Here is a 57,671-nt window from a genome sequence, read left to right as displayed (position 1 = left end):
TGACCGTGCACGACCTCGGCTGCGGCACCGGCTCGATGGGCCGCTGGCTCGCGCCCCGGCTGGACGGCGCCCAGCGGTGGGTGCTGCACGACCAGGACCCGAACCTGCTGCGGCTGGCCGTCGCGCGGGCGCCGCGCGCCGCCGCCGACGGCAGCCCGGTCACGGTCACCACGCGGCGCGGTGACATCGGACGGCTGACGGCGGCCGACCTCGACGGTGCCTCGCTGGTCACGGCGTCCGCGCTGCTCGACGTCCTCACCCGCGAGGAGATCGAGGCGCTCGCGGCGGCCTGCGCGGGCGCCGGTGTCCCCGCGCTGCTGACGCTCTCCGTCGTGGGCCGGGTGGACCTCGTCCCCGCGCACCCCCTGGACGCCGAGATCGCCGAGGCGTTCAACGCCCATCAGCGCGCGAGCGATCTGCTCGGTCCGGACGCGATCACCGTCGCCTGCGAGGCGTTCGCCCAGCAGGGGGCCACGGTCCGGGTCAACCCGAGCCCCTGGCAGCTCGACACCCGGCACACCGCCCTCACCGAGGAGTGGCTGCGCGGCTGGGTCGGTGCCGCGTGCGAGCAGCGCCCCGAACTCACCGAGCGCGCCGAGGCCTACCTCCGCGAGCGCCTCGCGGCCAACGCGGCCGGTGAACTCCGCGTCGTCGTCCACCACAGCGACCTCCTGGCGCTGCCCCGGCCGAAGGGCGGAGCCTCATGACGGCACCGGTGGAGGAGACGGTCGTGGCCCGTCCACCGGCGACGGAGGACCGCATACGCGTGCGCCCGCGCGGAGTACGGGCCCGGGTGAGGGCGGGCACGCCGGGTGCGCGGGCGCGGGTCCGCGCGCTCACACCCGGCGCGCGCGCACCACGGCCGACGACCTCGACGTCCACTCCGGACACGGACCGATCGGCCCGTTCGGACGGGATGAACCGGGCGGACGGGGCGGGTTCGCGCACTCCTTCCCTGGCGGTCGCGTCCGACGGTCCCTCCGCCTCGGAGCGGATCCCGGGTGCGGCGCCCGCGAAGCCCGGACCGGCACCCGCCGGGTCCCGGCGCGGCTCCCGGTTCGGCCGTGCGCTGCGCACCCACTTCGGCACCCTCGCCGGAACGGCGATCCTCGTGGTCGTGTTCTGGCGGATGGGCACCGGCGTCTTCGTCGACGGGCTGCGCCGGATCGACGGCGGGACGCTCGCGGCGGCCGTCGGGATCGGCGCGCTGACCACGGTGTTCAGCGCGTGGCGCTGGTGCGCGGTGACCCGGGCGCTCGGGCTGCGGCTGCCGCTCGGCCCCGCCGTCGCGGACTACTACCGGGCGCTGTTCCTGAACGCGGCGCTGCCCGGCGGTGTCCTCGGCGACGTGCACCGGGCGGTGCGGCACGGACAGAGCTCCGGCGACATGGGCCGGGGCGTACGCGCGGTGGTGATCGAGCGCACCGCGGGCCAGTTGGTGCTGGCCGTCGTGGGCGTAACGGTTTTGCTGGTGCTGCCGTCCCCCGTGCTGGAGCAGACCCGCCACGCGGCCGGACTGACGGCGCTCGCCGCGCTGGGCGCCCTGGCGATCTGGGCGGCGGTCCGGATGGGCCGCAGGCCGAGCGCCTCCGCGGGCGGCCGGGGCCGCAGGATCAGGGCCGTCCTCGCCGAGGCGCGCGGCGTGCTGCTGAACCGCGACAGCGGACCCGCCGTGCTGTTCTCGTCGGTGGCGGTCCTGGTCGGATACGTGGCGACGTTCCTGCTCGCCGCGGATGTCGCCGGCTCCGCCGCGACGACACGGGAACTGCTGCCCCTCGCGCTGCTGGCCCTGATCGCCATGAGCCTGCCGCTCAACGTCGGCGGCTGGGGCCCTCGGGAGGGCGTCACCGCCTGGTCGTTCGGCGCCGCCGGCCTGGGCGCCTCGCAGGGGCTGACCGTGGCCGTCGTCTACGGTGTGCTCAGCTTCGCGGCCGCCCTGCCGGGAGCCCTCGTGCTCGTCGGACGCTGGTACGGCTCCCTGCGCGCCCGCCGTCAGGCGTCCGAGGTGACCAACGAGAAGTACGCTCCGAAGGATTCCACGAACCCTGCCAGCAACTCCTTCCCCTTCGCGGCGGACGCCAGGGACGGACGGCCGATCACACCGGAATCGGTGTAGGCCGACATACCGAGGGAGAGGAGATGACGGCGGTCGTCGGCAAGGAAATCGGTGGTCTCGTGACCGGGACGGACCAATTCGGGGTGGCAATGCAGAAGTATGGAGGTCTCGATTTCTCCCGCATGCATATCGCTGAGCAACGACGTCTCTACGCCCGCCCGTTCACGCGCGGCGTCCCAGTCCTCCATCGCCGGGAAAAGCGCCATTCGATGTCCCGCCGCGGTGGATTCCTGGACGACATTGCCCAGCACATAATTCCCACCGTGTCCGTTCACCACGACCAGTGCCTCGACGCCCGACGCGCGCAGCGACGCGGCGATGTCGCGCACCATCGCGTGCAGCGTCGTCGCGGAGATGCTGACGGTGCCGGGCCAGGCCGCGTGCTCGTGCGAGCAGGCGATGGTCACGGGCGGCAGGAGGTGCACCGGGTACACGGCGGCTATCTCCCGGGATATCGCGCAGGCGACCAGCGTGTCGGTGGCCAGCGGCAGATACGGACCGTGCTGCTCGTAGCTGCCGACCGGAAGCACCGCGACCTGCCGCCCCGCCGCCGCCCCGCGCGCCCGGACGTCCGCGGTGGTGTCCGTCGGTACAAGACTCGAACTGCTCATCTTTTCACGGCCTTTCGTCTCTGCTGATGCTCCGTCATTTTCGCATGACGTCAGGACTCACCAGATAGGAACCAGATCATGACAGAAAATGTTGGTGTACTCGGCACGAATGCCCAGTCCTCCGGCGCCGTACGTGTGGTGAACGCCCCCCTCCCCACGACCTACGGCGACTTCGAGGCCGTAGGTTATCTCGACCAGGACCGCGGCGAAGAACAAGTGGCACTCGTGTACGGCGACATCAGCGGTGGTGAGGAAATTCTCATCCGGCTGCACTCGGAGTGCCTGACCGGTGACGCGTTCGGCTCGCAGCACTGCGAATGCGGCGAGCAGCTCGACAGCGCGCTGCGCGCGATAGTCGCCGAGGGGCGGGGCGTTCTCGTGTACCTGCGCGGTCACGAGGGCCGCGGGATCGGCCTGCTCGCCAAGCTCCAGGCGATGAAGCTCCAGTCGGAGGGCCTGGACACCGTCGAGGCCAACCTCGCCCTCGGGCTGCCGGTGGACGCCCGCGACTACCGGGTGGCGGCCGAGATGCTGCACGACCTCGGCGTCCGGTCGGTCCGGCTGATGTCGAACAACCCGCGCAAGCGGGAGGCCCTGCTGCGCCACGGCATCGAGATCGCCGAGCAGGTGCCGCTGCTCATCACCCCGTGCGAGGACAACATCACCTACCTGCGCACCAAGCGCGAGCGGCTCGACCACTACCTGCCGCACCTGGACGCGGTGGTCCACTCGTCCTGAGCGCCGGGGTCCGCGCGGCGGCCGCCTCGGAGGAGACTTCGGACACCGGCCGCCGCGCCCGCCCGGAGGCCCGCGCGCTGCCCCTTCGAGCAAGTGCCCGGGCGCCCCGCATGAACGTTCGCCCCGGGTGGAAGACCTGACTCCGTCGGGCATCACGACCACGGTCGGTCGAAGGGAGCGTTCGTGATCCGCAGCGCACGGGTCGTCGTCATCGGCGGGGGAGTCATCGGGACGAGCATCGCCTATCACCTGGCCGCCGCCGGAGTGGACGACGTCGTCCTCGTCGAACGCGACGAACTGGCCTCCGGATCGACCGCGAGGGCCGCCGGCGGGGTCCGCGCGCAGTTCTCCGACGAACTCAACATCCAGCTCGGCGCCCGCAGCCTGGAGGCGTTCGGCCGCTTCCGGCAGGAACTGGGCCACGACATCGGCCTGCACCGCGTCGGCTACCTCTTCCTCCTGACGACCCCCGCCGAGGTCGCCCAGTTCGAGGCGGGCGTCCAGCTCCAGAACGACCTGGGTGTGCCCAGCCGCATGGTGGACCCCGAAGAGGCCCGGCGGCTCTCCCCGCTGATCTCCACCGAGGGCCTGCTGGCCGCCGCGTTCTCGCCCGACGACGGACACTGCACCCCCGAGTCCGTCGTGTACGGCTACGCCGCCGGGGCCCGCCGCCACGGCGCGACCGTGCTGCGCAACTGCGAGGTCCTCGGCATCGAGACCTGGCGGGACACGATCACCGCGGTGGTCACGAGCAAGGGGCGGATCGTCACCGACACGGTCGTCTGCGCGGCCGGCGCCTGGTCCCGCTCCGTCGGCGCCATGGCCGGCGTCGACCTCCCCGTGGAGCCCCTGCGCCGCCAGATCGCCGTCACCGAACCGGTCCCCGGCCTCCCGCCGAACCTCCCCATGACGATCGACTTCACCAGCAGCCTCTACTTCCACACCGAGGGCCCCGGCCTCCTCGTCGGCATGTCCGACCCCGACGAACGGCCCGGCTTCGCCACCGACACCCACGACCGCTGGATCCCCCGCCTGTACGAGGCCATGGAGCGCCGCGCCCCCGCCCTGCTCGACCTGCGCCGCACGGGCGGCTGGGCGGGCCTGTACGAGATCACACCGGACCACAACGCCCTGATCGGCGAGGCCGGTTCCTGCTCCCGCTTCCTCTACGCGACCGGGTTCTCCGGCCACGGGTTCCTCCAGGGCCCGGCGGTCGGCGAGGTGGTCCGCGACCTGTATCTGGGCCGCGTACCCTTCGTCGACATCAGCCCCTTGAACGTCGACCGGTTCACGGCCGACGCGCTGCGCCCGGAGGCCAACCTCGTATGACCGATCTCCACCTGTGGCTGCGCCACGAGACCCGCACCACCGAACGCCGCACCCCGATCGTGCCGTCCGACGCCAGGCGGCTCGTCGAGAGCGGCGTACGGATCACCGTCGAGGACTCGCCGCAGCGGATCTTCCCCGGGGAGGAGTACGAGCAGGCCGGCTGTCAGATCGCCGACCCGGGCTCGTGGGTCTCGGCATCGGCGCGCGCGGTGATCGTCGGTCTCAAGGAACTGCCGGACACCCCCGCTCAGTTGACGCACCGTCATATCTTCTTCGGGCACGCCTACAAGGGGCAGCCCGGCGCCGAGGCGCTGCTGCGCAGGTTCGCGGCCGGGGGCGGGGCGCTGCTCGACCTGGAGTACCTGGAGGACGACCAGGGCCGCAGGCTCGCCGCCTTCGGCTTCTGGGCGGGCTATCTGGGCGCGGCCCTCGCCGTGCTGCACCACCGGGGCGCGCTGCGGGCCCCGCTCGTCCCCACGACCAAGGAGGACATGGAGGCCGAACTCCGGGCCTCCCGGGGGGACTTGACCGCGCTGGTGATCGGCGCCCTGGGCCGCAGCGGCCGGGGCGCGCGCGTCGCGCTCGGCGAGGCGGGCGTCGAGCCGACCTGCTGGGACCTGGCAGAGACCCGTGACCTGGACCGACCGGCCCTGCTGGCACACGAGTTGATGGTCAACACCGTCCTGACGACCAGCCCGGTCCCGCCGTTCCTGACGGACAAGGACCTCGACGACCCGGACCGCCGGCTCCGCACCCTCTCGGACGTCACGGTCGACGTCGGCTCACCCATGAACGTCCTGCCCGTCTACGACACGACCACCGAGTGGGACGCCCCGGTACGGCGGCTGCGCGAACACCCCCCGCTCGATCTCATCGCCATCGACAACCTGCCCTCCCTGCTGCCCCGCGAGGCGAGCACCGACTTCTCGGCCGCGCTGCTGCCGCAGCTGCTGGACTTCGAGACGGGTGGGGCATGGGGGCGCTGCCTCGACCGGTTCCGGCGGGCGAGCGACGAACTGGACCTCACAGAAGGGTAGTTGCCCGATGACCGAGGTGGTCCCCGCGAGCGGCACCGTCCACTGGGTCGGTGCCGGCCTGTCCACGGGCAGCGGCCTGGCGGCGCTGTGCGACACCGCCGCCCGGGTCCGGCTGTGGCACCGCACCGAGGAACGCGCCGAGCGGGCGCTGGCCGCGCGCGGTCTGACGGGCCGGGCCGAGCCCCGCGCGTACACGCTGCCCGCGCTCGCGGCGGACCTCGCGCCGGGAGACGTCGTGGTCTCCATGCTCCCGGCGCCGGACCACGCCCCGCTGCTCGGCGCCTGCGTCGGGGCGCGGGCCCACTTCGCCTGCTCCAGCTATGTCTCCGACGCGGTCCTCGAACAGGTCCCGGCGGCCGCGGCGGCGGGTGTCACCGTCCTCACCGAGGCCGGCCTGGACCCGGGCGTGGACCACCTCTTCGCGCACAGCCTGATCGACCGGGCCACCCGGGAGATCGGCCCGGAGACCCCCGCCGACTACACCCTCACCTCGTACTGCGGCGGTGTCCCGGCCGTCCCCAACGACTTCCGCTACCGCTTCAGCTGGGCCCCGGCCGGCGTCCTGGGCGCCCTGCGCGCACCGGCCCGCTACATCGAGGACGGTGCCGTGACGACGGCCGACCGCCCCTGGACGGCCACCCGCGCCCATGTCGTCGACGGCGAGACCTTCGAGGCCTACCCCAACCGCGACAGCGTCCCCTTCGTCGCCCAGTACGGCCTGCCGCCGGCCTGGACACCGAGGACGTTCGTCCGCGGCACCCTCCGACTCGACGGCTGGCTCACCGCATGGGCCCCGGTCTTCGCGGAACTCGAACGCGGCGACGACCGGCGCATCGCGGAGCTGGCCCGCGAACTGGCCGCGCGTCACCCGACCACCGACGCCGACCGCGACCGGGTCGTCCTCGCCGTCTCCCTCGACGTGCGCACCGGGACGGGCGAGGAGTGGTCCGGCCGCCACCACCTCGACGCCGTCGGCACCGAGGAGGAGAGCGCGATGGCCCGCCTGGTGTCCCGCCCCCTCGCCCTCGGGGTGGGACACATCCTGGACGGCTCACTGCCGGCGGGCCTCAGCCGCGCGGCGGAGACGGGCGAGCGGGCACGGGCCTGGCTGGCCGAACTGGCCGCGACGGGTGTGGAGTTCACCTAGCGAGGCGGATCACGGTGGAAGGGACGCCGCCGGGCCGGGTCGGCGGCGTCGACCCGGCCGCGCTCGGCGCGTGCGTGGTCGAGCATGTGGCGAGACCGGTCAGGATTCGAGAAGCCCGGCCACCGTCCAGCCCCTAGCGTGAGGGACATGGCAACCACCACCTCCACCACGGCCCGCACCGACCTCGCGTCCGTCACCCTCGAGGTGGCCGACCCCGAGGCCGCCCACCGCTTCTACGGCGCCTTCGGCGTCGACACGTACCTTCGCCTGCGGCCGTCCGCGGCGCCCTCGGCCGGCTTCCGCGGCTTCACCCTGGCGCTCACGGTGTCCGGACCGGCCACCGTCGACGGCTTCGTCGCCGCCGCCGTGGGCGCCGGCGCCGAGGTGCTGAAGCCCGCCACGAAGTCGATGTGGGGTTACGGCGGCGTCGTCCGGGCCCCGGACGGCACGATCTGGAAGATCGCGACCTCGGCGAAGAAGGACACCGGCCCCGCCACCCGCGAGATCGACGAGGTCGTCCTGCTGCTCGGCGTCGAGGACGTCAAGGCCACCAAGCAGTTCTACGTGGGCCGGGGCCTGACCGTGGCCAAGAGCTTCGGCGGCAAGTACGCCGAGTTCGCCCCCGGCCGGTCGAACCCCGTCAAGCTGGCGCTGTACAAGCGCCGCGGGCTGGCCAAGGACCTCGGCGTCCCCGCCGACGGCACCGGCTCGCACCGCGTCGTCCTCGGCAGCACCACCGAGTCCTTCACCGACCCGGACGGCTTCGTCTGGGAGGCCGCCGCGCCGCCCGCCGCGCGCGAGAGCGAGTGACAGGCCTACGGGAGGTCCGCCCGGATCACCGCCTCGTGCACCAACCGCTTCAGGTCGGGATACACCGAGAACGACGACCGCCGCCGCACCTGGGTCATGAACTGCACCGTCAGGTCCCGCCGGGGATCCACCCAGAAGATCGTCGTCGCGGCCCCGGTCCAGCCGAACGTGCCCGAGGACGACGGGGTCTCGGTCACCGAGGGGTCGATGACGACGGACACTCCCAGCCCGAAACCGACGCCCACATTGCCCGGCTGCCGGTGGAACGCGCTGCCGTACGTATGGATGTCGACACCGCCCGGCAGCTGGTTGGTGGTCATCATCTCGACGGACCCGGGTGACAGCAGCCGTACGCCGTCGAGTTCCCCGCGCCGTCGCAGGAACTCGGCGAACCGGTGGTAGTCCCGGGCGGTGGCGACCATCCCGCCGCTGCCGGACAGGAAGCGCGGCCGGCCGCGCACCGGCAGACCGGGCACGGGCGCGATCGAGCCGTCCTCCTGCTCCCCGTACAACTCCGCGAGCCGCTCCGCCTGTTCGGGGGTCACCTGGAAGCCCGCGTCGGTCATGCCGAGCGGGCCGAGGATCCGTTCGGCGAAGAAGACGTCGAGGTCCTGCCCCGACACCACCTCGACGATCCGGCCGAGGACGTTGGTGGAGACGGAGTAGTTCCACTGGGTGCCCGGCTCGAACTGGAGGGGCAGGCGCGCGTACTCCGCGATCGTCTGCGCGAGGGTGGCGCCCGGCCGGACCGAGTTCTCCAGCCCGGCGTCGCGGTAGAGCGCGTCCACCGGGTGGTCGTGGTAGAAGCCGAACGTCAGGCCCGAGGTGTGGGTCATCAGATGGCGGACGAGGAGCGGCCGCTCGGCCGGGCGGGTCCGGACGTCGGCGCCCTCACCGGACTCGTACACACGAGGTTCGGCGAACTCCGGGAGGTGACGGGAGACCGGGTCGTCGAGCGACAGCCGTCCCTCCTCGACCAGTATCAGCGCGGCCACGGACGTGACGGGCTTGGTCATGGAGTACACCCGCCACAGCGTGTCCGTCCCGACGGGCAGCCCTGCCGCGCGGTCGCGCGCACCGTACGTCGTCAGATGGGCGACGCGGCCGCCGCGGGCGAGGGAGAGGAGGTAGCCGGGCAGGCGGCCCTCGTCGACCTGGAGGGCGAGGTACTCGTCCAGACGGGCCAGGGTCTTCGGGTCGAGGCCGGCCTCGCGGGGTTCGACCTCTCGGCGCAGTCGTTCCATGGTGGTTCTCCTCCGGTGGCCCGGGTCACGGCTCGCGATCGTGCTCGTGGCCTTCACGCTTCTTGTCTTCATCGTTCCGTACCGATCGCGTTCCATCCCTCGCGGGGCGGGCGGGTCGGGGCATTCGCAGGGCGAGAGGCGCACCCAGCGCGGCCACCGCGGCCAGGAGCAGCAGCGCCGGGCCGGTGCCGAGCGGTATGAGCGTGGTCGCGGCCGCCACACCGAGCGTCGGGCCGACGTTCATCGCGGTCTGCTGGAGCCCGCCCGCCACCCCGGCCTCCTCCGGCGGCGCGTGCCGGACGACGACGGCGGTCGCGGTGACCATCAGCGCGCCGAAACCGGCCCCCAGCAGCAGGAACCCGCCCCCGATCAGCACCGTGGACGACCCCGGGCCGAGCCGGGACAGCGTCAGCACACCGGCGGTGAGCAGCACGGTCCCCGCGAGGGCCGTCGGACGGGCGCCCCACCGGCGCAGCAGGACGGCCGACAGCGGCGCCCCGAGCACCATCGTCACCCCGCCGGGCAGCGCGACGAGGCTGGTGCGCAGCGGATCCATGCCCAGCGCGTCCTGGAGGACGAAGCTGCACACGAAGAGCGCGCCCAGCATCGCCGCGGAGGCTGCCACCAGCACCCCGAGCGCCGCGCGCACGGGCCCTGAGCCCAGCACGCCGGCCGGCAGCAGGGGATCCGGGGTGCGCCGCTCATGGCGGACCAGGAGGGCGGTCGCGCCGACGGCGACCGACAGACCGAGCACGCCGGCGGCCGTCCAGCCGTGCTCCGGCACCCCGACCAGGGTGTGCACGAGGGCCGCGAGGGCGACCGCGAGCAGCGCCGCGCCGGGCAGGCCGAGCCGGGAGCGCTCCGCCCGTGTCGTGCCCCGTGCGAGCGGGGCACGGGCCGCCAGCGCCAGCAGGCCCATGACCAGCGCCGGTACGACGTTGAGGAAGAACACCGCCCGCCAGCCCAGCCGGTCCACGAGCACACCGCCGACCAGCGGGCCGGCCGCCACCGCCACCCCGATGGCGCTGGTCCGCAGCGCGATGGGCATCGCCAGCCGCTCGGGCGGGAACGCGGCCCGCAGCATCCCGAGGGTGGCGGGCTGGAGCAGCGCGCCGAAGACGCCCTGGACGACCCGCAGCCCGATCACCCAGCCCACACCGGGCGCGAACCCGATCCCGGCGGAGGCCGCACCGAACCCCAACACCCCCCAGGCGAACACCCGTCGATGCCCGAACCGGTCGCCCAGCCGCCCCGCGAACACCAACAGCCCGGCCACCGCGATCAGATACCCGGTGCTGGTCCACTGCACCTCGGTGAGGGAGGCGTCCAGGTCGCGCCGCAGGGACGGTTGGGCGATCGTCAGCACCGTGCCGTCGAGTGCGACCAGCACGGCACCGAGCACACTGCACGCGAGGGTGACGCGGCGGTGCGACGCGGACGCGGGCTCGTGCCGGTCGACCCCGGCCTCCGTCGTGGGCGCCGTCATCGGCGCTCGCTCCCCAGATGCGCGTCCAGCGCGGTGCGCAGCAACGGGGTGAAGTCGCCGGCGCCGGTCATGAGTTGGAGGCTGCCCCAGGTCCACAGCTGGGCGATGCCGTAGAGGTTCGCCAGCAGCGCGCCCGCGACGAGCCGGGCGTCGGCGTCGGGCCGGGCCCGCCCGACGAGCTCCTCCAGCAGCGTGAACATCGGGAGACTGGCGTCACGCAACCCCAGTTCGTTGCTCTCCAGCAGGTCGTGACGGAACATCAGCTCGTGCATGCCCCGGTTGGTGAGCGCGAAGTCCAGGTACACGCGCCCCAGCGTCGCGATCTGCTCCCGCGGGCCCGCCGTGCCGTCCCCGAGCGCCGCGACCCCCCGGCCCGCCAGCTCCTCGAACCCCCGGCGCGCGATGGCCGACAGCAGTTCCAGGTGCGTCGGGAAGTAGCGGCGCGGCGCCCCGTGCGACACCCCGGCCCGCCGTGCGATCTCCCGCAGCGACAGGGCCTGCACCCCCTCCGCCGTCACCAACTCGACCCCGACGTCGATCAGTCGGGACCGCAGCCCCGTGTTGCGTTCGTTCATGGGCACTGTCTACCAGGGCGAGTAGACAGTGTCTACCCGCCCTGGTAGACAGTGTCTACCGCGATATTCGGTTGCCCGCCGCGGCGGCCGCGGCTGCAATGTCCGGCATGATCACAGGCGAGCCCGGCCCGGACCGGCACACGGACGACACCGGCGGACCGGTCCTGATCGGCGCCCTCGCCCCCCTGACGCGGCCCGGCTGGGCCGAGGCGGGCCGGCATCTTGTCGCCGGTCTCGACCTGGGCGTGGCGGAGGTCAACGACGCCGGCGGTGTCGCCGGGCGGCCGCTCGAACTGGTGGTCAGGGACACCGCCGCCGACCCGCTGCGGGCCTCGGCGGCCGTGGACGAACTGGCACACCTCGGGGTGGCCGCCCTGGCCGGGGAGTACCACAGCGTCGTCGCCCGCACGGTCGCCGGCCGGGCCGACGCCCTCGGCCTGCCGTACCTCTGCTCCTCCGCGGTCCTCGACACCCTCACCGACCGGCCGACGGACCGCGTCGCACGCCTCTCCCCGCCGCAGTCCCGGGGCTGGCGGATCTACGCGGACCACCTCCTCGGCGCGGGCCACCGCCGTATCGCCGTGGTCACCCAGCCGAGCGTCTACTGGACCGCCGGGACCCGCATCCTGCGGGACCACCTCGCCGCGTACGGCGGCACCGTCGACGAGATCGACGGCGGCGCGCTCACCCCCGCCGACGTGTGCGACGCGCTCGCCGACCGGCGCGCGACGGCCCTGCTCCTGCTGGTCGGCCACCCGCACCCGGCGGTGCCGATCGTCCGGGCCGTCCGCCGTGACCGCCGGCTCGCCGAGGTGTTGATCGGCGCTCCGGCCGGGCAACCGGAGCTTGCCAGTTGGGTGACGTCGCTGGGGGACGACGGGGCCGGAGTGCCGTTCCTCAGCTACGACTCCGACCGGCTCGGTCCCCTCGGCTCACGGGTCGGGACGGCCCTCGCCGATCGGCTGGGCGAAGCGCCCTCCTTCGTCGCCTTCGAGGGCTACGACACGGTCGCGGTCCTCGCCGAGGCCATGCGCACGCACGGCACCGACCGGGCGGGCATCGCCGCGTCCTGGCCGCATGTCACGGTCGAGGGGACACGTGGCCGGATCCGCTTCTCCCGGGTGCCGGGCGTCGGTGTGTGGCAGTGGGCCGAGGCGCCGGTCCAGGTCGTCGACCGGGATCCGGCGGCACCGCACCGTCTGCGGGTCCTGCACTGGGGCTGAGCACGCCGCCGACCGGCGTCGGTCGGCCGGCACCGCCGGGTACCTCAGCCGGAGGTCTCCGCGCGTTCGAGCATGCACAGTCTCTTCTCGTCGGGGTCGCCGATGTACGTCCACAGGTTGGGGTTCTTCTTCGTGCCCCGCGTCTCGTACGTGCCCCGTACCCCGCTCGGCGTGAACGTGAGGTGGACCGTCGAGACGGGGTCGTCCGTGCCGACGCCGTTGCGGGTGTCCCGTTCCCACGTGCCTGTGCCGGGGTTCGGGGCGAGGACGTCGTCGAAGCCGTCGTCGTCGTTGTCGTCGAAGTCGCCGCAGATCTCGGTCGAGGTGAACGTCCCGTCCTCCTTCAGCACCAGACGCCCGCCCCCCTCGTCCACCCACGTGCCCGTGATCCCGGCCGTGCTCATGGTCAGGGGTTTGCCGCCGGGTACGGGGAGCGCGAGACCACTCAGGATGACCAGCCCGAAGGACAGGCCGATCCCGAGCAGGACCAGCAGGCCGCACCCCGCCGCGCCGACGAGCGGGACGAGCGGGACGATCCGCCGGCGCCGTCGGCTCGTCTCGGCCGGGGGCCATCCCTGCCATGGAGGCGGGGTGGCTTTGTAAGGGTCCTCGCCGCGCTTCACATCGTCCCCCTGCGGTGTGGTGCCGCGTGGTCGCGGCGGTGCGATCATCATCCCGCCGAGCCGCCCGCGCCTTCGCAGGGGGGTGCACACGCCTCCGGCTCCACGCGGGAGTCCCCGGGCCCCCTCGCGGGGCGCCCGGGGACTCGGGGCGGTACCGGGCCGTGGCTCAGGCCGCGACGCGCTCCCGGTCGTTCTTCTCGCGCGGGGCGCGGGTGCCGAGGAGTTCCGTCGGGATCCGGTGGGTCTCGCGGGCGGTGAGCGCGGCGATGACCGGCGGGACGCACAGGGCCGCCGTGAACAGGGCGACCGCGAACCAGTCGTCACCGTCCGGGCCGGCGATCTGCGCGGCGAAGGTGACGGCGAAACCGGCGACGGCGAAGCCGATCTGGGTGCCGATGGCCATGCCGGACAGCCGGACCCGGGTGGAGAACATCTCGCCGTAGAAGGAGGGCCAGATGCCGTTCGCGGCGCTGTAGACGACACCGAAGGTGACGATGCCGAGGATCAGGACGAGCGGGTAGGCGCCGGTGGAGATCGCCCACAGGTAGACGAACATCAGCACCGCGCTGCCGGCCGAACCGATCAGGAACACCGGGCGGCGGCCGATGCGGTCGGAGAGCGTGGCCCACAGCGGGATCGCGGTGAGCGCGACCAGGTTGGCGAGCGCGCCCACCCACAGCATCGACGAACGGGACAGGCCGACCGAGTCGCTCGTGCCGTACGCCAGCGCCCACACGGTGAAGATCGTGGAGACCGAGGCGACCAGGGCGCCCGCGATCACCCGGAGCACGTCCGCCCAGTGCTCGCGCAGCAGGACGGCCAGTGGCAGCTTGGCGACGCCCTCGGACTCGGTCTGCTGGGTGAAGGCCGGGGTCTCGTCCAGGGTGCGCCGGATGACGTAGCCGACGACGGCGACGGCGATGCTCATCCAGAACGGGACGCGCCAGCCCCAGGAGAGCAACTGGTCCTCGGGGAGCGCGGCGATCGGGATGAAGACCAGGGTGGCGAGCAGCTGCCCGCCCTGGGTGCCGCTCAGGGTGAAGCTGGTGAAGAACCCGCGCCGGTCCGACGGCGCGTGCTCCAGCGTCATGGAGTTCGCGCTGGCCTGCTCACCGGCCGCCGATATGCCTTGCAGGACACGGCAGAGCACCAGGAGGACCGGGGCGAGGGTGCCGACCTGGTCGCGGGTGGGCAGGCAGCCGATCAGGAACGTCGACAGGCCCATCAGGATCAGTGTGAAGACCATGATCTTCTTGCGGCCCACTCGGTCGCCGTAGTGCCCGAGGAACAGCGCGCCGATCGGCCGCGCCGCGTAGGCGACACCGAAGGTGGCCAGCGAGAGCAGGGTCGCGGTGGCCGGGTCGGACTCGTCGAAGAAGACCGTCGGGAAGATCAGGGCGGCGGCGCTGCCGTAGATGAAGAAGTCGTAGTACTCCAGGGCGCTGCCGATCCAGGCGGCCGTGGCGGCCTTCTTGGGCTGGCCGGGAGGTGCGGCGGGGACGGACACGGCGTGGCTCCTTCGAGGGATCTCCCCATGAGAGGGGGGCGAAGCGGAGGAAGGCAAGGCGGGGCGGGGCGAATCACAGGGGGGAGGGGGCCGGTCCCTGGGGTGGCGGGGCGGCCGTGCCGGGCGCTACCCGGGCTAATTAACGCACTGGATAGTTAGTAGCGGTTGGCTACGGATGTTGCGCCGACGTTTCCCGGGTGTCAAGAGGCGCCGCGGGAGGAACTTCCGGCCGAGACCCGACCGAGACCGTGCGCCCCGCCCGGCGGCTCAGTCCGCCGCGCGGTCCGCCGTCAGATAGGCGATCACCATGTCGCCGAGCATCTGGCGGTAGTGGTCCCGCCGTCCGGCGTCGATGAGGTCACGGCCGAAGAGGGCGCCGAAGGTGTGCCGGTTGGCCACCCGGAAGAAGCAGAACGCGCTGATCATCGCGTGCAGGTCGACGGCGTCGACGTCGGCGGTGAACAGGCCCGACTCCTGGCCCGACTCCAGGATCCGGCGGATCACGTCCAGCGCGGGCGAGCCGATGGTGGCGAGCATCTCGGAGGAGGCGATGTGCTCGGCCTCGTGGATGTTCTCGATGCTGACCAGGCGGATGAAGTCGGGGTGCGCCTCATGGTGGTCGAACGTCACCTCGGCGAGCCGGCGGATGGCCGCCACGGGGTCCAGGTGCTCGACGTCCAGCTCCTGCTCGGTCTGCCGGATCACGGAGTACGCCCGCTCCAGCACGGCGGTGAACAGCTTCTCCTTGCCGCCGAAGTAGTAGTAGATCATCCGCTTCGTGGTGCGGGTCCGGGCGGCGATCTCGTCGACCCGGGCCCCGGCGAACCCGGAACGGGCGAACTCCTTGGTCGCGACGTCGAGGATCTCGGCCCTGGTGCGGGCGGCGTCACGGATGCGCCCGTTCTGTCGTGCCGGTTCTTCGACGCTGGTCATCGGGTTCCTTCGGGCGAGTGCGGCCGGTGCCCGTGATTCTAGGAGCTGCGGCGACGGTCTTCCCTCGGGAGGGAGCGCCTGCTATTACTAACGTACTAGTTCGTACATTAGATCTCGCGGGAGGGCCGCCGTGGCCAAGGACTCGTATCTCGTCGGCCTCATCGGCTCCGGCATCGGGCCGTCCCTCAGCCCCGCCCTGCACGAGCGGGAGGCCGACCGGCAGGGTCTGCGCTACGTGTACCGGCTGATCGACATCGACGACCTCGGCGTCGGGCCGGAGGCGGTGGGCGATCTGGTGCGCGCCGCCCGTGACCTGGGCTTCGACGGGCTGAACATCACACACCCCTGCAAGCAGCTGGTCATCGAGCACCTCGACGGTCTCGCTCCGCAGGCCGCCGCGCTCGGCGCCGTCAACACGGTGGTCTTCGAGGACGGCCGCGCCGTCGGCCACAACACGGACGTCACCGGCTTCGCCGCGTCCTTCGCGCGCGGGCTGCCCGACGCCCCGCTGGAGAACGTGGTGCAGCTGGGCGCCGGTGGCGCGGGCGCGGCCGTCGCCCACGCCACGCTCACCCTCGGCGCCGAGCACGTCACCGTCGTCGACGCGCTGCCCGACCGGGCGGCGGACCTCGCCGCCTCCCTCGACCGGCACTTCGGTGCGGGGCGGGCCGACGCGGCGGCGCCGGACGCGCTGCCCGCGCTGCTCGGAGCGGCCGACGGTGTCGTGCACGCGACGCCGACGGGGATGGCGGCCCACCCCGGGCTGCCGTTCGCCGCCGAGCTGCTGCGTCCCGGGCTGTGGGTGGCGGAGGTGGTGTACCGGCCGTTGGAGACCGAGTTGCTGCGGGCCGCGCGGGGGCTCGGCTGCGCCACGCTGGACGGCGGGGGGATGGCCGTGTTCCAGGCGGCCGACGCGTTTCGGCTGTTCACCGGGCGTGAGCCGGACGCTTCGCGGATGTTGGCGGACATCGGTGAGTTGGCCGGGGCTGCGGGTGCGCGTAACTAAGCGCCGCGGTGGCGGTCCGGTGTGTCGGCTGCGGGTCCGTCGTGGTTGATCGCGCAGTTCCCCGCGCCCCTTACAGGGGCGTGACCCTGTTGCAAGGAGTTGCCCATGCGTACGTCCATCGCCACCGTCTCTCTCAGTGGGTCGCTCACCGAGAAGCTCGCCGCCGTCTCGCGGGCCGGGTTCGACGGGGTGGAGATCTTCGAGAACGATCTGCTGGCCAGTCCGCTCGCGCCGGAGGAGGTGCGGGCGCGCTGTGCGGACCTCGGGCTGAGCATCGATCTCTACCAGCCGATGCGGGACATCGAGGCCGTGCCGACGGAGGTGTTCGCGGAGAACCTGCGGCGGGCCCGGCACAAGTTCGAGCTGATGGGGCGGCTCGGCTGCGACACGGTGCTCGTCTGCTCCAGCGTCCATCCGCTCGCCGAGGACGACGACGCGCTCGCCGCGTACCACATGCGCCAACTAGCTTTGCTCGCGGAAGAGTTCGGCATCCGGGTCGCCTACGAGGCGCTGGCGTGGGGGCGGCACGTCAACACCTACGACCACGCGTGGCGCATCGTGGAGGCGGCCGACCACCCCGCGCTCGGGACCTGCCTGGACAGCTTCCACATCCTGGCCCGGGGCTCAGACCCCAAGGGTATCGAGGACATCCCGGGCGAGAAGATCTTCTTCCTCCAGCTCGCCGACGCTCCGCTGATGGCGATGGACGTGCTCCAGTGGAGCCGGCACTACCGCTGTTTCCCCGGGCAGGGCGGCCTCGACGTCACCGGGCTGGTCGGGCATGTGCGGGCGGCCGGATACGACGGGCCGCTGTCGTTGGAGGTCTTCAACGACGTCTTTCGGCAGGCCGAGGCTGGCCCCACCGCCGTGGACGCCCACCGTTCGCTGCTGATGCTCCAGGAGGCGGCCGGTATCGCCACGCTGCCGAAACGGGTGGTGCCCACGGGCGTCGCCTTCGCCGAACTGGTCACCCCCGACGCCGAACCCGTGGCCGCGCTGCTCGGCGCACTCGGCTTCGCCCGCACGGCACGCCATCGCGGCAAGCCGGTGGACCTGTGGCAGCAGGGCGAGGCACGGGTGCTGGTCAACACCGGCCCGGCCGCCCGGCGCGACGGCACCCAGCTCGCCGCGATCGGACTGGAGTCACCGGACCCGGCCGGCGCCGCCCGCCGCGCCGAGGCCCTGCTCGCGCCGGTGCTGCCGCGCCGCCGCACCGCCGAGGACGCGCCGCTCGACGCGGTCGCCGCGCCCGACGGCACCGAACTCTTCTTCTGCGCGACCGACCGCCCCGGACTCCCCAGCTGGACCGGCGACTTCCGCCCCGTGGCCCACCCGGACGCCGCCGGCCACGTCCACCGCGTCGACCACCTCGCCCTCACCCAGCCCTGGCACCAGTTCGACGAGGCGGCCCTCTTCCACCGCACGGTGCTCGGCCTGCACGCCAGCGACAGCGTCGACGTCGCCGACCCCTACGGTCTGTTCCGCAGCCGCCCGGTGACCAACGACGACGGCAGCGTCCGCATCGCACTCAGCGTCGGCCCCGCCCCCACCGACGACACGGCCCGCGCCCAGCACATCGCCCTCGCCACGGACGACATCGTCGCCGCGGCCCGCGCCTTCCGCGCGGCCGGGGGCCGGCTGCTGGCCGTCCCAGCGAACTACCACGACGACCTGGCCGCACGGTTCGCGTTCGCCGACGGCGAGCTGGAGACGTACCGGGAACTCGGCATCCTCTACGACCGCGACGCGGGCGGCGCGTTCCGCCACTGCTACACCGAGACCGTCGGCCGCGTCTTCTTCGAACTCGTCCAGCGCGACGCCGGATACCAGGGCTACGGCGCCCAGAACGCACCCGTGCGCCTCGCCGCCCAGCACGTGCGACGCCCCGTCGGTTGAGGGGAGGCGGGGTGAAAGGACCCGGAGGTCACTGGCGGCTGACCGTGCGGGTCACGCCCGTCACGACCGTCGTCGCCAGGATCCAGCCGGTGATGACGAGGACGTACGACAGCCACTGGGACCAGCCCTCGGGCGCGTAGGCCCGCTCCTGCCCGAAGTCGATGATCGGCAGGAGTAGATCAAGGGTGTAGACGACCGGGTTGAACACCGGGGCCTCGTCCGCCTTGAGCGGGCTGGGCGCGTGCACCGCGTACGCCACCGAGCCCACCGCCATCAGCGACAGCAGCCAGATCGCCGCGCGCAGCGGACGGAAGCCGTAGCCGACGGTGGCGTCCTGGGCGTAACCCCAGAGCCGCCCGGGCAGGCGGAGCGTGGCGCGATGCCGGCGCTGCTTGGCGAGCTGGACCCGCCGGGCCGCGTCGTCGTCACCGATCCTGCGGTAGGCGGCGGTCAACTGCTCGTAGGAGTAGGGCAGATACCCCTCCCCGTCCCGCTCCAGCATCGGCAGCCGCCGCTCGGCGGGCACGTGCGGGATCAGGGAGGTGTAGGTGAGGCTGTTGAGGAGGACCTGGTCCGGCAGTTTGTCCGGCTCGACGAACAGCACCTCTATCTGGGCGCGGCGCAGGTTCAGCACGCCCTCCACCGGCGGGCCATCGCGCAGCCAGAGTTCGCTGATGACACTGCTGCTCACCCGCAGCGCCGTGCCGCCGGGGTTCGACAGCCGGGCGTAGGACAGCTCCAGCCAGCCGCCCACACGTGCCCCGCGCAGCTCGACCCGTCCGCGCACGTCCGCGTGCCGCAGGACGACGTCGGACTCGGTGGCGAGGGTCTCCGCGCCGAGGGCGATACCGCCGGGCCGGTGCAGCCGGGCGCGTCGCAGGTCGACCTTGCCCGCCACATGGGCGCCGCCGAGCCGGACCTCGCCCTCCGCGCGCAGCCCGGGAGCGCACAACTCCTCCCCGATCTCCGCCTGGTTGAGCCGCAGCGCGGGCTCCCCGTCCGAGGCGGTGAACTCGGCCCGTTCCATGAACAGGGTCCCGGAGATCTGCGCCCCGGTGAGCTTCACCGGCCCCCGGAACCGGCACCCCGTCAGCCGCAGCCCGCCGTCGACGCGCGCCCGCGCCGAACGCAGGCCGGGCAGCGTGGACTTGGACAGATTGAGGTAGTTGAAGTGCGCGCCGGAGAAGTCGGGGATCTCGTCGAAGTGACAGCCGCTCAGCCGTACGACGCTCTCGACCGTCGCGTACTTCAGTTCCAGCCGACCGCTGATCCGGGCGCCCTCGATCTTGAGGGCGGCGACCTCGCCCTCCTCCTGCGGAGCGGTCAGCAGCAGTGCCCGCAACACCCGGGCCCGGACGGTCCGTTCGGGCCCCCAGCCGGCGCCGTCCGCGGTGATCCCGTCCGCGACGGTCGTGACGTCCTCGGTCCCGAAGTCCACCGCCGCGCCGAGCGGAAAGGCGTCCCACACCCGCCGCTCGGCCGCCGTCAGATCGTTGATCATCATCAACGGGAATCTCACCCGCGATGCTTGTACCTGTCAACCATGCCTGGTGCCCCCCAGGCCTAATGCCCCCAGGCTCCCGCATGCGCGCGGTGGGCGTCGGTGAGGCCGTTCGTGAAGAACCGTTCGTAGTACTCGTTCTCCACGTGGTGGACCTGGAGCCACACGCCCGGGACATGGATCGCGTCCGTGTGGGCCGGGAAGCGGCCGTGCGTGCGGAGGATGTACTCGCAGATGTCCCGGGCGCACTCGACCACCCGATCCTCGTACTCACTGGCCTCGGTGAGATAGCGCTGCCCGTAGTCCTCCCGGTAGATCCGGGCGAAGACGTCCCGGTCGGTGTAGACGCCCCCGCGGCCGAACTTGTCCCGGACGATTCTCTCCACCGCCTCCGACATGCTCCCGACCACGGGCGGGCACGCGGCGGCGATCAGCGGTGCGCCGCCGTCGGGGGAGGGGAGCCGGACCGGGTGCGAGCGGACCTTCGCGTACTTGGGCAGCGGGATGTGCCAGCGCCAGATGTCGGCCGGGCGCCAGCGCGGGGTGACGAAGTCGAAGCCGAGCATCCGGCCGTACTCCCGGGAGAACTTCGGGTCGCCCAGGGCGATCTGCGGGTTGATCGTGGCGTGGATCCAGGCGCCCAGGCCCATCGCCTCGGCCGTGAGCATCAGGTTCTGCAGCAGCAGATCCGCCTCGATCTGGGTGCGCATGGGGCCGAGGGCACCGAGCGGCAGCTTGAGGTCCCCGTTGAGGAACCCGTTCCGCACCCACTTGCGCACCCCGGCGGCCCGGTAGAAGTTGCGGTCGTCCACGAGGGTCGGACGGGCCCCGTCCGGCTGGGTGAGCAGATACATCAGCGCGTTCACGTACTGGTGGGAGAGGTCGACCACCGGGAACAGCAGCGTCGTTCCGGGCAGGTTGGACAGGAAGCGGTTGGAGTCCAGGTACGCCGGGAAGTCCCGCTGGTCCGGTCCGACGTCGAGGCGGTGGTCCAGAACCTTCACCTTGGCCTCGCGCGCCCGCGCCACCAGCGTCTCGGCGTCGAACGGCTCGTCCGGTGCCGGTTCGAGCCTGCGCAGGAAGTAGGTGCCCGAGTCGTTGACGAGGAAGAAGTGGGTGCCCTGCGCGTTGTCCGGGCTGCCGGCGGTGCGGCCCGCCATCGTCAGGTTGGGCTTGGACATGATGGGGGTGCCGTTGGTCGGGTCCTCGAAGGGTCGGTCGGGCATGGTGAGGCCGGTGGTGCCGGTGATCGCGATCAGCACCGCCTCCTCCAGCTCCGTCAGAGGCTGGGCCGCGTTGCGGGAGGTGTAGGTCATCGTCCCGGCGGACACTTTGGCGCCCCGGCTCACGCGGTGGGTGCGGCGGCGCCACACGGTCCGCAGCAGCGGACGGTCGAACAGGTCGGCGAGGCCCGGGTGGGTGGTGCCCGCGGGTGTGCCGGGCTGCTCCTGGACGGCGAGCTGTTCGCCCGCCCCGGGTATCGCGGACAGCTCCGGGTTTCCGGGCAGCTCGGAGTGGTTGTCGGTGAACGTCATGCGTGTTTCCCCCGTTGTGGTTCGGACCCGGGCCGTCGCGTGACACCCCGGGTCGTCGTGTCACGGCGTCATGGTGAACCGCCGTCGTACGTACCGGAGTTGCCGGTCGTGGGCACCGTCCGCCACGGCGCGAAGGCGCTCGCGTCGCGGGGCAGGAGAGGTGCCAGCTCCGGGCAGTGGCGCTGGAGCACCGTGTTCATGCCGCTCTTCTCGACCCAGTCGATGCCGAGCGGTGTGTAGACCTCCGGCCGGTAGTCGACCGTCAGGAACCGGTCGCTCTGCAGCCGCCGGCTGGCCATCAGGATGAAGATCCGGAAGGCGGTGTCGCTGAAGCCGAAGCCCTCCGGCGGGTTCTCCGCGAACAGCCCGACCACGGTGTCGACCTCGTCGACGTCCCGGTAGACGTCCTTGAGCCGGGCCAGCGTCTCGGGGTTCTCGGTCAGCTCCTCGAAGGAACGGATCCGCCCCCGGTGCAGCCCGGACCGGAAGTCGTTGTAGCGCGGCACGCCCCGCCTGCGCGTGCGGACCAGGTCGACGACCGACAGGTCGATGATCTCCCCGTCCCGCTCGAAACGCTGGAGCGAGCGCGGGAAGTTGTGCAGGGTGATCGCACCGGGGTGGGCGATGCCGAACGAGTACAGCGCGTTCGCGAGGCCCGTCTTGCGGATCTGCGCCTCGGCCGCCCCGCCCTGGATGTCGAGGAAGCCCACCGTCTCCAGCCGCCGCCCGAACTGGTGCTCCCGCAGCTCGAAGTCGTCCGGGATCAGCGGATGCATGCGGTAGACGGTGGTGAAGTCCTCCGTCAGCGAGTACGGCGCCGCGTGGTGGTCCGGCAGCGTCTTCGGGATGCCCGTGAGCGAATGCGACTCGAACAGCCACAGGCCCAGCTGGTTGAGCCAGTTCCTCGGCGGGCCCGACCAGTTGGTGCGCAGCGCGATGTCGATCGCCTCGGTGGCCAGGATCGCCGGCGTCCACTCCACGGTGTGGATCTTCGCGATCAGCGCGGAGACGACGAGCCGCGCCGTCTGGTAGACCTTCTCCTCGCTCATCGAGGGGTACTCGGCCCGCAGCGCGTCGCAGACCGCGTTGTGCTCCCGCGCGAACAGGGTGTGCATCGCGCTGAGCCCCATCCACCAGCTCTCGTTGAAGCCGGTGAGCGGGATGCCGTTCGTCCCGCCCGGCAGATGGCCGTCCTCCAGACGGAGTTTCGCGCCCCCGTCCGGCTCGCGCAGGAACCGCGCGGTCCGCTCGTTCTCGCCGTACACCTCGGAGCCGTCCCACCAGTGCGAGGCGGAGTTGGCGAACAGGGTCGGCGGGCGGCCGGGCACCTCCAGGCCCTCGTTCTCGGCGAACCGCATCACCCGCTCGGTCGGCCCGCCCGGCACGTTCTGCCAGTTCCCGTCGAAGCCGGGCGGCAGCGGTACCTCCACACTGCGGTCACCCGTCTTGTACCGCCGGTGGTTCACCCAGTCGTGCACCTGGAACTGGATCCACGCCGCCGCCAGCACATTGAGCGAGGTCGCCGGCACGAAGCTCTCCCGGTACAGCAGTTGCCTGCTGACCGTCACCGGGTTCGGTGTGTCGAAGGTGTCCGGCCGGTAGTCCGGCGTCAGATTCCGCCCGAAGGCGGCCCCCACCGCGCCCATCGCCGGCTCCGACAGGTCGTTGTACGTCCCGTCGTACGACCGCTCCGTGCGCAGCCTCTCCGGGACCGGCTCCGGCACGGGCTGCGCCGCCGGCGGAGCCTCGCGCACCTCGGAGTCGATCAGGTTCCGCCGGCGCAGCACCTTCCTCAGGAACACCAGGTTCAGCAGGCTCAGGGACAACGGCAGGCGGTGCCACGGCACGGCACGGTTCAGCAGGCCCAGGGCGGGGCCCACGACACGGCCGAGCAGCTTGTTGCGCAGGGGTTCCTCGGTGACGAAGCGCTGCCCGAGACGGTGTGCGCCACTGGCCCGGTACGCGGCCTTCCGGGCCCGGTTGATATGGCCCAATGGCCGGAAATCATCGGTCGTGTACCAGGGATTGAAGGTCAGGTCCTCGATCCGCCGCGCCGCCGCCCGTGCCTCGGCTCCGTCCAGCTCCTGCGCGGGGATCGTGAGCCGGGCGATCGGCACCGCCGGCGCCACCGCGTCCTTCCACTCCACCGCCGCGTCCTCGATCGGGGTGCGCCGCTCGTCCACGAACCGCTGCACGCACAGGTCGAACGCCACGTCCGCCTGCCCGAGCCGCCGCGCCAGCTCCCGGTGCAGGAAGTCAGGGTCCCGGCGATCGGGCGCGGCCGCCGCCGGTGTGCCGGGCGCGGGCCGCAACAGATACCGCACCGGCCCTGCCTCGCCCCACAGAATGGCGCCCCGGCTCCAATACGTCTCCGTGGCGAGGGAGTCGACCGTCCTACGGGTCGCCGCCGTCACATTGCGCCGCATCCGCGCGGCCGTCCCGAGCCCCACGGCCAGCGGAAGCTTCACGAACAGCCCGAGGGCCTTTCGCAGCGGAGTACGGGCCCCCGCCATGGCCTTGGCGAACGCCACGAACTCCCGGGCGTCGCTCGCGTGCGACACCGGGAAACTGGTCGCCAGCAGGTCATGGCTCACGCCCTCCGCCACCCGCACCCGCACCGCCGCGCCCCGCAGGTCCGGCGAACCGTCGCCCTGCCGGATCCCGCTCGCGTTGGAGAGTCGGACGACGGCCGGATAGTCGGCACCGGGTTGCGCGAAACCGGTCCGCAACGCCACCGGCAGATCGTCGTGGAAGCGCAGCCGCGCGTTCTCCACCCCCAGCGGTGCCTTCGCGTGGAACGCCCGCGAGACGTCTCCGCCCCCGGCCCGCCGGTTCTTGACCTGGACCTGCATCAACTCCCGGGCCAACCGCTCGAACACGAGCCGTTCGGCCTCGGGGCTGCCCCCGTCGTAGCGCTCGTACCGCTGATCGTGCTGCCCGGTCTCGGCCATCGGCGTCTCCTTCGTGCGGACGCGTACGGATGCGTACGGAGGCGTATGGATGCGTGGGAAGACGTAGGCAATGCGAGCGCAGTGCATACGGACAGAGGCCGCACGCTACCGGCGGCGGGGTTCCGGCCACAGCGACAGTTCACGCCATGTACACATCTGACAATAATGCGGGTGAACATCGCATTCCGCCCGGCGAAGGGGAGCGAACGACCCGAGGAAGCCCCCGCAGCGGCGGCTAGCGTGATCCCCATGACGAACGACGGGGCGAAGCCGGATGCACGGGACGACGGCGACGTGCTTCCCGGCGGCACGGTGAACGCGGGCGCGGTCGTCCGGCGGGGCTCCCTCGTCGACCGCCCGGCGCCGCCCACCGCGCCCGCCCTCCACGCGCATCTGCGCGCACTGCGCCGACGCGGCTTCACGGGGGCGCCGCTGCCCGTCGGCCGCACACCGGACGGCCGCGAGCAGCTGACCTTCGTCCCGGGCGACGTGGCGCTGCCGCCGTTCCCGGCCTGGGCACTGACGGAGCCGGCCCTGACGTCGGTGGGGCGGCTCCTGCGCGGTCTGCACGCGGCGAGCGCGGACATCCCGGTCGACACGTGTGCCGCGTGGCCCCGGGAGCTGTCCGACCCCGAGGGCGGGCCGATCCTCTGCCACAACGACGTCTGCCCCGACAACGTCGTCTTCCGCGACGGCCGTGCCACCGCCCTGATCGACTTCGACCTGGCCGCACCGGGCCGACCTGTCTGGGACGTGGCCATGGCGGCCCGCTACTGGGTGCCCCTGCTCGACCCCGAATCGGCGGCCGCCCTCTACCCGGGCGGCCCCCTGGACGCGCCCCGGCGCCTGCGCGTCCTCGCCGACGGCTACGGCCTGTCCTCGGCCGACCGCGCCCTCCTGCCCGGCGTCGTCCAGCAGGCCACGGAGGCCTGCCGGGCCTTCGTGGCCGTACGCGTGGCCGGCGGTGACCCCGTCTACCGCCGGGTCCTCGCGGATCGCGGCGGCTGGGCCCGCTGGGACCGCGTCCGGACCTGGCTGAGGACCCACGAGGAGGCCTTCACCACCGCCCTGCTGGCTTGAGCGGGCCGCGCCCCCGAAGGGGCGCGCCCGCTCCTGCTACGGCTTCGCCTCGACCGCGTGCCCGCCGAACTGGTTGCGCAGCGCGGCGATCATCTTCATCTGGGGGGAGTCGTCCTGGCGCGAGGCGAACCGGGTGAACAGCGACGCGGTGATCGCCGGCAGCGGCACCGCGTGGTCGATGGCCGCCTCGACGGTCCACCGCCCCTCACCGGAGTCCTCGGCGTAGCCGCGCAGCTTCTGCAGGTGCTCGTCCTCGTCGAGCGCGTTGACGGCGAGGTCCAGCAGCCACGAGCGGATCACGGTCCCCTCCTGCCAGGAGCGGAACACCTCCCGCACGCTCGTCACCGAGTCGACCTTCTCCAGCAGCTCCCAACCCTCGGCGTACGCCTGCATCATGGCGTACTCGATACCGTTGTGGACCATCTTGGAGAAGTGCCCGGCGCCGACCTTGCCGGCGTGGACATAGCCGTACGGTCCCTCCGGCTTGAGCGCCTCGAAGATCGGCTGGAGCCGTTCGACGTGCTCCTCGTCGCCGCCGACCATCAGGGCGTAACCGTTCTGCAGACCCCACACGCCCCCGGAGACACCCGCGTCGACGAAGCCGATGCCCTTGGCGCCCAGCTCGGCGGCGTGCTTCTCGTCGTCCGTCCAACGGGAGTTGCCGCCGTCGACGACGGTGTCGCCCGGCGACAGCAGCTCCGCCAGCTCGTCGACGACGGACTGGGTGGCGCCGCCCGCCGGGACCATCACCCACACCACCCGCGGCCCGTCGAGGCGCTCGACCAGTTCGGCCAGGCTGCCCACGTCGGAGACCTCGGGGTCGCGGTCGTAGCCGATGACGGTGTGGCCGGCGCGGCGGATGCGCTCGCGCATGTTGCCGCCCATCTTGCCGAGGCCGATGAGACCCAGCTGCATCGTTGCCATGTCAGTTCACCTGTTCCATGAGGGAGTCGAGCGAAGGCGTGTCAGTCGTCGGCGGCGGGCTGCCCGTCGCCCCCGCCGCGCAGGGCGACGGCGTACATCTCGTCGGCGTCGAGGCGGCGCAGCTCCTCGGCGATCAGCTCGGACGTGGCGCGCACCTTCAGGGCGAGGGTGCGGGAGGGCTGCCCGGGCAGGGTGAGCGTGGCGAGCGGACCCTCGGGGCGGTCGATGACGACCTCGCCCCTGGCGGTGCCGAGGCGCACGCCCGTCACCACCGGCCCGGCGGTCAGGACCCGCTCGACGGACACGCCGAGCCGGGCCTCCAGCCAGCGGGCCAGCAGTTCGGCGCTGGGGTTGTCGGCCTCGCTCTCGACGGCGGCCGAGGTGATCCTCTCCTTGGCCTGGTCGAGGGCGGCCGCCAGCATGGAACGCCACGGCGTCAGCCGGGTCCAGGCGAGATCGGTGTCGCCGGGGGTGTAGGAGGCGCGGCGCTGCTCCAGCGCGGCGAGCGGCGACTCCACGGCGTACATGTCGGTGATCCGGCGCTGGGCGAGCGCGCCCAGCGGGTCCTTGGCCGGGTTCTCCGGCGCGTTCACCGGCCACCACACCACCACCGGCGCGTCCGGCAGCAGCAGCGGCAGCACCACGGAGTCGGCGTGGTCGGACACCTCGCCGTACGTCCGCAGCACGACCGTCTCGCCGGTGCCCGCGTCGGCGCCGACCCGCACCTCGGCGTCCAGGTGCGACTTCGTGCGGTCCTTCGGGGTGCGGGCGTGCCGCTTGATGACGACCAGGGTGCGCGAGGGGTGCTCGTGCGAGGCCTCCTCGGCCGCCTTGATCGAGTCGTAGGCGTTCTCCTCGTCCGTCACGATCACCATCGTGAGGACCATGCCCACGGCGGGCGTGCCGATGGCCCGGCGGCCCTGCACCAACGCCTTGTTGATCTTGCTTGCCGTGGTGTCAGTCAGGTCGATCTTCATGGCCTGCGCCAGCTCCGTCCGTCTTGTGCGAGCATCTCGTCCGCTTCCGCGGGCCCCCAACCACCCGAGGCGTACTGCGCGGGCCTGCCGTTCCCCGCCCAGTACTCCTCGATCGGATCGAGGATCTTCCAGGACTCCTCCACCTCCTGGTGGCGGGGGAAGAGGTTGGCGTCGCCGAGCAGCACATCAAGGATCAGCCGTTCGTACGCCTCCGGGCTGGACTCCGTGAACGACTCGCCGTACGCGAAGTCCATCGTGACGTCCCGGATCTCCATCGAGGTACCCGGCACCTTCGAACCGAAGCGCACGGTCATCCCCTCGTCCGGCTGCACCCGGACGACGATCGCGTTCTGCCCCAGCTCCTCGGTGGCCGTGGAGTCGAACGGGGAGTGCGGGGCGCGCTGGAAGACGACCGCGATCTCGGTGACCCGGCGGCCGAGCCGCTTGCCGGTGCGCAGATAGAACGGGACGCCCGCCCAACGGCGGTTGTCGATGCCCAACTTGACCGCCGCGTAGGTGTCCGTGGTGGAGGACCGGTCGATGCCCTCCTCCTCCAGATAGCCGAGCACCTGCTCACCGCCCTGCCAGCCGCCCGCGTACTGGCCGCGCACGGTGTGCCGGCCCAGGTCCTCCGGCAGCCGCACCGCCTTCAGCGCCTTCAGCTTCTCGGTCAGCAGCGACTCGGCGTCGAAGGCCGCCGGTTCCTCCATGGCGGTCAGGGCCAGCAGCTGGAGCAGGTGGTTCTGGATGACGTCCCGGGCCGAGCCGATGCCGTCGTAGTAGCCCGCCCGGCCGCCGATGCCGATGTCCTCGGCCATGGTGATCTGTACGTGGTCGACGTAACTCCGGTTCCAGATGGGCTCGTACATCTGGTTGGCGAAGCGGAGCGCCAGGATGTTCTGGACGGTCTCCTTGCCGAGGTAGTGGTCGATGCGGAAGACCTGCTCGGGGTCGAACACCTCGTGCAGGACCGCGTTCAGCTCGCGGGCGCTCGCCAGGTCGTGGCCGAACGGCTTCTCGATGACCGCGCGCCGCCAGGAGCCCTCGGGCGGACTGGCCAGACCGTGCTTCTTGAGCTGCTTGACGACCTTCGGGAACATGCTCGGCGGCACGGAGAGGTAGAACGCGAAGTTGCCGCCGGTGCCCCGGGAGACGTCCAGCTCCTCGACGGCCTCGCGGAGCCGCTTGAACGCCTCGTCGTCACCGAAGTCGCCCGGGATGAAGCGCATCCCCTCGGCGAGCTGCTGCCAGACCTCCTCGCGGAACTCGGTGCGGGCGTGCTCGCGGACCGCGTCGTGCACGATCTGCGCGAAGTCCTCGTCCTCCCAGTCCCGGCGGGCGAACCCCACCAGCGAGAAGCCCGGCGGCAGCAGACCCCGGTTGGCCAGGTCGTACACGGCCGGCATCAGCTTCTTGCGGGACAGGTCACCGGTCACCCCGAAGATGACGAGCCCGGACGGGCCCGCGATCTTCGGGAGCCGGCGATCGCCCGCGTCCCGGAGCGGGTTGAGCCACTCGGCGGTCATTCCGCATCAACTCCCTCGCTGTTCAAGGCCTTGCTCACCGCGGTGCCGGGGCGGCCGTCGACGGTCGCCCGGAGCGCTTCCGTGGTCACAGTGATCATCTTCCTTCCATGGCGCGCGTCAGCCGCGGACGGCGTCGGGCCGCGTCGTGCCGTCGAGCGCGTCCCGCGCCGCGGCGACGACGTTCTCGGCGGTGAAGCCGTACTCGGCGAACAGGGTCTTCGCGTCGGCGGAGGCGCCGAAGTGTTCGAGGGAGACGATGCGGCCGTGGTCACCGACGTACCGGTACCAGGTCAGGCCGATCCCCGCCTCGACCGCCACGCGGGCCCGCACGGACGGCGGCAGCACGCTCTCGCGGTATTCGCGCGGCTGTTCCTCGAACCACTCCACCGACGGCATCGACACCACCCGGGTGCCGACCCCCTCGGCCTCCAGCCGCTCGCGCGCGGCGACGGCCAGCCGCACCTCGGAGCCGGTGGCTATCAGGATCACCTCCGGGGTCGCGGTCGAGGACTCCGCCCGGACGTAACCGCCCTTCGCCGCACGGGAGTCGGGCGCGTACGTCGGCACGCCCTGGCGGGTGAGCGCCAGCCCGTGCGGGGCCGGGTTCGTGGTGTGCCGCTTCAGGATCTCGGCCCAGGCGATCGCCGTCTCGTTGGCGTCGGCCGGGCGGACGATGTTCAGCCCCGGGATCGCCCGCAGGGAGGCCAGGTGTTCGACCGGCTGATGGGTGGGGCCGTCCTCGCCGAGACCGATGGAGTCGTGCGTCCAGACGTACGTCACCGGCAGCTGCATCAGCGCGGACAGGCGCACGGCGTTGCGCATGTAGTCCGAGAAGACCAGGAAGGTGCCGCCGTAGATGCGGGTGTTGCCGTGCAGCGCGATGCCGTTCATCTCGGCGGCCATGGAGTGCTCGCGGATGCCGAAGTGGATCGTGCGGCCGTACGGGTCCGCCTCCGGGAGCGGGTTGTCCGCCGGGAGGAAGGACGACGTCTTGTCGATGGTGGTGTTGTTCGACCCGGCGAGGTCGGCGGAGCCGCCCCACAGCTCGGGGATCACCGCGCCCAGCGCCTGGAGCACCTTGCCGGATGCCGCACGCGTCGCCACGGAGGTGCCCTCCTCGAAGACGGGCAGTGCCCGCTCCCAGCCCTCGGGCAGCCGGCCCGCGACGACCCGGTCGAAGAGCCGGGCCCGTTCGGGGGAGGCGGCGCGCCACTCGGCGATCCGCTTGTCCCAGGCGGCGTGCGCCTCGGCGCCCCGGTCGAGGGCGCGGCGGGTGTGGGCGAGCACGTCGTCGGCGACGTCGAAGGTCTTGTCCGCGTCGAAGCCGAGGACCCGCTTGGTGGCGGCGACCTCGTCCGCACCGAGCGCGGAGCCGTGCGAGGCCTCGGTGTTCTGCGCGTTGGGGGCCGGCCAGGCGATGATCGTGCGCATCGCGATGATCGAGGGACGCGAGGTCTCCTCCCGCGCGGCCGTCAGCGCGTCGTACAGGGCGTGCACGTCGACGTTGCCGTTGAAGGCCGGCTCGATCCGCTGCACGTGCCAGCCGTACGCCTCGTACCGCTTCAGCACGTCCTCGGAGAACGCGGTGGCCGTGTCGCCCTCGATGGAGATGTGGTTGTCGTCGTACAGGAAGACGAGATTGCCCAGCCGCTGATGGCCCGCCAGGGAGGACGCCTCGGCGGAGATGCCTTCCTCCAGGTCGCCGTCGGAGACGATCGCCCACACGGTGTGGTCGAACGGGGAGGTGCCCTCGGGAGCGTCCGGGTCGAACAGACCGCGCTCGTAGCGGGCGGCCATCGCCATGCCGACGGCGTTGGCGACGCCCTGGCCGAGCGGACCCGTGGTGGTCTCGACACCGGCGGTGTGCCCGTACTCCGGATGACCCGGCGTCTTCGAACCGTGCGTCCGGAACGCCTTCAGATCGTCCAGCTCCAGCTCGTACCCGGCCAGGTACAGCTGGGTGTAGAGGGTCAGCGAGGTGTGGCCGGGGGAGAGGACGAAGCGGTCACGGCCGGTCCACTCGGGGTCCGCCGGATCGTGACGCATCACCTTCTGAAAGAGCGTGTACGCGGCGGGCGCGAGGCTCATCGCCGTACCCGGATGCCCGTTGCCGACCTTCTGCACGGCGTCGGCGGCCAGCAGACGGGCGGTGTCGACGGCGCGTCGGTCGAGTTCTGTCCAGTTCATCTTCAAGAAGTCCTCGATGAGACGGCGGAAAGCTTCTGGCGTCTTCAAAAGTAAAAGTCTGACTTTTGTGGGGCGAGGTGGCGGTGTGCCAGCCTTCGGTGAAACTGGGACACCGACGACGCGACGGCGAGGACATGACGGACAGAGACTTCCCCGACGGCGGCCGGATCAAGACCTTCCCGTTCCCCGCCGACCGCGGCCTCTCCGGCGTCGGCATGCGGATCGGCCCGATGGACGGCCGGGGCCCCTGGCACGCGGACATACCCCTGGAAGGGGTGCACCGCATCGACTTCCATGTGGTGATGCTGTTCGAGGCCGGCCCGGTGCACCACATGATCGACTTCACCGAGCACGAGGCGGTCGCGGGCGAACTGCTGTGGATCCGGCCGGGGCAGGTGCATCGCTTCTCACGCCCCACCGAGTACCGCGGGACCGTCCTCACCATGCAACCGGGCTTCCTGCCCCGCGCCACCGTCGAGGCGACCGGCCTCTACCGCTACGACCTGCCGCCGCTGCTCCGCCCCGACGAGGCCCAACTCGCGGGTCTGCGCGCCTCGTCGGCCCAGCTGGAACGCGAGTACGTCGACACCGGCACCCTGCCGCCCGGCCTGCACACCGCCGTCCTGCGGCACTCCCTGACGGCCTTCCTCCTGCGCCTCGCCCATCTCGCCGCCGGCTCGACGGCAGAGGAGGAGCACCGGCCCGACGACACCACCTTCACCCGCTTCCGGGACGCCGTCGAGCGGGACTTCGCCGTCAACCACAGCGTCAGCGCCTACGCCGACGCCCTCGGCTACTCCCGCCGGACCCTCGTCCGCGCGGTCCGCGCGGCGACCGGCGAGACCCCGAAGGGCTTTATCGACAAGCGGGTCGTCCTGGAGGCGAAGCGGCTGCTGGCCCACACGGATCTGCCGATCGGCCGCGTGGGCGTCGCCGTCGGCTTCCCCGACGCGGCGAACTTCTCCAAGTTCTTCCAACTGCACGCCGGCGCCACACCGGTGGCGTTCCGGGCGGAGCTGCGATGACACGCGACGAGGGGCGGACTCCACCGCCGTGGAGTCCGCCCCTCGCACAACCCGGCTGTCAGCGGCCGAAGTTGAACCAGTTCACGTTCACGAAGTCCTGCGCCTGACCGCTGGTGAAGGTCAGATAGACGTCATGGGTGCCGGTCACCCGGCTGATGTTCGCGGGCACCGTCCGCCACGACTGCCAGCCACCGGTGTCGGCGATCGAGAAACTGCCGACCGGCCCGTTCGAACGGCTGTCGAGCCTGACCTCGACCAGGCCGCTCACCCCCGCGTCGGCGCCGGACGCCACCCGGGCGACGAACTGCGTCGCGGCCGTGGAGCCGAAGTTCACGTTCTGGAAGAGCGCCCAGTCGCCGTTGGCCAGGGCGCCGATGTTCTGGCCGCCACCGGTGTCGGTCGTGGACTCGGTGAGGGTGCCGCTCTGGCCGTTGTACGACTCGGCCTGGATGGCGCTGTACGCGTCCCGGGTGCCCGTCGGCGGCGGGGTGGTGGTGCCCCCGGCGGCCGACAGCACCTGCACGTAGTCGACGACCATCGGCACACCGGAGCGTGTGTCACCGTCGAGCCCGCCGCCGAACGCGTCGGGGAAGGCGCCGCCCATCGCCACGTTCAGGATGACGAAGAACCCGTGGTTGGTGGCGTTGGTCCAGGTGGTCGCGTCGACCTGGCTGGCGTTGACCGAGTGGAACTGGGTGCCGTCGACCGAGAACCGGATCGTCTCCGGCGTCACCGAGCGGTCCCACTCCATGGTGTACGTGTGGAACCCGGACTGGCAGGTCGTGCCCGGGCACGCCGTGGAGTTGCCGATGCCGGTCGTCTCGTTGCACGGGCCGCCGGGGTTGGTGCCGCAGTGCATGGTGGCCCAGACCTGGTTGCGGCCCTGCACGTTCTCCATGATGTCCAGCTCGCCGACGCTCGGCCAGTTCTGGTAGTTGCCCCGGTAGGGCGCGCCCAGCATCCAGAACGCCGGCCAGTAGCCCTCGGCGGCCGTGCCGGTGACGTTCGGCATCTGGAGCCTGGACTCGACCCGCAGCTTGCCGCCCGCCGGGGGCTGGAAGTCGGTGCGGTTGGTCTCGATCCGGCCCGAGGTCCAGCGGCCGGCCGCGTCCCGGATCGGGGTGATGCGCAGATTGCCGTTGCCGTCGAGAGAGACGTTGGAGGTGCTGTTCGTCATCGTCTCGACCTCGCCGGTACCCCAGTTGGCGGGCCCGCCGGGGTACGAAGTCCCGGTCGCGTACTGCCAGTTGGAGGTGCTGACGCCGGTGCCGGCGGCGCCGTTGAAGTCGTCGACGAAGACCTGCGTCCAGCCGGCGGGCGGGGTGGGGGCGGCGCCCTGCGCGGTCGTCGCCCAGGCCGTGGCCAGCGCCAGCGCGGTGGCCACGGCGAGGAACGCGCGCCGGAGCGGGCGGCGACGGCCCAGGGGTGTTCCGGTGTCGAGTGTGCCGGGTGTGTCGGGTGTGCCGGGTGTTTCACTCATGGCGGCCTCTTCGGTGTACGGAGTGAAAAGCGCGGGTGGGGGGAGCGCTCCGTGGAGTCCCGTCCTGAGAGCGCTCTCAAGAAGAGCGTGCGGTCAATGTGCGCTCCGGCGCTGCGGGCGTCAAGAGTTAAAGCGGAGAAAGTCCTTGCGGGAGAGCCGAGTTCACGATGTGAAGACGGGTCGGTGCGGGCGGTGACCGCACCCGCTCTACGACATGACGGTGCGTCAGTCGCCGAAGGTCGACACGGTCGACCCGCTCTCCATCGGCTCGTCCGGGTTCACCGAGAACGCCATGTTCCCGGCCGTCGCCACGATCGCGTCGTCCACGAGCAGCACCCGGGGCGGGGTCTCGGTCGCGATGTCCCCGGGGTCGTCGAGCGCGTCCGTGCGCCAGACCTCGGCGCCCGTCCGGCTGTCCAGGGCCAGCAGCCGGCCGAACCGGTTGGCGAAGTAGATCTCGTCACGGGCCGCCGACACCACCGGCGCGGACAGGTTCTCCATGTCGGTGGTCCGCTCCCAGAGCACCGTGCCGCTCGCCGCCGACACGGCGGTGACCGACCCGCTGGTCCGCACGAAGTACACGACCCCGTCCACGAGCGTCGCCGCGCCGCGCAGCGCGCGCTTCAGCGGGATCCGGGTGACCTTCCCGGTGTCCGGGTCCACCCGCAGGAACGCGTCGTACGGCCGCTCGTACCCCGCCTGGTAGACCTCCTCGGTGGACTCCGCCTTCAGGAACAGGGGCCGTCCGTCGACGACGCCCAGCGCGAGGGACTTCTCCGGCAGGGGGCTGCGGGCCCGCGGGGTGCCGTCGTCCGGATCGAGGCGTACCAGGGTGAACGGGCGGGTGTCGAGGAAGTCGTCACCCTCCCAGCACAGTTCGTAGGGGTCGTCGCCGAGCACCGAGGGGACGCAGTTGATCCCGGCGGGCTCGGACGTCCGCCACAGCTCCTTGCCCGCCGTGTCGTAGGCGATCACGTCGTAGTGGTCGGGCGCGAGGGTGAGCACGCCGCCGTCGAAGAGGGGCGCCGCCTCGCTCGCGCTGATGGGCCGGGACCACCGCTGCTTCCCGGTGCGGGCGTCCAGGGCCACCAGGCGCCGCTGTGTGCTGTCGGGTTCCGTGTAGACGAGGACGAGGCCGTCCCGTACGCCGATGGGCCGGGCGGTCTGCGGGAGTTGGCCGTACCGCCAGCCCGTGGCGCCGGTGGCGGCGTCCACCTTCCCGACGAGGAAGCCCGTACCGCCGCAGTACAGGTCCGTGCCGTCCGTCCGGCAGCCCGTGTCGTCGTAGTTGACCGGGATGTAGTCGGCGGGGAGGCCGCTGTCGGCCCGCAGCCGTGTCTGCCACGGCCGCCAGCCCTTGGGGAGCGACGCGGAACGGCGGTCCACGGCGGCGCCGGTGCCGGACGCCGTCGTGCCGTCCTCGGCGCCGGTGGGCAGGAGCAGCGCGGCGCTCAGAGCGGAGACGGTCAGGGCGGCGCCGAGCCCGACGAGCAGCAGCCGCCGTCCGACGCGGAGCCTGGGGCGGCGTTCCCGTGCCGGTCGGCCGTCCGCCGGTCGGCCCGGCGGTCCGCCGTCCACCGAGCGGACGTCCGGCAGACGGTCGTTCTCGGTCGTGTCGTCCGCCCGCCCGGCGTCCGTACGGTCCGGATCCGGTCGGTCCGGGTCCCGTCGGTCCGGATCCGGGCGGCCCGGATACGGTCGCTCAGCGTCCGCCTGCCCGGTGTTCGCCCGGTCGGTCTCGGCCCGTGCGGCGGTGGCGGTGCGGACGGCGCCGGTTCCCGTGGTCCCCGTTCGCCCGGAGTCGGTTCGTCCGGAGTCCGTCGGTCGGTCGAGTGGTCCTGGCGCCGGCCCCGGGGCCGTTCCCGTTCCGGCCTCCGCCTCCGTCCCCGCCCCCGTCCCCGCCCCCGTTCCAGGCGTCGGTGCGGTGCCCCGGGGGCCGTTCGTGGGTGAAGTCGCCGATCTCAGGAACAGGCCGTGCAGTTCGGTGAGGTCCGGGCGGGTCGTCGGGTTCTTGTCCAGGCAGCGTTCGGTGACGGTCCGCAGCGGTTCGGGCACCGCGTCCAGCTTCGGGGCCTCGAACATGACCTGATAGCCCGCCAGATAGGGGCTCTCGGCCTTGAACGGGCTGTGCCCGCTGGCCGCGTACACCAGCAGCGAGCCCAGCGAGAACACGTCCGACGCGGCGGTGACGTCCCTCGGCGAGCGCAGTTGCTCCGGTGACATGAACGGCGGCGTGCCGATCACCCGTCCGGTCACGGTGAGCGGCAGGTTGTCGCCGGCGCGCGAGATGCCGAAGTCGATGACGCGCGGGCCGTCCTCGGCCATCAGCACGTTCGCCGGCTTCAGGTCCCGGTGCACGACCCCCGCCCGGTGGATGTCGCGCAGTGCCTCGACGAGCCCCAGCGCGAGGGCCCGGATCCGCTCGCCGTCCAGCGGCCCCTCCTCGCGCACCAGGTCGAAGAGCGTCGGACCCGGCACGTACTGCGTCGCCATCCAGGGCCTGGCCGCCTCCGGATCGGCGTCCACCACGGCGGCCGTGAACGCCCCGCTCACCCGGCGCACCGCCGCGATCTCCTGACGGAACCGGGAGCGGAACTCCTCGTCGTCGCGGTACTGCGCGTGCACCAGCTTGATCGCGACCAGTCGCCCCGACGCGGACCGCGCGCGGTAGACGACCCCCATGCCACCCGAGCCGAGCCGGTCCTCCAGGACGTATCCGCCTATGACGGTGGGATCGTCGTCCCTCAGCGGCATTTCCCACCACGCTCTTGTCCGTACGACAGCCCCGCACGGAGCAGCCTAGGCGATCGGCGCCCGCCCGCCCGACCAGGGGCACTCCGGGGGCCGTGCCGGACCGGTGAACCGGCCACGTCGGAGCGCGGTTTATTCGATGGCCCCGTGCCGCGCGGCCCGTTACCTTCCCCCTCATGGCGATGACTGAGGGCACGTGCACGGACCGGTTCTCCGCGGTGCGCGAGGCGTTGGCGGCCTCGTTGGACGACAAGGACGTGGGCGCCTCCGTCGCCGTGTACGTGGACGGCGAGCCCGAGGTCGACCTCTGGGGCGGGTACGCCGACGCCGAGCGCACCGTTCCGTGGGAGCGGGACACCCTCACCCATGTGTGGTCCACGACCAAGACGATGACGGCCCTGTGCGTGCTGATGCTCGCCGACCGGGGCGCCCTGGACCTGCACGCCCCCGTGGCGACGTACTGGCCGGAGTTCGCGGCGGCGGGCAAGGAGGACGTACGCGTGAGCCAGGTGCTCGCGCACACGGCCGGGCTGCCCCGCTTCGAGGCGCCCACCACGCTGGAGGACCTGTACGACTGGCCGACCGTCACCGAGCGGCTCGCCGCGCAGGCACCGGCCTGGAAGCCCGGCACCGAGGCGGGCTATCACGCGATGACCCAGGGTTATCTGCTCGGGGAGATCGTCCGCCGGGTCACCGGCCGCAGCCTGGGCACCTTCTTCGCCGAGGAGGTCAGCGGACCGCTGGGCGCCGACTTCCACATCGGGCTCCCCGCCGAGCACGACCACCGGGTGGCGCCGGTCATCATGCCGCCCCCCTCGCCGACCGAGGACGGCCCGCCGCCCAACCCGGCCATCCCGGACGGCGCCACCGACACCACCGCCTGGCGCCGGGCCGAGATCCCGGCCGCGAACGGACACGGCAACGCCCGCTCGGTCGCCGCCGTCCAGTCGCTGCTGTCCTGCGGCGGCGCGGCGCGCGGTGTGCGGCTGCTGTCGGAGGAGGGGTGCGCGCGGGTCTTCGAGGAGCAGTTCGACGGCGTCGACAGCGTTCTGCGCGTCCCGATGCGCTACGGCATGGGCTACGGCCTGAACGGCGGCCAACTGCCCAACCCCCGCACCTGCTTCTGGGGCGGCTGGGGCGGCTCGCTCGTCGTGGTCGACCTCGACGCCCGGATGACCGTGGCGTACATGATGAACAAGATGATCGACGGGGGCCTCGGCGACGAGCGGGGCTTCATGATCCTCGCGGCCGCCTACGAGGGCCTGTCGGCCTGAACTCCCCCCGATCCGCAACCGAATCAGCGGCATCACCCGCACCGGCCCCGGGAGGTCTCCGGGGGCGGTGCGCGGCGTGTCACGGACCTCTGGCAGGACCACCGGAGCGCCCGGATCCTCGTCAGGAGGCTGACGTCCCGCGGCCCGGGATCAGCGAGCCGCGGCGGGGTTCGTCCGGCTGCCAGCCCAGCGCGCGGGAGATACCGCGTGCCGCCACCCGTACGGCGGGCGTCAGCACCGGGACCTGGGCGCCGAGCTGGGGCACCACGACCGAGACGGCGGCGACCACGGCCCCGCCCGGCCCGCGCACGGGAGCGGCCACCGACAGCGCGTCCTCGGTGACCTGACGGCTGCTCACCGCCACGCCCGTGCGCCGTACTTCGGCGAGCGCCCGGCGCAGCCGGGGCGCGTCCGCGATGGTGTACGGCGTGAAGGAGGCGAGCGGCCCCCGGCAGTAGACGTCCTGGGAGGCGGCGTCGCTGTGGGCGAGGAGCGCCAGGCCCACGCCCGTGGCGTGCAGGGGCCAGCGTGCGCCGACCCGGATGTGGACGCCGACGGCCGAGCGTCCGGAGAGCCACTCGATGTAGACGACCTCGTCCCCGTCGCGGACCGCGAGCTGCACGTTCTCGTGCGTCGCCTCGTAGAGGTCCTCCAGGTACGGCAGCGCGATCTGGCGCAGCGCGAGCCCGCGCGGGGCGAGCGCCGCGAGTTCCCACAGCCGGAGCCCCACGTGGTAGATCCCGCCCGCGTCGCGTTCCAGCGCGCCCCACTCGGTGAGCGCGCCGACCAGCCGGTGGGCCGTGGTGAGGGTCAGCCCGGCCCGGCGGCTGATGTCGGTCAGCGAGAGCGCCGGGTGGTCGTGGTCGAAGGCGGCCAGCACGGCGAGCAGCCGGTCGGGAGCGGAGCGGGAGGCCCCCGGCGGTGTGCTCCCCGGCGCGGCCGGAGGGGGCACGGGCCCCGGTGTCGGGAGCGCGTCGGTGCTCATCGGCATGGTGTCACCCCAGTCCGGCCTCGGCGATCTTCTGCAGCAGCACATGGAGCGTCTCGCGCTCGGCGGCGTCGAGGGGCTCCACCAGTTCGTCGGAGACCCGCTGTCCGGCCTCGTCGGTGTCACGGAGGAAGGACCGGCCGTCCTCGGTGAGCTCGACGATCCGGCTGCGGCGGTCGTCGGGGGAGGGGCGCCGCTCGGCGAAGCCCAGCTTCTCCAGGTCGTCCACCAGCCCGACGATCGCGCTCGGGTCGTAGCCGAGGGAGGCGCTCAGCTCGCGCTGGAGCGCGCCGGGGGAGGTGGCGAGGAAGCGCAGCAGGGCGTAGTGCCGCAGCCGGAGGCCCGACTCCTGGAGGGAGGAGTTGAACAGCTGCCCGGACCGCAGTCCCAGCCGGTACAGCAGATAGCCGGTGTCCGCGTGCAGCCCGCGCATCCACGGCTCGTGCGCGTCGATCGAGGCGGCGTCCTGTGTCTGCTGGCGGGTGATGGCGGGCTCCCTGGTCCAAGGGCCTGTCCTGCGGGATCAGGCCGGCGCCCCGGACGGGGCGGCGCGAACGTACCGCTCCAGCATGACGCAACGCCCAGGGAACAACAACTATTGACGTCAACAACTATTGCTCTTAACTTCGATTTCGAAGCCGCACTGCGACATCGAGGTGCCGCACGTCGACCTCGAAGCCGTTCCGCCACCGAAGGGACCCCACTCGTGCCCAGCATCGATCTCACCGGCAAGGTCGCCGTCGTCACGGGCAGTGGCCGTGGCCTGGGCCTCGCCTACGCACAGGCCCTCGCCGCCGCCGGCGCCTCCGTCGTCGTCAACGACATCGACGAGGCCGTGGCCGAGGCGGCCGTGAAGTCCATCACCGAGGCCGGCGGCAAGGCCGTCGCCGAGGTGGTCCCGGTCGGCACGACCGAGGCGGCCGACCGCCTGGTGGGCCGCGCGGTGGAGGAGTTCGGGCGGCTCGACATCCTCGTCACCAACGCGGGCATCCTCCGCGACAAGGTGCTGTGGAAGATGTCCGACGACGACTTCGACGCGGTGATCACCACCCATCTCAAGGGCACCTTCACCTGCGCCCGCGCCGCCGCGATCCGCATGCGCGAGCAGGGCGAGGGCGGCTCCCTGATCCTCGTCGGCTCCCCGGCCGGCCAGCGCGGCAACTTCGGCCAGACCAACTACGCCGCGGCCAAGGCCGGCATCGCGGCCTTCGCCCGCACCTGGGCGATGGAGCTGGGCCGCGCGAACATCACCGTGAACGCGATCGTCCCGGTGGCCGCCACCGCGATGACCGAGACCATCCCGGTCTTCGCCCCGTACGTGGAGGCCCTGCGCGAGGGCAAGCCGTTCCCCGACTTCCTGCGCAAGGGCGAGGGCTTCGGCACCCCCGAGGACTGCGCGGCCCTGGTCCCCTTCCTCGCCTCCGAGGCGGCGCGCGGTGTCACCGGCCAGGCCATCGGCATCGGCGGCGACAAGGTGGCACTCTGGTCGCATCCGCAGGAGATCAAGACGGCGTACGCGAACGGCGGCTGGACCCCCGAGGCCCTCGCCGACGTCTGGCCGACCTCGCTGGGCGCCGAACCGCAGACCGTGGGCATCCCCGCCCCGAAGATCCCGGAGGCGTGATGAGCCAGGCCATGAACGTGGAGGAACTCGTCGCGATCGACGTCCACACCCACGCGGAGGTGTCCTCGAAGAAGGGCACGTCATCGCTGGACGACGAGCTGCACGACGCCTCCTCCGCCTATTTCAAGGTCGAGGGCAAGCGCAAGCCCACCCTGGAGGAGACGGCCGCCTACTACCGCGAGCGGAAGATGGCCGCCGTGATCTTCACGGTGGACGCCGAGTCCGCGACCGGCACCGAGCCGGTCCCCAACGAGGAGGTCGCCGAGGCGGCCGCCGCCAACGCGGACGTGCTGATCCCCTTCGCCTCCATCGACCCCTTCCGCGGCAAGGCCGGCGTCAGGCAGGCCCGCCGCCTGGTCGAGGAGTACGGGGTCAAGGGCTTCAAGTTCCACCCCAGCGTCCAGGGCTTCTTCCCCAACGACCGCGCGGTGGCGTACGCGCTGTACGAGGTCATCGAGGAGACGGGCACGATCGCCCTCTTCCACACCGGCCAGACGGGCATCGGGGCGGGCGTCCCCGGCGGCGGAGGCATCCGCCTGAAGTACTCCAACCCGCTGCACGTGGACGACGTGGCCGCCGACTTCCCGCACCTCAAGATCATCCTGGCGCACCCGTCCTTCCCCTGGCAGGACGAGGCCCTGGCGGTCGCCACGCACAAGCCGGGCGTGCACATCGACCTCTCCGGCTGGTCGCCGAAGTACTTCCCGCCGCAGCTCGTGCAGTACGCGAACACCCTGCTGAAGGACAAGGTGCTCTTCGGCTCCGACTACCCCGTCCTCACCCCCGACCGCTGGCTCGCCGACTTCGAGAAGCTGTCGATCAAGGACGAGGTGAAGCCGAAGATCCTCAAGGAGAACGCCGCCCGTTTGCTCGGCCTGACGAAACCGTAGAGGACGCAGATGGACCTCCCCATGTGCAAGGACGGACAGGGGCACACTCATGCGCAATGAGGGACTGGGGTCGTGGCCCGCCCGTCGGGCCCGTAAGACCCCGCAGCGCACCGCGCTGATCCACGGCGACACACGCCTCACCTACGGGGAGCTGTACGAGCGCACCACCCGCCTCGCCCACGCGCTGCGCGCCTCCGGCGTACGCCGCGGCGACCGCATCGCCTACCTGGGGCCCAACCACCCCTCGTACCTGGAGACCCTGTTCGCCGCCGGCACCCTCGGCGCGGTCTTCGTCCCGCTCAACACCCGCCTCGCGGGCCCCGAGATCGCCTACCAGCTGGCGGACTCCGGGGCCAAGGCGCTGGTGTACGGCGCCGGGTTCACCGGACTCGTCGCCGGACTGCCGGGCGGCGAGACCGACGTACGCACGTTCGTCGAGACCGGCACCGAGTACGAGGCGCTGCTGGCGGGGGCCGAGGCCGAGCCGATCGACCAGCCCGTCACCGCAGACGACACCTGCATCATCATGTACACCTCGGGGACCACGGGCCGCCCCAAGGGCGCGATGCTCACCCACGGCAACATCATCTGGAACGCCGTCAACGTGCTCGTCGACCAGGACATCATCACCGACGAACGCGCCCTGGTCTCCGCCCCGTTGTTCCACACGGCCGGGCTGAACATGCTCACCCTGCCCGTGCTGCTCAAGGGCGGCACCTGCGTCCTGGTCGAGGCCTTCGTGCCGGAGACCACCTTCGACCTGATCGAACGGCACCGCATCACCTTCATGTTCGGCGTGCCGACCATGTTCGACCAGATCGCCCGGCATCCGCGCTGGGCCGACGCCGACCTGTCGTCGCTCAGGATGCTCTCCTGCGGCGGCTCCCCGGTGCCGACCCCGCTCATCGCCAGGTTCCAGGAGCGCGGGCTCACCTTCCTCCAGGGCTACGGCATGACGGAGGCGGCCCCCGGCACGCTCTTCCTCGACGCCGAGCACGCCGTGAGCAAAGCCGGGTCGGCGGGTGTCCCGCACTTCTTCAGCGATGTACGGGTCGTACGGCCCGACATGACCCCGGTCGACGTCGACGAGCCCGGCGAGGTCGTCGTCCGCGGACCTCATGTCATGCCCGGCTACTGGGGTTTGCCCGACGAGACGGCCGCGGTCTTCGCCGACGGCTGGTTCCGCAGCGGGGACGCCGCCCGGATCGACGAGGACGGCTATGTCTTCATCGTCGACCGCATCAAGGACATGATCATCTCCGGGGGCGAGAACATCTACCCCGCCGAGATCGAGGACCAGCTCCTCGCCCACCCCGACATCGTCGAGTGCGCGGTCATCGGCATCCCCGACGACAAGTGGGGCGAGGTGCCGCGCGCCGTGGTCGTGCCCCGCGAGGGCCACGCCCTGGACGCCGACGAGGTACTGGCCTCGCTGGCCGGGCGGCTCGCCAAGTACAAGATCCCGAAGTCGGTGGTGATCGCGGACGAACTGCCGCGCACCGCCTCCGGAAAGCTCCTCAAGGCCCGGGTGCGCAAGCGCTACGGCACCGACTCCTAGCTAAGGAAACACCTCATGAGCATCACTGTGAACGGCATCGACGAGCTCAAGAAGCTCGCCGGCAGCGACCTCGGCGCCAGCGAGTGGATCGAGGTCACCCAGGAGCGCATCGACACGTTCGCCGACGCGACCGGGGACCACCAGTGGATCCACGTCGACCCCGAGAAGGCGGCCGAGGGCCCCTTCGGCGCGCCGATCGCCCACGGGTACCTGACCCTCTCGCTGTTCATCCCCCTGTTCACCGAACTGCTGGACGTCGAGGGCGTCTCGACGAAGGTCAACTACGGCCTGAACAAGGTGCGGTTCCCGTCGCCGGTCAAGGTCGGGTCGAAGATCCGCCTGGTGGGCAAGCTCGCCTCGGTGGAGGACGTGCCGGGCGGTGTCCAGATCACCGTCGACGGGACGATCGAGATCGAGGGGGCGCCGAAGCCGGCGGCCGTGCTGCAGAGCCTGTCCCGCTTCTACGCGTAAGGGTTCGTGGGGAACCGCGCGTCCGTCGTGGCCGGTCGCGCGGTTCCCCGCGCCCCTAGTGACGTGAGTCGGAGATTCTTCGGCAGTAGGGCCCTTCTGATGGATCTCCGCGGCGTCGCGGCGCCCGGCACGCACGCTCGCCGCACGCCGCGAAGGGCCAGGTGGCTCCGCCACAAGGCCCTCCACGCCGCACGCCGAGCGCACGCTCCCCCACTCTCGGCTCCGCTCGAGCGGGAGGGACCCCCACGACGCCGCTCCTTCTCCCACGGAGATCCATCAGAAGGGGCCCTAGAAGCATCCGCCGCTCAACTCACGTCCACGAAAACGGGGTTCGAGTAGAACCACGTGTCCTCCCACGGGTCGCCGTTGCCCGGCTCGTGGGGGATCGGGCCGTGCGGATCGATGGACGCGCCCAGGTAACCCGCCCCGTTCCGCTTGCCGTCGCTGCCGCGCAGGCGGAGGTAGAAGGACTCGTCGCCCGCCGTGACCGGGACGCGCAGGGTGTACGTGCCCTTGCGACCGCTCACGTCCTTGGTGTGCACGACCCTCGTGTCCGGGGCCTTCCAGGCGTCCCGGTCGGTCACCGGACCGCGCACCCCACCCCGGACGACGTCCACGTGGGCCAACTCCGGCAGGATCCCGTGCGGGTTGGCGCGGGATGCGGTCGTCACGGTCACCGTCAGCGTGAGCTTCTCCCCCTTGCGGACGCGCAGCCTGCCGCCCAGGGTGACGCCCCGGCCGTGGTCACGGTCGCGCTTGACCCGGACGTCGAGGCCGTCCAGAAGGTGGCCGTGGTCGACCCAGACGCGGCCCGCGCGCAGGCCCGCCGTCACCGAGCGGTACCCGTAGCGGGTGACGCCCACGTGGGTGCGGCTGAACTGGCCGGGCCAGAAGTCGCTGCCGGGCTGTGGGGTGTCGGTGTTCACCGGGTCGGGCAGCTTGCCGGTGCTGTCGAAGGTCTGCCCGGCCGGCCAGTCGCCGTTCCGCCAGGTGTCGAAGACGATCCGGTGGGCGTCGGAGTTGGTGGTGATCGAGAACAGCCGGCCCTCCGCCAGCATCGCGTCCCAGAGCCCGCCCACGGTCGCCGTCGACCAGTCGAATCCGCCGTACGTGAGGTACGCCTCCACCGGGTAGCCCGGCCAGGACTGGGCCGAGGGCTTGTTCTCGTACTCGCCCCGGATCGAGGTCGTCCCCCGCCAGCCGGGGATGGCCGCGCCCTGGGCGCCGGGCGCGCCCTCCATGCCGATCATGATCTCGGGGGCGGCGTCCCGCCAGTTGCGCAGCTCGTGCGGGGAGTCGATGCCCAGCCGCAGGGGGTGGTTGGCGAGCACCAGCACGTCGTCGACGTAACCCGAACGACGCTGCTCTGCCAGCCACTTGATGGCCTTGACGGCGTGCGCCTCGTTGCGGGCGGTGTCCGCGCCGCCCACGGAACCGTCCGTGTAGCCCAGCAGCTTGCCGTCGTAGGCGCTCTCGAAGCGGGTGAGCAGGTCGACCTCGTGCCGGCCGGGGGTGGTGAAGACCGTGCAGTGCTCGGCGCCCGGGATGTACCACTCCAGGCCCTGGAAGATCAGCTGGCGGGGGTTCTCGGCGCGGGCCCGCAGGATCTCCCGGTGCTCCAACGCGGCCCCGAAGTCGGCGTGCCCGAAGTTGGAGTGCTCGGTGAACACCATCCAGTCGAGGCCGTACTTCGCGCCCGCGGCGGCCAGTTGGGAGAACGTGTACTTGGCGTCGTGGCTGTAGACGCTGTGGATGTGGTGGTCGCCCACGAGATACGCGAGCCGCGGGTCCTCGCCCCCGTACGGGCGGGAAGCGGCCGCGGCCGGGGTCGTCAGGGCGCCCGTCGCGCCCATCGCGAACGCGGCGCCGAAGAGGCCCGCGCCCCGCAGCAGTCCACGGCGCGACACCCCCTGCGCGTCGAGGTCGGCGGCGGAGACGGACGGATCGGCCCAGACGGGCAGCGGCTGCTCGGGTGTGCCGGACAGGTCGGACATGGTGGTTCCCTCGTCTCTCAGTGGTTCATGAACGACTTGACGGGCAGTGCCCGTTCGACGATGCGGACGTCACCGAGGCGTCCGTGCAGGATCTGGTCGATCTTCCCGGCGTACTCGTAGCCGCCGAGGATCCAGGGCAGCCCGACCGAGGCGAGCCCGACGGCCGGGGCCTTCGGGTTGCGCACGACCGGGCAGCCCTGCACATAGAGGGTCGTGTGCCGTCCGTCGTTGACGACCGCGAGGTGCCACCACGTCTCCAGCGGGGTCTCCTGACCCCAGTTGGTCGCGATGCCCTGCTGGTTGAGCGGGCGCACCGCCCACTGCGGCTCCCGGTCGTTCGACAGCGACAGCGTGGCGAGCGGCTCGTCCGGGTCGTCGGCGGTCTTGCCGGCCGCGCCGCCCGTGCCCGTCCGGCCGAGCAGACCCGCCCAGGCGTGCTTCGAGGGATCCCAGTCGGCGGGCAGCCGGTAGAACGCCTCGATGGTGTAACCGTCCCTGAACGTGGCCGAGTTCAGGGGCGCCCCGTCGACCGTGCGCAGATAGGCGCCCGTCAGCGGGGGCTTGCCGCCGTGGAACTCCAGGCTGCCGTGGCCCGGCTGGTCCGGGTGGTGGTCGGCGGACCAGGTCAGGTTGCCGCCGCCGACGGTCACGAGGGTGAGGTCGTTGCCGTGTCCGGAGCGGTCCGGGACGGTGCCGCCGACCTTCGCCCCGTCCTGCTGACCGTCGAACCGCCAGTAGGCGACCGTGCCGGGTATCAGCATGTTCGATGCCGGACGGGCGGCACGGGCGGGCACCGGCGCGAAACCGGAGAACCGCTTCTCGAAGTCGATCTCGACCGTGAACCGGTCGGCGTCGCCGGAGAGTTCGATCTCCTGCCGCTCCAGCTCGTTGAGCCCCTTCGCCGCCCGGCCCAGGATCCACGGCGAGACCGTCTCCACGTCGATGGTGTTCCGGTCGAGGTCGAAGCGGTAGAGCCGGATCATCGCCGCGCCGCCGAAGTACCGGTTCTGGTAGTTCGTGAGGTGCAGATGGACATCGTTGTCGGCAGCGTTCCTCCGGGTCGCCCGCGCCGCCGGCCAGTAGTGCCCGTTGAGGGTGAGGAAGATCTGGTCGTGGTCCTCGATCAGCCGGTCCCACACCTGCTGTCCGTACGCCGAGAGGGAGTCGTCGCCGTCGACGATCTCGTGCGTGGTGAGCACGACCGGAGTTTGCGGGTGCCGGGCCAGGACGTCCTTCGCCCAGGCGAAGCCCTTCGCGGAGAGCCGCCAGTCCAGGGCCAGCACCATCCACTGCCGGCCGCCCGCCTCGAAGAGGTGGAAGGAGTTGTAGCCGTCCGGGGAGGCGCCCCCGAAGGTCGGCCGACCCTCGAAGCGGTCGGGCCCGAACACGTCCAGGTACGGGGTCGGCCCCCGCTGGTCGTCGGTGGACGAGCGCACGTCGTGGTTGCCCGCGAGGACGCTGTAGCCGACGCCCCGGCGGTCCAGGAGCCGGAAGGCCGCACCGATCGCCCCCATCTCCTGCGCGGTGCCGTTCTGGGTGAGGTCCCCGAGATGCGACAGGAACACGATGTTCTCCTCCTCACCGTGTTCCAGGAGGTACCGCAGGGACGCCTCGACGGGCGCCTTGTCGATGCTCGGCCCGTCGAACAGGTACTGCGTGTCGGGCATGACGGCCAGCGTGAAACGCCGGCTCGTGGGATCGGGCCGCCGGCGCTCGGGCGCCGCCTGCGCCACGGCGGGAAGCGAGACGGTGGCGGCCGCGCCCAGCAGGGCCGTGGCGCGCAGGAAGTTACGTCTGCCCGAGCGGGCCTGGGCAGACTCCTGCCCCGGTTCGTGCGAGGTGCACACAGTGACTCCGTAGATGGGGGTTCGTGGTTCAGAGCGCCCGCAGCGTCCACGACCAGCGGTGGACGCCCGGGGGGACGAGGTACGACGGCGCGGTGTCGGGACCGCACGAGGCGGTGCCCAGTCCCCGGTGCGCCGCGTCGATGTGGACGACACAGCCGGGCCGGGGCACCAGCTCGTCGTGGTGGGCGACGGCCGTCAGGTCCGCCGCGCGATACCGGGTGACCGAGACCTGCCGGGGGCCGTCCAGCCGTACCGCCAGGGCGTGGCCGTCCCCGGAGAGCGTGAAGTGCCGTACACCGTGCCGGCCCCCGCTCTCCTGCGGCCGCAGATACGGCGTGAACAACCCGTCCACGGGGGCCGCGTGGTGACCGACGGGCGCCCCGGCGGCACGGTCCGGGTAGCTCTCCCAGGGGCCCTGCCCGTACCAGGCCAGGCTGTCGAGACCCTCGACGGTCTCGAACACCGTGCCGACCCGGGCCACGTCCGTCAGCTCTTCCGGGAGCACGGCCGTCTCCTCCACGAGCACCCGGCCGTCCACCAGCGCCGTGAACGCCTGCTCGTGCTCGACGACGCCCGCACCCGTGGTCCAGCGGGAGCGGACCCGCACCGTGGACCCCTTGCGCTCCACGGCGACCGGGTCGCGCTGCACGCGGTCCAGGCCCAGTTCGCGCCAGCGCTCGGCCATGCCGCCGAGGACGTCGTTGTCGGTCGGGGCCCGCCACAGGCTCAGGACCGGCGGGGAGGCGAGCAGCGGATGCAGCAGCAGCCCCTCCGGATCCGTCTGCGGCGGCGGGACGTGCCCGAGGTCCTCCTCGGCGCCCACCACCGGCTCGCCCTCCTCCGCCGCGTACCACTGCACCTGCGGGCAGCACACCTCGGTGCCGCGCGGCGCCCAGGGCTCGTCGCCGGCCGTCGTCACCCGCAGCGTCAGCCAGATCTCGCCGGCCCCGCCCGCCGGCTCGGGCCGGTCGATCACCGCCGAGCCACCGGGCGGTACGTCCGGCAGCTGGGCCGGAAGCGTCCAGGAGCCGCCGTCGGCCGCGGCGAACTCCCACTCGGCGGCCAGCCACGACAGATCGCGGAAGTGCTGCCGGTTGTGCACCCGCAGCACCCGCCAGTTGTCCTCGCCCTCCACCGACAGCCGCACCGGGGCGGCGATCTCCCGGTGCTCGAACATCACGGGCTTCGGGGTGCGGTCGGGAAGGACGACCCCGTCGGCGATGAAGGCGCCGTCGTGGACGGTCTCACCGAAGTCGCCGCCGTAGGCCCAGCGCAGGCCGGGGCCGGCGACCCCGTTCTCGTACAGCCCGGCGCCCCCACGCCCGGCCGGTCGTCCGTCGTTCACACGCTGGAGGATGCCGTGGTCCCAGAACTCCCAGATGAACCCGCCCTGAAGACCCGGGGTCGCCTCGATGGCGGCCCACGTGTCGGCGAGGGTGCCGTTGCTGTTGCCCATGGCGTGCGAGTACTCGCACTGGATCAGCGGCCTGGTCTGCTCGCCCGACAGCGCGTGCGCCACACAGTCCTCGATGGGCGCGTACATCGGACAGGCGATGTCGGAGGCGTCGTCCGTCGCCGCCCAGTCCAGCTTCGCCGCCCCCTCGTACTGCACCGGACGTGTCGGGTCGTGGCGCCGCAGCCAGCCCGCCGCCGCGTCGTGGTTCGCCCCGTAGTCGGACTCGTTGCCCAGCGACCAGACGATCACCGACGGATGGTTCTTGTCCCGCAGGACCATGCGGGAGACACGGTCCACGAAGGCGTTCAGATAACGGGGGTCGTCGGCGATCTCGTGCGCGTGGTCGTGCGACTCGATGTCGGCCTCGTCCACCACGTAGAAGCCCAGCTCGTCCGTGAGGTCGTACAGGGCCGGGTCGGCCGGGTAGTGGGAGGTGCGGATCGCGTTGAAGCCGAACCGCTTCAGCGTCAGCAGGTCCGCCCGCATGTCCTCGTACGACACCGTCCGCCCCGTCAGCGGATGGAAGTCGTGCCGGTTCACACCTCGGATCCAGACCCGCTCGCCGTTCACCAGCAGGTCCCGGCCGCGGATCTCGACGTCGCGGAAGCCGACCCGGTGGCGCGAGACGTCGGCCACCGTGCCGTCGGCGCGGTGCAGCCGGACGGTGAGGTCGTACAGCTCGGGGGTCTCGGCGTTCCAGGTCCGCACGTCCGGGACGACCGTGCCCAGCCGGGCCTCGCCGAGGAAGTCGGAGACCCGCTCGTCCTCGGCGTTGAACCGGTCGAACTCCCGGTCCTGGGCCAGCTCCAGCCCGGCCGACGCCGAGCCGTCCAACTCCCCGCTGACGTACCACCCTGCGGGCAGCGCGCCCGTCGCCGTCCCCGCCGCCGAGCGCACCCGGCAGTCCACCCGCAGCTCCCCGTCACGGCGGGCCCGCACGGTGACGTCCGCGAGATGGAGCGGATCGGTGGCGTACAGCAGCACCGGGCGGGTGACACCGCCCAGCCACCACTGGTCCTGGTCCTCGATGTGGGAGGCGTCCGACCACTTCACCACCGTGAGCCGCACGGTCGCCCGCTTCCCGGGCCGGACCAGGCCGGACAGGTCGAACTCGGCGGCCAGGTGCGAGTCCTTGGAGACCCCGACGGGACGCCCGTCCACATGGACGAGCAGCACGCTCTCGGCGGCGCCCACGTGCAGCACGATCCGGCGGCCGGCCCACTCGGCGGGGATGTCGACCTCCCGCTCGTACACCCCGGTCGGGTTCGCGGCGGGCGCGTCGGGCGGGAACTGCGGCCAGGGCATCCGGACGTTGGTGTACTGCGGGGGGTCCTCCGCCGCGTGGAGCGCCCAGGAGCCGGGGAGTTCGGCCCAGGTCCAGGACGGCCCGGGCTCCCGCTCGGGCGACGGCAGCAGCTGGAAGCGCCACCGTCCGTCGAGCGGCACCGCCCCCGCGCGCCGGTCCACGGCGCTCATGGGCAGCCGCCCCCAGGAGGTCACCTCGGGGTGCTGCCAGGGGCGCAGGGCGAAGAGTGCGTCGGTCATGACCGTTCCGAAGTCGGGGGTGACAGGGGGGAAGGGGAGGGGACCGGCCTGGGCAGGACGTGCCCGGGCAGGCCCCAGGCCGGGTCGACGGGGATGCCGAGCCGGTCGAGGACCGTGGGGGCGATGTCGATGAGCCGGGGGGAGTCCAGACGGGTGCCGGGGGAGGCCCCGTCCGAGGGGGCTCCCGGCTCGGCGAGGACGACGAAGACCTCGCGTTCGGCGCGGGTGTCGCCGCCGTGACCGCCGGCGTCGAGATGGCCGTGGTCGGTGGTGACCAGGACCGTCCAGCGCTCGTCCGCGCGGGCGGGGTCGCGGCGCCGGGCGTCGATCGCCTCCAGCAGCCGCCCGAGGTGGGTGTCCTGGGCCAGCAGGGCCCGGTCGTAGGCCGGGCTGAGGGGGCCCGTGGCGTGGCCGGCCTCGTCGGTGGCGCCGAAGTACACGAACACCGCGTCCGGGTCGTCCTCGGTGAGCCGGCGCACGGCGGTGTCGGCGACGCGCCGGTCGGCGTCCTCGTAGCCGTCCGACTCGCCGTCGAAGCGCGCGCGTTCGCCGATGGCGGGGCCCAGGGTGCCGCGGTCGACCAGTTCGGGCCAGGACACCGCGGCCAATGTACGCAGGCCCGGCCGCGCGGCTGCGGCGCGGCTGAGGAAGTCGGGGTACCGGGAGTAGTCGGCGCCCTCGAAGTCGTTGCCGGTGACCCCGTGCCGGTCGGGCCACACCCCGGTCAGCACGCTCGACCAGCCCGGCCCGGAGTCGGTGTAGGCCATGCTGGTGGACGGCCCGCCCTCGGCGCCGCCGTCCACCTCGCCGTAGGGCAGCAGACCGCTGCCGTGGGCGCCCGCGGCCATCAGCCCGTACAGCACCGGCGCCGTCGAGGGCGGGCGGGGCGGGACCGGGGCCCCGTCGGCCGCGGCCCGTGGGAGGGGCAGCCGGTCCAGGCGCAGCCCGTCCATCCCCACCACGAGCACCTTGCCGCGCCCCGGCCGCCCCGTGCCGTCGGCGTCCGCCATCTCGTGCACCTCTCTCGGGAGGGGTCGGCTCAACTGCCCTGTACCGCGCCCTCGGTGGCCCCCGCGATGAAGCCGCGCGCGAAGACGGCGAAGACGATCACCAGCGGGAGGGACGCCATCAGCACACCGGCCATCACCATGCTGTAGTCGGTGTTGTGGCCGACGTTGAGCTGGGCCAGCTCGACCTGGAGCGTGACGTGGTCGGGGTTGGTGAGCACGATGAGGGGCCAGACGTAGTCGTTCCAGGCGCCGACGAAGGCGTAGATGGCGAGGAAGGACATCGCGGGCCTGATCATCGGCAGTGCCACGTTCCAGTACTGCCGGAAGAACCCGGCGCCGTCGATGCGCGCCGCGTCCAGCAGTTCGTCGGGCACCCCGGTCTCGATGTACTGGCGCAGCCAGAAGATGCCGAAGGCGTTGGAGAGGGCGGGCCAGACCAGCGCCTTGAGCATGCCGACCCAGCCGAGCTCGGACATCAGGATGAACTGCGGCAGGACGGCCAGCTGCAGCGGCAGCATCATGAACACCAGGAGCAGGCCGAAGAGCAGCTTGCGTCCGGGGAACTCGAACTTGGCGAAGGCGAAGGCCGCCAGGGAGTCGACGAGCAGCACCAGCACCGTGGTGGCGCAGGCGATGACGACCGTGTTGAGCATCGACCCGAAGAAGTCGACCGTGTCGAGCACCCCCCGGATGTTCTCCAGCAGATGCGAGCCGGGGGTCAGCTTCGGCGGGCTCTTGTAGATGTCCCGGGTGGTGTTGGTCGCCATCACGATCGTCCACACGAACGGGAAGACCGAGATCACGACGGCCAGCACGAGGAAGAGGTGAGGGGAGAGGCCCTTGGGACGGCGCGGCCGCTTCCCGCCCGTCGCCGGCTTCGCGCCGGTGGCCGGCCGTGTGGTGACGGCTGTCGTCATGACTTCCTCCCTCGTTGCACGATGCGCCAGTTGATGACGACGAGCACGATGATCAGTACGAAGAAGGCCCACACGATGGCCGCGCCGTAGCCGTAGTCGTTGTCGAGGAAGGCCGACTGGTAGAAGTACAGCAGCGTGGTCAGGCCCGCCTGGCCCGGACCGCCGAGGTTCTGGTTGGCGGCGTTGCTGGCGAAGAGCACCTGGGGTTCGCTGAAGCTCTGCAGACCGTTGATGGTCGAGATGACGACGGTGAACAGGATGATCGGCCGCATGATCGGAATGGTGATCTGGAAGAAGGTGCGGATCGGTCCGGCGCCGTCCATCCTGGCCGCCTCGTAGACCGACTGCGGGATGGCCTGGAGGCCGGCCAGGTAGATGATCATGTTGTAGCCGGTCCACATCCACGTCATCAGCAGTCCGATGACCACCTTGATCAGCCATGGGTTGCTCAGCCACGGCACGGGTGAGATGCCGACCGTGCCCAGGATCGCGTTGACCAGCCCGAAGTCGTTGCTGAACACCGCGCCGAAGAAGATCGCCACGGCGACGATCGAGGTCACGTTGGGCACGTAGAGGGCGATGCGGTAGAAGCCCTTGAAGCGGCGCACCGAGTGCAGCACCGTCGCCAGCACCAGCGCGCCGAAGAGCGTGGGCACGGTGGACAGCACCCAGATGATCAGCGTGTTGCGGATGGACAGCCAGAAGACCGGGTCGCTCCACAGGAACTCGAACTGCTGCAGACCCACGAACTGCTTGGTCCCCAGCCCGTCGTAGCGCTGGAAGGACAGATACAGCGAGTAGAAGACGGGGACGAACGAGAACCCGAGGAAGATCAGGTAGAAGGGCGAGATCGCCAGGTACTGCCGCCAGTACGACAGCACACCGCGACGCGTGGGCCGGGCGACGCCCGCGGGCGGGGTGCGCCGCGGGCGGAAGCGGGCCGGGCCCGGCCCGCCACGGTGCTCGGGCACCGTGGCGGGACCGGTCACCGGAGGTGACGACACCTCAGTTCACCCCCTGTCGCCTGGCGATCTGCTTGGCCTGGGAGACCGCGTCCTTCCAGGCGTCGTCGGGCTTCTTGCCCTTGGCCTCGATGCTGGTCAGCTCGGCCATGAAGGGGGCCATGACCGCGGAGTCGGCGGGCGCCTCGTAGCTGACGGGTATGGCCTCGGCGGCCGGACCGAAGACCTCGATGATCTTCTGCCCGCCGAAGAAGGCGTCGGGGCCTGTCATGGCCGGCATCGCGTACGTCTCCGGGGAGGCGGGGAAGATGGTGGCGTCGGCGAAGCTCTTGGCGTTGTTGTCGGGGCTGAGGATCCAACTGATGATCTTGAACGCCTCTTCGGGGTTGCGACACTGCTTGGGCAGGGTCAGATAGGAGCCGCCCTGGTTGGCCGGTCCGCCCGGGGTCGCGCAGACCCGCCACTTGCCCTTGGTGTTCGGGGCGGCCGACTCGATGTCCAGCGCGTGCCAGGCTGCGCCGACCTCGGTGGTCAGGCTCTTGCCGACGGCGGCGTTCCAGCTCTGGTCGTTGATCTTGGCGTCGAGGCCGAGCGTGTAGGCGCGGATCGCGTGGTCCCACGCGGCACGGATGTGGTCCTGGTCGCCGATGAAGTGGTTGTCCTGGTCGATGAACCGCTTGGTGCCCTGGCCGACCGCGATGCTGAACACCGAGCCCATGTTGTTGATGAGGAAGGTGCCGGGCAGCGCCTTCTTCAGCTCGGTGCCGAGCGCGAAGTAGTCGTCCCAGGTCTTGGCCTCGGCGGCGACCTTCGCCGGATCGGAGGGCAGCCCCGCCTTCTCGAACTGGTCGGCGCGGTAGAAGAGCGCGGTGGGACCGATGTCGATCGGGAAGCCGATCTGCTTGCCGTCCTCGGTCTGCGCGAGCTTGGTCTTCCACTCCAGGTACTGCGAGGAGAGCTTCTTGAAGCCCAGGTCGTTCAGGTCGAGGAAGCGGTCCGCGTTGGGCAGGAAGGAGGCGATGTCCTCGCCCTTGATGCCGGTGATGTCCGGCACGGAGGAGCCGCCCGCCGCGAGCGTGGTGGTGAGCTTCTGCTTGAAGTCGCCGCCGATGGAGGAACTGGTCAGCTTGATCTGGCTCTTGAAGTGCGTCTTGGCCTCGGCGACCACCTTGTCGCTGAGGGCTCCGCCCCAGTACCACATGGTGAGGTTCTTGCCGTTCTTGGTGCCGCCGGAATCCGAGCCGCCGCCACAGGCGACGGTCAGGCCGGAGGCCGCCGCGGTGAACACGGCAGCCTGGAGGAAGCCTCTACGAGAAAGGTCCACGGGTCACTCCTGTTGGTTCCTGTTCGTGGTACTTCGGGGCTTTGGTGCGGGGGGTCAGTGGAGCCGCGCGGGCGGGGTGACCGGGGCGTGGTGCACCGGTGGGCCCACGTCGGCCGGGATGCGGTCCGCGAGGAAGCCGTAGGCCTTCTTCAGGCCGGGGTCGGTCAGCGAGCGCCACCAGCGCTCGACGCCGTACCAGCCGGGTGCGGCGAGGCCTCCGCCGTGCCGGCCCACGGAGAGTCCGGCGGACAGCACGGCGAACCGCAGCCGCTCCGCCAGCGGCCAGCCGCCGAGGGAGGCGGCGACGAAGCTCGCGCCGAAGACGTCGCCGGCGCCCGTCGCGTCGAGCACGTCGACGTCCAGGGCCGGGACCTCCGCGTACTCCCCGGTCGTCTGGTCCACCGCGACCGCGCCCTCGCCGCCGCGGGTGACCACGGCCACCGGCACCAGCTCGCTCAGGGTGCCGAGCGCGGCGACCGCGCTGTCGGTGCGGGTGTAGGCCGTCGCCTCGGTCTCGTTGGGGAGGAAGGCGTGGCACAGGGCGAGTTGGTCGAGCAGGTCGCGCGACCACTGCTGGGTGGGGTCCCAGCCGACGTCCGCGTAGACGAGCGTGCCGTTCGCGGCGGCCTTGGCGAGCCACTCGCGGGGCTCGGCCTCGATGTGCACCAGCGCCGTGCGCGCTTCGGGCGGGTCGCCCATCAGGACGTCCTGGGAGTACGGCGGTTCCTGGCCGTGGGTCACCAGGGCCCGGTCGTGACCGTGTGCGAGGGCGACGGTGACCGGGGTGTGCCAGCCGTCGGCGGTGCGCGAGAGGGAGAGGTCGACGCCTTCCTGTCCGGCGAGGACGTCACGGCAGTACTGGCCGTAGTAGTCGTCGCCGAAGACCGTGGCCAGCGAGGTCCGCAGGCCGAAACGGGCGGCGGCCACCGCCAGGTTGGCGATGCCGCCCGGGCCGCAGCCCATGCCGTCGGTCCAGATCTCCTCGCCCGGTGTGGGCGGCTTTCCCAGCCCCGTGAGCACGAGGTCGTAGAAGAGCAGCCCGGTCAGCAGCACGTCGGGCCGGTCGTCGTCCACGCGCGCACCCTCTCGTCGACACCTGGGAAGGCTCTCGAAGATCACTCTTCAAAAGTCTTCAATTTCGGTGCACAGATCGTGCGCGCCTCCGGGAAGTTTGGCAAGAGTCGAGCAGAAGTGAGCATGGATTTGATTGGGAATGACGAGTACTGTTCAGCGCGTGCTGGCAGAGAGACGACATCAACTCATCCTGCGGGCCCTGCGATCAGGCGGGCCGGCAGCGGTCACCGACCTGTCCGAACAGCTCGGTGTGAGCCCCGCCACCATTCGGCGGGACCTCGTCCGGCTGGAGGAGGAGGGGCTGCTCACCCGGGTGCACGGCGGGGCGGTCGTGGACGAGGGCGACCAGCCCTTCGCCGAGGTCGCCGAGGTGCGGGTGGCCGAGAAGGACGCGATAGCGGCGAAAGCCGCGTCGATGGTCCACGACGGGCAGTCCGTGCTCCTGGACATCGGGACCACCGCGTACCGCCTGGCCCGGCAGCTGCACGGCCGCCGGCTCACCGTGATCACCAGCAACCTGGTCGTCTACGAGGAGCTGGCCGACGACGAGGGCATCGAACTGGTGCTGCTCGGCGGCATGGTCCGCCGCGAGTACCGTTCCCTCGTCGGTTTCCTCACCGAGGACAACCTCCGTCAACTCCACGCCGACTGGCTGTTCCTCGGAACGAGTGGAGTACGTCCCGGTGGCCAGGTGATGGACACGACCGTCGTCGAGGTCCCCGTCAAACGCGCGATGATCAGAGCGAGCGACAGGGTCGTCCTGCTCGCCGACTCCGCGAAGTTCCCCGGCACGGGCATGGCGAAGGTCTGCGGCCCCAGGGAACTCGACGTGGTCGTCACCAACGGCCCGGTGGAACAGGCCACCCGCACGTCACTGGAGGAGGCGGGCGTCGAAGTGGTCACACCATGAACGCCCTCCGGGGCGCGCGGCTGACACGTGTCGGACACCTCCCGCACACGCTGGCGGAGCGGTCCGGACGAACGGCGTCCCGGACGGCCCGCACGAACGCACGATCGGCAAAGGTGGTAGTTGCGTGAAGCTGACGATTCTGGGCGGCGGAGGATTCCGGGTGCCCCTCGTGTACGGGGCGCTCCTCGGGGACCGCGCCGAGGGCCGGGTCACCCATGTCGTCCTGCACGACCTGGACGCCGAGCGGCTCTCCGCCGTCACCCGCGTCCTCGCCGAGCAGGCGGCCGACGTCCCCGACGCCCCCGAGGTGACCGCCACCACCGACCTCGACGAGGCCCTCACCGGCGCCGACTTCATCTTCTCCGCGATCCGCGTCGGCGGCCTGGAGGGCCGCGCGAACGACGAGCGCGTGGCCCTGGCCGAAGGCGTGCTGGGCCAGGAGACCGTCGGCGCGGGCGGCATCGCCTACGGCCTGCGCACGGTCCCGGTCGCCGTCGACATCGCCCGCCGGGTGGCCCGCCTCGCCCCCGACGCCTGGGTCATCAACTTCACCAACCCGGCGGGCCTGGTCACCGAGGCCATGTCCCGCCACCTCGGCGACCGCGTCATCGGCATCTGCGACTCACCCGTCGGCCTCGGCCGACGCATCGCCCGCGTCCTCGGAGCGGCGAAACCCGCCGAGGCCTGGATCGACTACGTCGGCCTCAACCACCTCGGCTGGGTCCGCGGCCTGCACATCGCCGGCCGCGACGAACTGCCCCGTCTCCTGGCCGACCGCGACCTGCTCGGCTCGTTCGAGGAGGGCAAGCTCTTCGGCGTCGACTGGCTCCAGTCCCTCGGCGCGATCCCCAACGAGTACCTGCACTACTACTACTTCAACCGCGAGGCCGTCCGCGCCTACCAGGCCGTCGAGAAGACCCGCGGCGCCTTCCTCAAGGAGCAGCAGGCCCACTTCTACGAGGAGATGCGCCGCCCCGACGCCCACGCCCTCAAGGCCTGGGACCGCACCCGCGCCGAGCGCGAGGCCACCTACATGTCGGAGAACCGGGAGACCGCCGGCGCCGGCGAACGCGACGCCGACGACCTCTCCGGCGGCTACGAGAAGGTCGCCCTCGCTCTGATGCGGGCCATCGCCCGCGACGAGCGCACCACCCTCATCCTCAACGTCCGCAACAAGGGCACCCTCTCGACCCTCGACACCGAGGCCGTCATCGAGGTGCCCTGCCTGGTCGACGCCAACGGCGCCCACCCGGTCCACGTCTCCCCCCTTCCGGACCACGCCACCGGCCTGGTCTGCGCGGTCAAGGCCGTCGAGCGCGAGGTCCTGGCGGCGGCCGAGGCGGGTTCCCGGACGACCGCGGTGAAGGCCTTCGCCCTGCACCCCCTGGTGGACTCGGTGAACGTGGCCCGCCGTCTGGTCGAGGGCTACACGGCCGTGCACCCTGGCCTGGACTACCTGAAGTAGGCTCCCGCCCGGAAAGCGCTTACCGCCCTCGACCTTCCCACCCGCTCCCTCCGCTTTCTGCTCCGCCCCCTCTCTGGAGACCTCTCATGCATGACGAACGCCGCCGGATCGAGGAACGCGTAGAGCGCGTCCACACCCAACGCG

At 71.8% G+C, this 57,671-nt stretch carries 45 protein-coding genes and 1 pseudogene (2 of these 46 only partly in view); 20 read left to right on the top strand and 26 right to left on the bottom strand.

Features of this window, described 5'->3' with window-relative positions; all coding sequences use genetic code 11:
- A protein-coding gene (locus tag HW837_RS07270; protein WP_193379902.1) for a methyltransferase domain-containing protein crosses the window boundary here: on the top strand, window positions 1-707 show its 3' portion. 316 nt of this gene lie to the left of the window's left edge; 707 of the gene's 1,023 nt are visible here — the last part of the coding sequence; the start codon falls outside the window, past its left edge; its stop codon occupies window positions 705-707.
- Window positions 704-1,873 (top strand): annotated as a pseudogene (locus HW837_RS07265) (lysylphosphatidylglycerol synthase transmembrane domain-containing protein); the annotation flags it as partial. The gene HW837_RS07270 and the pseudogene HW837_RS07265, both read left to right, overlap by 4 nt.
- Window positions 1,874-1,992: 119 nt before the next feature.
- On the opposite strand, the gene HW837_RS07260 reads toward HW837_RS07265, so the two are convergent.
- Window positions 1,993-2,727 (bottom strand): creatininase family protein, encoded by a 735-nt coding sequence (locus HW837_RS07260; protein ID WP_078853367.1) that lies wholly within the window; start codon window positions 2,725-2,727, stop codon window positions 1,993-1,995.
- Window positions 2,728-2,805: 78 nt separating this feature from the next.
- Between HW837_RS07260 and ribA the strand changes: the two genes are divergently transcribed.
- The 5 genes from ribA to HW837_RS07235 all read left to right on the top strand — a co-directional run bounded on the left by ribA (window position 2,806) and on the right by HW837_RS07235 (window position 7,788).
- Window positions 2,806-3,465, top strand: a complete 660-nt coding sequence (gene ribA / locus HW837_RS07255) for a GTP cyclohydrolase II (protein WP_045556700.1) — start codon at window positions 2,806-2,808, stop codon at window positions 3,463-3,465.
- Between the two features lie 183 nt (window positions 3,466-3,648).
- Complete coding sequence (locus HW837_RS07250) at window positions 3,649-4,794, top strand: NAD(P)/FAD-dependent oxidoreductase (protein WP_193379903.1); 1,146 nt, start codon at window positions 3,649-3,651, stop codon at window positions 4,792-4,794.
- Window positions 4,791-5,831, top strand: a complete 1,041-nt coding sequence (locus tag HW837_RS07245; protein ID WP_045556702.1) for a saccharopine dehydrogenase — start codon at window positions 4,791-4,793, stop codon at window positions 5,829-5,831. The genes HW837_RS07250 and HW837_RS07245 overlap by 4 nt, the downstream gene beginning before the upstream one ends.
- Before the next feature lie 7 nt (window positions 5,832-5,838).
- On the top strand, window positions 5,839-6,978 hold the full coding sequence (locus HW837_RS07240) for a saccharopine dehydrogenase family protein (protein ID WP_193379904.1): 1,140 nt from the start codon (window positions 5,839-5,841) through the stop codon (window positions 6,976-6,978).
- Window positions 6,979-7,125: 147 nt separating this feature from the next.
- Window positions 7,126-7,788, top strand: a complete 663-nt coding sequence (locus tag HW837_RS07235; RefSeq protein ID WP_045556704.1) for a VOC family protein — start codon at window positions 7,126-7,128, stop codon at window positions 7,786-7,788.
- Window positions 7,789-7,793: 5 nt separating this feature from the next.
- On the opposite strand, the gene HW837_RS07230 is transcribed toward HW837_RS07235, so the two are convergent.
- The 3 genes from HW837_RS07230 to HW837_RS07220 are packed head-to-tail and all read right to left on the bottom strand — an operon-like array spanning window position 7,794 to window position 11,093.
- A complete protein-coding gene (locus HW837_RS07230; protein WP_193379905.1) occupies window positions 7,794-9,032 on the bottom strand; it encodes a serine hydrolase domain-containing protein in 1,239 nt (412 codons plus the stop codon).
- Window positions 9,033-9,057: 25 nt separating this feature from the next.
- On the bottom strand, window positions 9,058-10,518 hold the full coding sequence (locus tag HW837_RS07225) for an MFS transporter (protein WP_045556706.1): 1,461 nt from the start codon (window positions 10,516-10,518) through the stop codon (window positions 9,058-9,060).
- Window positions 10,515-11,093 (bottom strand): TetR/AcrR family transcriptional regulator, encoded by a 579-nt coding sequence (locus HW837_RS07220; RefSeq protein WP_193379906.1) that lies wholly within the window; start codon window positions 11,091-11,093, stop codon window positions 10,515-10,517. Before HW837_RS07220 ends, HW837_RS07225 begins: the two co-directional genes overlap by 4 nt.
- 107 nt (window positions 11,094-11,200) lie before the next feature.
- Here HW837_RS07220 and HW837_RS07215 point away from each other — a divergent pair, with 107 nt between their 5' ends.
- Window positions 11,201-12,316: an ABC transporter substrate-binding protein gene (locus HW837_RS07215; protein WP_237270031.1), complete on the top strand. Its 1,116-nt coding sequence runs from the start codon at window positions 11,201-11,203 to the stop codon at window positions 12,314-12,316.
- Between the two features lie 44 nt (window positions 12,317-12,360).
- Here HW837_RS07215 and HW837_RS48480 read toward each other — a convergent pair whose 3' ends face one another.
- From HW837_RS48480 to HW837_RS07200, 3 genes are all read right to left on the bottom strand, one after another.
- Window positions 12,361-13,029, bottom strand: a complete 669-nt coding sequence (locus HW837_RS48480) for a hypothetical protein (RefSeq protein WP_237270030.1) — start codon at window positions 13,027-13,029, stop codon at window positions 12,361-12,363.
- 76 nt (window positions 13,030-13,105) lie between these two features.
- Entirely contained in the window at window positions 13,106-14,446 is a 1,341-nt protein-coding gene (locus tag HW837_RS07205; protein WP_193379908.1) for an MFS transporter, read from the bottom strand.
- A gap of 267 nt (window positions 14,447-14,713) precedes the next feature.
- Complete coding sequence (locus tag HW837_RS07200; RefSeq protein WP_193379909.1) at window positions 14,714-15,379, bottom strand: TetR/AcrR family transcriptional regulator; 666 nt, start codon at window positions 15,377-15,379, stop codon at window positions 14,714-14,716.
- A 130-nt stretch (window positions 15,380-15,509) separates the two neighbouring features.
- On the opposite strand from HW837_RS07200, the gene HW837_RS07195 reads away from it, so the two are divergent.
- Together HW837_RS07195 and HW837_RS07190 are read left to right on the top strand one after the other, a co-directional pair.
- Window positions 15,510-16,385: a shikimate dehydrogenase gene (locus tag HW837_RS07195; protein WP_193379910.1), complete on the top strand. Its 876-nt coding sequence runs from the start codon at window positions 15,510-15,512 to the stop codon at window positions 16,383-16,385.
- Window positions 16,386-16,490: 105 nt separating this feature from the next.
- The gene (locus HW837_RS07190; protein WP_193379911.1) at window positions 16,491-18,281 is read left to right on the top strand and encodes a sugar phosphate isomerase/epimerase and 4-hydroxyphenylpyruvate domain-containing protein; all 1,791 of its coding nucleotides are present in this window, start codon (window positions 16,491-16,493) and stop codon (window positions 18,279-18,281) included.
- A 28-nt stretch (window positions 18,282-18,309) separates the two neighbouring features.
- Here HW837_RS07190 and HW837_RS07185 read toward each other — a convergent pair whose 3' ends face one another.
- The 3 genes from HW837_RS07185 to HW837_RS07175 form a co-directional block, all read right to left on the bottom strand.
- Window positions 18,310-19,785, bottom strand: coding sequence for a pentapeptide repeat-containing protein (locus tag HW837_RS07185; protein WP_045556712.1), 1,476 nt, complete (start codon window positions 19,783-19,785; stop codon window positions 18,310-18,312).
- 59 nt (window positions 19,786-19,844) lie between these two features.
- Entirely contained in the window at window positions 19,845-21,317 is a 1,473-nt protein-coding gene (locus tag HW837_RS07180) for a hypothetical protein (RefSeq protein WP_045556713.1), read from the bottom strand.
- A 68-nt stretch (window positions 21,318-21,385) separates the two neighbouring features.
- Window positions 21,386-24,268 (bottom strand): peroxidase family protein, encoded by a 2,883-nt coding sequence (locus HW837_RS07175; protein ID WP_193379912.1) that lies wholly within the window; start codon window positions 24,266-24,268, stop codon window positions 21,386-21,388.
- A 249-nt stretch (window positions 24,269-24,517) separates the two neighbouring features.
- On the opposite strand from HW837_RS07175, the gene HW837_RS07170 reads away from it, so the two are divergent.
- A complete protein-coding gene (locus HW837_RS07170; protein WP_193379913.1) occupies window positions 24,518-25,348 on the top strand; it encodes a phosphotransferase in 831 nt (276 codons plus the stop codon).
- Window positions 25,349-25,384: 36 nt separating this feature from the next.
- Here the strand turns inward: HW837_RS07170 and gnd are convergent, their stop codons facing one another.
- The 4 genes from gnd to tkt all read right to left on the bottom strand — a co-directional run bounded on the left by gnd (window position 25,385) and on the right by tkt (window position 30,962).
- Complete coding sequence (gene gnd / locus HW837_RS07165) at window positions 25,385-26,263, bottom strand: phosphogluconate dehydrogenase (NAD(+)-dependent, decarboxylating) (RefSeq protein WP_045556716.1); 879 nt, start codon at window positions 26,261-26,263, stop codon at window positions 25,385-25,387.
- Window positions 26,264-26,313: 50 nt separating this feature from the next.
- On the bottom strand, window positions 26,314-27,249 hold the full coding sequence (opcA, locus tag HW837_RS07160) for a glucose-6-phosphate dehydrogenase assembly protein OpcA (protein WP_093788923.1): 936 nt from the start codon (window positions 27,247-27,249) through the stop codon (window positions 26,314-26,316).
- Window positions 27,246-28,775, bottom strand: a complete 1,530-nt coding sequence (gene zwf / locus HW837_RS07155) for a glucose-6-phosphate dehydrogenase (protein ID WP_045556718.1) — start codon at window positions 28,773-28,775, stop codon at window positions 27,246-27,248. The genes opcA and zwf overlap by 4 nt, the downstream gene beginning before the upstream one ends.
- 117 nt (window positions 28,776-28,892) lie before the next feature.
- Window positions 28,893-30,962, bottom strand: coding sequence for a transketolase (gene tkt, locus HW837_RS07150; protein ID WP_045556719.1), 2,070 nt, complete (start codon window positions 30,960-30,962; stop codon window positions 28,893-28,895).
- Window positions 30,963-31,096: 134 nt separating this feature from the next.
- Here tkt and HW837_RS07145 point away from each other — a divergent pair, with 134 nt between their 5' ends.
- A complete protein-coding gene (locus tag HW837_RS07145; protein ID WP_045556720.1) occupies window positions 31,097-31,987 on the top strand; it encodes a helix-turn-helix domain-containing protein in 891 nt (296 codons plus the stop codon).
- 58 nt (window positions 31,988-32,045) lie between these two features.
- On the opposite strand, the gene HW837_RS07140 is transcribed toward HW837_RS07145, so the two are convergent.
- The gene (locus HW837_RS07140) at window positions 32,046-33,467 is read right to left on the bottom strand and encodes a glycoside hydrolase family 16 protein (RefSeq protein WP_237270029.1); all 1,422 of its coding nucleotides are present in this window, start codon (window positions 33,465-33,467) and stop codon (window positions 32,046-32,048) included.
- Window positions 33,468-33,692: 225 nt separating this feature from the next.
- On the bottom strand, window positions 33,693-36,221 hold the full coding sequence (locus HW837_RS07135) for a serine/threonine-protein kinase (RefSeq protein ID WP_193379914.1): 2,529 nt from the start codon (window positions 36,219-36,221) through the stop codon (window positions 33,693-33,695).
- 173 nt (window positions 36,222-36,394) lie between these two features.
- On the opposite strand from HW837_RS07135, the gene HW837_RS07130 reads away from it, so the two are divergent.
- Window positions 36,395-37,492: an EstA family serine hydrolase gene (locus HW837_RS07130; protein WP_045556723.1), complete on the top strand. Its 1,098-nt coding sequence runs from the start codon at window positions 36,395-36,397 to the stop codon at window positions 37,490-37,492.
- A 121-nt stretch (window positions 37,493-37,613) separates the two neighbouring features.
- Here HW837_RS07130 and HW837_RS07125 read toward each other — a convergent pair whose 3' ends face one another.
- Both HW837_RS07125 and HW837_RS07120 read right to left on the bottom strand, forming a co-directional pair.
- Entirely contained in the window at window positions 37,614-38,483 is an 870-nt protein-coding gene (locus HW837_RS07125) for an IclR family transcriptional regulator (protein ID WP_045556724.1), read from the bottom strand.
- Window positions 38,484-38,487: 4 nt separating this feature from the next.
- Window positions 38,488-38,913, bottom strand: coding sequence for a MarR family winged helix-turn-helix transcriptional regulator (locus HW837_RS07120; RefSeq protein ID WP_045556725.1), 426 nt, complete (start codon window positions 38,911-38,913; stop codon window positions 38,488-38,490).
- Between the two features lie 273 nt (window positions 38,914-39,186).
- Here HW837_RS07120 and HW837_RS07115 point away from each other — a divergent pair, with 273 nt between their 5' ends.
- From HW837_RS07115 to HW837_RS07100, 4 genes are read left to right on the top strand one after another with little or no spacing between them, the layout of a single operon-like run.
- On the top strand, window positions 39,187-40,104 hold the full coding sequence (locus HW837_RS07115; RefSeq protein ID WP_045556726.1) for an SDR family NAD(P)-dependent oxidoreductase: 918 nt from the start codon (window positions 39,187-39,189) through the stop codon (window positions 40,102-40,104).
- Window positions 40,105-40,115: 11 nt separating this feature from the next.
- A complete protein-coding gene (locus tag HW837_RS07110; RefSeq protein ID WP_045556915.1) occupies window positions 40,116-40,994 on the top strand; it encodes an amidohydrolase family protein in 879 nt (292 codons plus the stop codon).
- A gap of 49 nt (window positions 40,995-41,043) precedes the next feature.
- Window positions 41,044-42,552: an o-succinylbenzoate--CoA ligase gene (gene menE, locus HW837_RS07105; protein ID WP_045556727.1), complete on the top strand. Its 1,509-nt coding sequence runs from the start codon at window positions 41,044-41,046 to the stop codon at window positions 42,550-42,552.
- Window positions 42,553-42,567: 15 nt separating this feature from the next.
- A complete protein-coding gene (locus HW837_RS07100) occupies window positions 42,568-43,023 on the top strand; it encodes a MaoC family dehydratase (RefSeq protein ID WP_045556728.1) in 456 nt (151 codons plus the stop codon).
- A 305-nt stretch (window positions 43,024-43,328) separates the two neighbouring features.
- Here HW837_RS07100 and HW837_RS07095 read toward each other — a convergent pair whose 3' ends face one another.
- The 8 genes from HW837_RS07095 to HW837_RS07060 form a co-directional block, all read right to left on the bottom strand.
- A complete protein-coding gene (locus HW837_RS07095) occupies window positions 43,329-45,017 on the bottom strand; it encodes a PHP domain-containing protein (RefSeq protein WP_193379915.1) in 1,689 nt (562 codons plus the stop codon).
- A gap of 17 nt (window positions 45,018-45,034) precedes the next feature.
- The gene (locus HW837_RS07090; RefSeq protein WP_045556730.1) at window positions 45,035-46,864 is read right to left on the bottom strand and encodes a LamG-like jellyroll fold domain-containing protein; all 1,830 of its coding nucleotides are present in this window, start codon (window positions 46,862-46,864) and stop codon (window positions 45,035-45,037) included.
- 28 nt (window positions 46,865-46,892) lie between these two features.
- Window positions 46,893-49,865, bottom strand: a complete 2,973-nt coding sequence (locus HW837_RS07085; protein WP_045556731.1) for a glycoside hydrolase family 2 TIM barrel-domain containing protein — start codon at window positions 49,863-49,865, stop codon at window positions 46,893-46,895.
- Entirely contained in the window at window positions 49,862-50,875 is a 1,014-nt protein-coding gene (locus HW837_RS07080) for an alkaline phosphatase family protein (protein ID WP_193379916.1), read from the bottom strand. Before HW837_RS07080 ends, HW837_RS07085 begins: the two co-directional genes overlap by 4 nt.
- Window positions 50,876-50,904: 29 nt before the next feature.
- Window positions 50,905-51,792: a carbohydrate ABC transporter permease gene (locus HW837_RS07075; protein WP_193379917.1), complete on the bottom strand. Its 888-nt coding sequence runs from the start codon at window positions 51,790-51,792 to the stop codon at window positions 50,905-50,907.
- Window positions 51,789-52,673 (bottom strand): carbohydrate ABC transporter permease, encoded by an 885-nt coding sequence (locus HW837_RS07070; protein WP_045556916.1) that lies wholly within the window; start codon window positions 52,671-52,673, stop codon window positions 51,789-51,791. Before HW837_RS07070 ends, HW837_RS07075 begins: the two co-directional genes overlap by 4 nt.
- Window positions 52,674-52,797: 124 nt before the next feature.
- The gene (locus tag HW837_RS07065; RefSeq protein ID WP_193379918.1) at window positions 52,798-54,078 is read right to left on the bottom strand and encodes an ABC transporter substrate-binding protein; all 1,281 of its coding nucleotides are present in this window, start codon (window positions 54,076-54,078) and stop codon (window positions 52,798-52,800) included.
- Between the two features lie 54 nt (window positions 54,079-54,132).
- A complete protein-coding gene (locus HW837_RS07060) occupies window positions 54,133-55,152 on the bottom strand; it encodes a carbohydrate kinase family protein (protein ID WP_045556735.1) in 1,020 nt (339 codons plus the stop codon).
- Window positions 55,153-55,312: 160 nt separating this feature from the next.
- Here HW837_RS07060 and HW837_RS07055 point away from each other — a divergent pair, with 160 nt between their 5' ends.
- From HW837_RS07055 to HW837_RS07045, 3 genes are all read left to right on the top strand, one after another.
- Window positions 55,313-56,062 carry a DeoR/GlpR family DNA-binding transcription regulator gene (locus HW837_RS07055; RefSeq protein WP_045556736.1) on the top strand — a complete coding sequence of 250 codons (750 nt, stop codon included), beginning with the start codon at window positions 55,313-55,315 and terminating at the stop codon, window positions 56,060-56,062.
- Window positions 56,063-56,186: 124 nt separating this feature from the next.
- Complete coding sequence (locus HW837_RS07050; RefSeq protein WP_045556737.1) at window positions 56,187-57,527, top strand: 6-phospho-beta-glucosidase; 1,341 nt, start codon at window positions 56,187-56,189, stop codon at window positions 57,525-57,527.
- A gap of 86 nt (window positions 57,528-57,613) precedes the next feature.
- A protein-coding gene (locus HW837_RS07045; protein WP_045556738.1) for an alpha-mannosidase crosses the window boundary here: on the top strand, window positions 57,614-57,671 show its start. Its footprint extends 2,990 nt past the window's final position; only the first 58 of its 3,048 coding nucleotides appear in the window; it begins with the start codon at window positions 57,614-57,616; its stop codon lies beyond the right edge, outside the window.

It is taken from the genome of Streptomyces caniscabiei, from assembly GCF_014930365.1.
Taxonomy (GTDB): domain Bacteria; phylum Actinomycetota; class Actinomycetes; order Streptomycetales; family Streptomycetaceae; genus Streptomyces; species Streptomyces caniscabiei.
This window is presented reverse-complemented; position numbering and strand designations above follow the sequence as displayed.

Excerpts from the sequence above, each read along its gene's own strand:
- HW837_RS07260 (WP_078853367.1), bottom strand. The coding sequence starts at position 2,727 with ATGAGCAGTTCGAGTCTTGTACCGACGGACACCACCGCGGACGTCCGG.
- ribA (WP_045556700.1), top strand. The coding sequence starts at position 2,806 with ATGACAGAAAATGTTGGTGTACTCGGCACGAATGCCCAGTCCTCCGGC.
- HW837_RS07245 (WP_045556702.1), top strand. The coding sequence starts at position 4,791 with ATGACCGATCTCCACCTGTGGCTGCGCCACGAGACCCGCACCACCGAA.
- HW837_RS07240 (WP_193379904.1), top strand. The coding sequence starts at position 5,839 with ATGACCGAGGTGGTCCCCGCGAGCGGCACCGTCCACTGGGTCGGTGCC.
- HW837_RS07235 (WP_045556704.1), top strand. The coding sequence starts at position 7,126 with ATGGCAACCACCACCTCCACCACGGCCCGCACCGACCTCGCGTCCGTC.
- HW837_RS07230 (WP_193379905.1), bottom strand. The coding sequence starts at position 9,032 with ATGGAACGACTGCGCCGAGAGGTCGAACCCCGCGAGGCCGGCCTCGAC.
- HW837_RS07225 (WP_045556706.1), bottom strand. The coding sequence starts at position 10,518 with ATGACGGCGCCCACGACGGAGGCCGGGGTCGACCGGCACGAGCCCGCG.
- HW837_RS07220 (WP_193379906.1), bottom strand. The coding sequence starts at position 11,093 with ATGAACGAACGCAACACGGGGCTGCGGTCCCGACTGATCGACGTCGGG.
- HW837_RS07215 (WP_237270031.1), top strand. The coding sequence starts at position 11,201 with ATGATCACAGGCGAGCCCGGCCCGGACCGGCACACGGACGACACCGGC.
- HW837_RS07200 (WP_193379909.1), bottom strand. The coding sequence starts at position 15,379 with ATGACCAGCGTCGAAGAACCGGCACGACAGAACGGGCGCATCCGTGAC.
- HW837_RS07190 (WP_193379911.1), top strand. The coding sequence starts at position 16,491 with ATGCGTACGTCCATCGCCACCGTCTCTCTCAGTGGGTCGCTCACCGAG.
- HW837_RS07185 (WP_045556712.1), bottom strand. The coding sequence starts at position 19,785 with ATGATGATCAACGATCTGACGGCGGCCGAGCGGCGGGTGTGGGACGCC.
- HW837_RS07180 (WP_045556713.1), bottom strand. The coding sequence starts at position 21,317 with ATGACGTTCACCGACAACCACTCCGAGCTGCCCGGAAACCCGGAGCTG.
- HW837_RS07175 (WP_193379912.1), bottom strand. The coding sequence starts at position 24,268 with ATGGCCGAGACCGGGCAGCACGATCAGCGGTACGAGCGCTACGACGGG.
- HW837_RS07170 (WP_193379913.1), top strand. The coding sequence starts at position 24,518 with ATGACGAACGACGGGGCGAAGCCGGATGCACGGGACGACGGCGACGTG.
- gnd (WP_045556716.1), bottom strand. The coding sequence starts at position 26,263 with ATGCAGCTGGGTCTCATCGGCCTCGGCAAGATGGGCGGCAACATGCGC.
- opcA (WP_093788923.1), bottom strand. The coding sequence starts at position 27,249 with ATGAAGATCGACCTGACTGACACCACGGCAAGCAAGATCAACAAGGCG.
- zwf (WP_045556718.1), bottom strand. The coding sequence starts at position 28,775 with ATGACCGCCGAGTGGCTCAACCCGCTCCGGGACGCGGGCGATCGCCGG.
- tkt (WP_045556719.1), bottom strand. The coding sequence starts at position 30,962 with ATGAACTGGACAGAACTCGACCGACGCGCCGTCGACACCGCCCGTCTG.
- HW837_RS07145 (WP_045556720.1), top strand. The coding sequence starts at position 31,097 with ATGACGGACAGAGACTTCCCCGACGGCGGCCGGATCAAGACCTTCCCG.
- HW837_RS07140 (WP_237270029.1), bottom strand. The coding sequence starts at position 33,467 with ATGAGTGAAACACCCGGCACACCCGACACACCCGGCACACTCGACACC.
- HW837_RS07135 (WP_193379914.1), bottom strand. The coding sequence starts at position 36,221 with ATGCCGCTGAGGGACGACGATCCCACCGTCATAGGCGGATACGTCCTG.
- HW837_RS07130 (WP_045556723.1), top strand. The coding sequence starts at position 36,395 with ATGGCGATGACTGAGGGCACGTGCACGGACCGGTTCTCCGCGGTGCGC.
- HW837_RS07125 (WP_045556724.1), bottom strand. The coding sequence starts at position 38,483 with ATGCCGATGAGCACCGACGCGCTCCCGACACCGGGGCCCGTGCCCCCT.
- HW837_RS07120 (WP_045556725.1), bottom strand. The coding sequence starts at position 38,913 with ATGCGCGGGCTGCACGCGGACACCGGCTATCTGCTGTACCGGCTGGGA.
- HW837_RS07110 (WP_045556915.1), top strand. The coding sequence starts at position 40,116 with ATGAACGTGGAGGAACTCGTCGCGATCGACGTCCACACCCACGCGGAG.
- menE (WP_045556727.1), top strand. The coding sequence starts at position 41,044 with ATGCGCAATGAGGGACTGGGGTCGTGGCCCGCCCGTCGGGCCCGTAAG.
- HW837_RS07100 (WP_045556728.1), top strand. The coding sequence starts at position 42,568 with ATGAGCATCACTGTGAACGGCATCGACGAGCTCAAGAAGCTCGCCGGC.
- HW837_RS07095 (WP_193379915.1), bottom strand. The coding sequence starts at position 45,017 with ATGTCCGACCTGTCCGGCACACCCGAGCAGCCGCTGCCCGTCTGGGCC.
- HW837_RS07085 (WP_045556731.1), bottom strand. The coding sequence starts at position 49,865 with ATGACCGACGCACTCTTCGCCCTGCGCCCCTGGCAGCACCCCGAGGTG.
- HW837_RS07080 (WP_193379916.1), bottom strand. The coding sequence starts at position 50,875 with ATGGCGGACGCCGACGGCACGGGGCGGCCGGGGCGCGGCAAGGTGCTC.
- HW837_RS07075 (WP_193379917.1), bottom strand. The coding sequence starts at position 51,792 with ATGACGACAGCCGTCACCACACGGCCGGCCACCGGCGCGAAGCCGGCG.